The organism is Cupriavidus sp. GW823-FHT07B10 (assembly GCF_058794355.1).
The window spans coordinates 55,757-110,954 of sequence record NZ_JBXAGS010000017.1 but is presented as its reverse complement, the minus strand read 5'-3'; the positions used below and the strand labels follow the sequence as shown (position 1 = coordinate 110,954).

Sequence of the window (55,198 nt, the reverse complement as noted above, 5' to 3'; positions counted from 1 at the left end):
TTCATCCAGTTCCGGCAACAACGGTTCCAACGCCATGCCGCACTTGGGGCAGTTGCCGGGATGATCCTGGCGGATCTCCGGGTGCATGGGACAGGTATAAATCGTTCCCTCGGCAGCGGGCTGCGCCGCCCCGGCTCCAGTGCCAGCCGGTTCATGAACATGGTGATGCGCATGCTCGTGATGAACAGGACCGGACTGGTCCTGAGTCGAGCCATGTGCACCGGCGCTGTGGCGGCCAGGCTCGGTTGCATCGCGTTCGTTGCTTGTCCTGTTCATCCTGGCTGCTTCCTTCAGTTGTCGGGCCGGGCATCCACTGCGTCATCCGGCGTGCCTTTTACCTTCATGACACGCTCATGATGCGAAGACGACGGCCATTCGCGGTGGGACGTCCATGTCACGCCTGATGACCCCAGCTTAGAGGTTCCCATCGTTGGAAGGTCAAGGCCAAGGAAGCACGGGACTGTGCTCAAAGGCCAACGCGCCTCGGTCCAGGATCAGTTGGCCGCCAATGAGACGTCGCCTTCAGGGGCGAGGTCAGCCGCCGAAGAGATGACTACGGTCGCTGGACGCGCACACCTTTTGCACTCGGCGCGCCCCGCAAGAGGACACCCAGGTCTACGGTGCTCCATGCCGTGGAGATGGACAACGCCGAAAGAACCAGCGTTGGGCGGCGAGGCAACCGCCTCGCCCTGTGCGTTTGGGCTCCCGTCAGCGCGCCTTGTTCGCGAGCCCTTCAACTTCAGCGCGCAGCCGCTCTTCCTGCTCCCGCAGTTCTGGCGTGAGTTCAGCACCGAAGTCCTCGACCTCGAACAGCGGGCGAATTTCGATTTCGGACTCGCTTTCCATGGGATTGGGGCAGCGCCTGACCCATTCGACAGCCTCATCCATTGACTCGACTTGCCACAACCAGAATCCGGCAACGAGTTCGCTGGTCTGCGGGAACGGCCCGTCCGTCACAGTCCGCTGATCGCCCGAAAAGCGCACCCGCTTTCCCCTTGCGCTAGGGTGCAAGCCCTCGCCCGCAAGCATGACGCCCGCCTTGACGAGCTCTTCATTGAACTTGCCCATTGCCGCAAGCAACTCCGTGCTTGGCATCTTGCCGCTTTCTGATTCGCTCGTGGCCTTCACCATCACCATGACACGCATTGTGGTTCTCCTTGAAGGAATCGTTGGCGCCACAAGACCCCGAAGCGGGAACCGCCGCGGCGGCGGGCGCCGGAAGCAGGATCCAATCAGAATAGTTGAATTCGACGGCACCTGACTTGCGCGGACCGCGCCAGTACCTCTACAGTTCGACCAATGAAGAATGAAACCGCCGTAGCAGCGCTCGCTGCACTTGCCCAGGATTCCCGATTGGCGATCTTCCGCTTGCTGGTCCAGGCCGGCCCGGACGGCGTCAGCGCGGGCCGGATCCGCGAAGCGCTGGGTGTCGCACCCGCGACGCTGTCCTTCCATCTGAAAGAACTGGTCCACGCGGGTCTCATCAAGAATACGCAGGAAGGCAAGTTCGTGATCTACCGGGCGCAATTCGAGACGATGAACGCGCTCATTGCCTTCCTGACGGAACATTGCTGCCAAGGCAATCCGCAGGGCTGCGGCGTGCCGGAAGTGGCATGCAAGCCGGCGGCCACCAAACGCCGCGGCGTCTCGACCGAAGCGGCCTGAGCCATGGCAGCCTGAGCATCACGGCCGCCGGGATCGGAGTGCCTTGGGGCGGGCGTCAGGCCTTGCGCCCCGCTTCATACCAGCCTTGGGTCCGATTGACGATGCTGACCACCAGCAGCATGACCGGCACTTCAATCAGCACGCCGACCACCGTTGCCAGCGCCGCCCCGGACTTGAAGCCGAACAGGCTGATGGCCGTCGCCACGGCCAGCTCGAAGAAATTGCTGGCGCCGATCAGCGAGGACGGGCCCGCCACGCAATGCGCCACACCCAGTTTCCGGTTCAGCAGATACGCCAGGCCGGAGTTCAGGAACACCTGGATCAGGATGGGCACGGCCAGCAGCGCGATCACCAGCGGTTGCTCGATGATGGCCTGGCCCTGGAACGCGAACAGCAGCACCAGCGTCAGCAGCAGCGCGGCGATGGAATAAGGACCGAGCTTGCCCACGACCCGCTGGAAATGCGCCACGCCCTTGCTCAGCAGCAGCTTGCGCAACACCTGCGAAATCGCCACCGGCACCACGATATACAGCGCCACCGACGTCAGCAGCGTATCCCACGGCACCGTGATCGACGACAGGCCAAGCAGCAGCGCCACCACCGGCGCGAACGCCACCACCATGATGGCATCGTTCAGCGCCACCTGCGACAGCGTGAAATACGGGTCGCCCTTGCACAGCTGGCTCCACACGAACACCATCGCCGTGCACGGCGCCGCGGCCAGCAGGATCAGCCCGGCGATATAGCTGTCGAGCTGCTCGGCGGGCAGCATGGGCGCAAACAGGTGCCGCACGAACAGCCAGCCCAGCAGCGCCATCGAGAACGGCTTGACCGCCCAGTTGATGAACAGCGTCACACCGATGCCGCGCCAGTGGGATTTCACCTGGCCCAGTGCGCCGAAGTCGATCTTCAGCAGCATCGGGATAATCATGATCCAGATGAGGATGCCGACCGGCAGGTTCACCTGGGCGTACTCCATGCTGCCGATCGCCTGGAACGCGCCCGGCATCGCCTGCCCCAGCGCAATCCCGACGACGATGCACAGGGCCACCCAGATGGTCAGGTAGCGTTCAAAGAAGCCGATGGCGGGCTTGGTCGAAATGGGGGCGTGGGTGGTTGCGTTCTGATTCATTGGAGTTCCGGCGCCTTCAGTTCTTCGCGATCGCGTTGAGCGCGTCCTGCAGCTGCGCATTGCTCATGCCTTCCAGCGGCAACGCCAGCAGTTGCAGCATGCGGTAGCCAATGGCCTCGCGCGTCAGCTCGAATGCCAGGCGCTTGCCCTCGTCGCCGCCCAGGGCGTTGGACGGATCGGCATAGCCCCAGTGCACCTTGACCGGGCTGCCCGGCCAATATGGGCACTGTTCCGCCGCGGCGCTGTCGCAGACCGTGATCACGATCCGCATTTCCGGCGCGTTGTCGCCGACGAATTCGTCCCAGCTCTTGCTGCGGTAGCCGCTCACGTCGACGCCGGCACTGGTCAGCGCTTCCAGTGCGAACGGGTTCAGGCGCCCGCTCGGTGCGCTGCCGGCGCTGAAGGCGCGCACATCCTTGCCGAGCTTGCTGGCCCAATGGTTGAGCATCCCTTCGCTCAGCACGCTGCGGGCAGAGTTGTGGGTGCACAGGATCAGAACGTTTGTAGTCATGGACAGTAAAGAGTCAGCGTTGGCCGATGTCCCGTACGGCCTGTTGCAGGCCTACGGCATCCAGTTTATCGATGGGGAGTGCGAGCAGGTACTCGATGCGTCGCGTGAGGATTACCGCCGCTTCGCGGACCAGCTTTTGCCTGCGCTCGTCCGATACTTCACCGGCTGCAGGATCCGCCACGCCCCAATGCGCGGTCATCGGCTGGCCCGGCCAGACCGGGCAGAGTTCACCGGCGGCCTTGTCGCACACCGTGAACACGAAGTGGAGCGCCGGGGCGCCATCTCGCGCGAATTCGTCCCAGCTCTTGCTGCGGAACCCGCCGGTCGGAAGACCCAGCTTTTCCAGCGCTTCCAGCGCGAACGGGTTCACCACGCCAGTCGGGTGGCTGCCTGCCGAATAGCCGCGGAAGCGGCCTTGGCCAAGATGGTTCATCAGTCCCTCGGCCAGGATCGAACGGGCCGAATTGCCGTTGCAGACGAAGAGAACGTTGTAGACGCTGGCGCTCATGGCGAGTCCTTAGCAGCACGACGAGTTGGAGTTCACTGCAATTCCGATCGGCTTGCCGCGCGGGGCACGCGGTGCACAGCAGGCGGAGCCTTCGGCGGACGCCGCTTCGGCCTTGCCTTCACCAAATACCGGGACGTTGCCCAGCGTATGGAAGTGCTCCCATGCAATGCCCTGCGGATCGGTGACCCAGTGCTTCTCACTGCGGGCATAGCAGCAGGTGGTTTCACCCTGGTCCAGCAGCGCCATGTCGGCCGCCTCGGCGCGCGCTTTCAGTTCAGCAAGCTCGGCGGCGTCATCGGTCTGGAAACCGAGATGGTCGACGCCCGTCCCCTGGCCGCGCGTGGAGATCGCGAAGTTGATGCGCGGATCCTCGAGCATCCATTTGGCGTAGTCGCTCTCGACTCGCGTCGGTTCAGCGGCAAAGAGCTTCGAATAGAAGGCAATGCTCTTGCCTAGGTCGTCGACATGGACGTGAACGTGAAAGCGCTTCATCGGAACATCTCCATCAGCAGTGGCAGGGAACCGCCGCTTTGTCCTCGACACCTTCGCAGCAATTGGCGGTCAGGTAGCCGAGCAACGCACTCATATGCGCGAAAGCGGCGCGGTAGATCAGGTTGCGTCCGTCCCGCTCCTGCGTCACCAGGCCGGCGTGTGCCAGTTCCTTCAGGTGGAACGACAGGGTGGCCGCAGGCACGTCCAGCCGCTCGGCCATCGCGCCGGGTGTCATGCCACCCGGGCCGGCGACGACCAGCATCCGGAAGACCTGGAGGCGCAGCCCGTGGGCCAAGGCTGCAAGGGAGCGGACAACATCATATTCTTCCATATTTCTACAATACTAGAAATATGGGATTGATGCAATGCCTGATCCGGCGAAGCGCCGCTGGCACCCTGCCCGTCGTCCGAGTTGTCCAGAGGACAACCGCGCCTGCGATAGCCGCGGACTAGTCCATCAGATCCGTGTACTCACCTTTTGCATAGGGCCGGGTGCGGTTCCACGGAGCGGGTTGCGGCAAGGCAGCGGCGGTCACCCGCGTGATCTTCTTCTGCGTGCCGCTGGCATTGCGCGACTGGACCAGGCGCGGATACTGGCCGGCCACGTCCCACTGGACCGTCACCTGTTCATCGCCGCGCTTTGCGCGGTACTCCTGCACACCGCCGCGCGCAGGACCGCTCGCGCTCATGGTCTTGAGCGCTGCCGGATCCAGCAGGTGGTAGGCGGTCGCCCATGAGCCGTCGAAGCCGATGTTGCCGTATTCGGCCGGGCTGACTTCGAAGGTCTTGCGCATGGCGTCGCTGACCAGCCGCACCGACAGCTTGCCGGACGGCTGCCGCTCGATCCAGCGCGCGGCGGCCGACATGTCCATGTGCTTGTGGCCCTTGTCTGCCTTGGCGTGCTCGGCTTCGTCGTGCGCCCCGTGCGGGATCTCGCGCTCGATCCAGACCGTGCCGCCCTCGCGGTAGACACGTTCGGTGAAGTAGATGTCGCGGCGCACGCCGTCGGCCCCGAGCGCCGACAACTCATGCTGCACGCGCAGCGCCAGCGGGCCGGAGGCCTTGGACGGTTCTGCCGCCACGGCGGTGAAGGCTGCCGAGACCAGCAGCAGTGCGAGGACGGGAGTGGCTTGCTTGGTTTTCATGAAATCCGTTCAGAAAGCGAAAATGCGCACGCCGGCAAACCGGCGCGCGCATGGCATCAAAAGACCCTGTACTCAGTCGTGCAGCAAGGCCGCGGCCGGCATCAGAGGCCCAGCGCGGACTTTACGACGCTGAACACCTTGGTGTTGTCGATGGTGCCCTTGAGCGCGGCGTTGCCCGGCCCCGTCGAGAACAGCATCACATCGCCGCCGCCGTGTGTTTCCGAGCCCGGCGAGCCAAGGTTGACGCCAACTTCCTGCAGGTAGCCGTCGGCCGTGGTGTCCACCAGCGCGGGGTTGTCGCGCGGGGTCTTGCGCGGACCGCCGCCGTTGCCGAACACCAGCGTGGTGTAAGGCAGGCCGTCGGCCGCCGTGGCCGGCTGCCTGGTCTTGATGTCCGTCGACGTGCCCAGGATCGGGTTGCCGCGATGCGAGTAGCCGTTGATCGTCATCGTATGGTCGTGGTCGGCAGTGACCACGATCATCGTGTTCGACAGGTCCACCATCGACAGCGCACGCTTGATGGCATCGTCAAACGCGATCGTGTCTTCCAGCGCGCGCTTGGCGTTGGTGCCATGCAGCGCATGGTCGATCCGGCCGCCCTCCACCATCAGGAAATAGCCGTTGCCGTTCTTCTGCAGGATGCGGATGGCCTTCTCGGTCATGTCGGCCAGGCTGGGCTCGTCGACATTGTTCTTGACGCGGTCCAGCTCGTAGTTGAGGTGGTCCATGTTGAACAGGCCGAGCAGCTTGCTGGTGGATGCCGGGTCAACGGCCTTGAACGCGGTGCCGGTGGTCACGTAGGTGTAGCCCGGGAACTGCGTGGTCAGGTCGACGCCATCGGTGCGCTTGCCACCCGTGACGCTGTCGGGCAGGAACTGGCGGCGGCCGCCGCCAAGCAGCACGTCCAGGCCATCCTTGAGCGCGGTGTTGTAGCCGGCGTTGCCGGGCGTTGCCTGCGCGGCGATATTGTTCTCGCCGTCGCGGTGGCAGACGTGCGAGAAAGTGGCCGCCGGCGTTGCGTGGGTCACGCGCGTGGTGGTCACCGCGCCGACCGACTTGCCGGCGGCCTTGGCCAGTTCCAGCACGGTCACGACCGGCGCGCCGTTGCCGCTGGGACAGGTGCTGTCGCCGGCGCTGGTCACATAGGCCTTGCCGGTGCCGTCGCTGGCCTTGGTATCGGCCGACATCGAGATGACCTCGTTGTTCATCTTCACGCCGGTCATGTAGGCCGCCATCGACGGTGCGCTGTCGGTGGTCTGCGCGTCGTTCGAATACGTCTTCACGCGCGCGGTGCGCTTGAGCGACTCCATGTTGAGCTTGCCGGTCTCGCCATACTTGTAGATGCGCGAAGCGGTGACGGTGGTCGGGCCCATGCCGTCGCCCAGGAAGAAGATGACATTCTTGGCCTCGCCCGCGGCTTGCGCAGGGAGAGCAATGCAGGCGCAGGCAGCCGCAAGTGCGGACAGGCCGGTACGAATGATGAGTTTCATGGCGTTATTCCGTCAGCGATAGTGGCTTAGAGGCCGATGGCCGTCTTGATCAGGCCGAACACGTCGGTGTTGTCCATCACACCGGTGAAGGATTCGGCACCGTTGCCCAGCGCGCCGATAAAGACATCGGTGCCGCCATGGGTCTCGCCACCCGCCGCCGTCGGGATCGCGGCTTCCTGGTGATAGCTCTTGTCGTAGACCTGTGCATCGGTCAGCGCGGTGCGCGTGGCCGGGCGGTTCTCGCCGGTGCCGAAGCCGATAATGGTGAAAGGATTGCCGCCGGAGTCCGTGGACAGTGCGCCGGTCACGTAGTTCTTCAGCAGGCCCAGCACGCCGGGGTTGCTGTCGCTGGTGGGGCCGGTGCGCTTGGCGTAGCCGTTCAGCACCAGCGTGTGGTCATGGTCGGCGGTGACGACGATCAGCGTGTTCTTCAGGCCCGGGTCGATCACGTTGAGCTTGTCGATCGCGGTCTTGATCGCGGTGTCGAAGGCCACGGTGTCGTGCAGCGCCTTGCGCGCGGTGGTCTCATGCAACGCGTGGTCGATGCGGCCGCCTTCCACCATCAGGAAGAAACCCTTCTTCTTCGCGGCAAGCACGTCGATGGCCTTGCCGGTCATCTCCGCCAGGCTCGGCTCGTCGCCGGGCACGCGGTCCAGGTCGTAGGCCATATGGCTGGACGTGAACAGGCCTGCCACCTTCTTCGCGCTGGCGGCGTCGATCTTGTCGAAGTCGGCCTTGCTGGACGCGTACGTATAGCCGGCCTTGGTCAGCTCGCCAACCAGGTCGCGGCCGTCGGTGCGGGCGCCGCCCGCGGCCTTGTTCTGGAAGTGCTTGCGGCCGCCGCCGAAGATCACATCGACGCCATCGCCAAGCGCGCTGTTGTAGCCAGCGCCGTGCGGCACCAGTTGCGCGGCGATGGTGTTCTCGGCGTCGCGGTGGCACACGTGCGCGTAGGTCGTGGCGGGGGTTGCGTGCGTGATGCGGGTGGTGGTGACCACGCCGGTGCCGTAGCCTGCCGCCTTCATCTGCTCGAGCAGCGTCGGCACGCTCTGGCCGTTGCCGGAAGCCGGGCAGGTGCTGTCCGCGCCGGACAGGTAGTCCTTGCCGCTGGCGTCGAAGGCATTGGTCTCCGGCGTCATCGAGATGACTTCGTTGTTCATCTTGACGCCGGTCATGTAGGCCGCCATCGACGGCGCGCTGTCGGTCACCTGCGCGTTGTTCGAATAGGTCCGGATAAACCCGCTCTCGGGGAGCGTATCCATGGTCAGGTCCCCATCCTCGCCGACCTTGTAGATCCGCGCCGCGGTCATGGTCGTCATGCCCATGCCGTCGCCAAGGAAGAACACGACGTTCTTCGTCGGCGCGGTGCTGCCGGCAGCCGGCGGCTGCGTGACCGGCGCATTGTTGTCATCATCGCTGCCGCACGACGCCACGGCCAGCGCCAGCAGCGGGGCTGCCAGTATTGAAAGACGCCTCATATTTCCTCCCCGTTGGTTTTGGCGGGAGGATGCACGACGAATATTTCGGCACCGTGACGTGTCACAGGACGGCATCGTTGCCGCTGCAGGAAAACATGCGAAAGTGCAGCATCAGGCCGTTCGCTATGTTCGCGAACGGCCCACCTGTGCGGCAAGCTGCCGCAGTAGCGATGCTGCCTGGTGGCGCCGAACACTGATATATTGTCGCCAAAACAGGCACCGCTCTCGTGAGCAAATCGCATCGCCGGCCATGGTTCGCCGGCTTCCTCCTCGTTGTCTTCCTGGCAGCCCAGCTGGCAGTGGCGGCGTACGCCTGTACCGGCAGCCGCTACCAGGCGGAACACAGCGGCACGATGGCGGCGATGACCGAATCCTGCGCCGATATGGCCGCCAGCGACACCCAGCAGGACATCGACCAGAGCGGGCTTTGCCTGGCGCATTGCCAGGCCGATTCCAGGAACGCCGACCATGCTTCGCCGCAGCTTCCGGCCTTCATGCCGGTGCTGATGCGCGTGCTTGAGCCAACGCGCGTGGTCCTGGCGGAGGTTCGCGTTGGGCTGCGCGCCGAGGCAGAGGCGCGCGCACCGCCTCCCCTCACCGTTCTTCACTGCAGTTTCCAGACTTAGCCTCCGGCTCGACGTCACCTGGTGCTGCCTGCTTCCATGCGGGCAGCAGTCGTCGTCCCTGGAGGCTTTATGCTTTTTCTACGTCACCTGACCGTGGCGCTGCTCAGCGCGCCCGCAATCGGCCTGGCTGCGCCGCAAGGCGCGCCCGGGCAATCCGCCCCTTCCCTCTCCCTTGAGGAAGCCGTCGCGATCGCGAGCGCCCATGCCGGCGACGCCGAATCGTCGCGCGGCGCCGTGGAGGCCGCCTGGCAAATGGCCGTCGCCGCCGGCCGCCTGCCGGATCCCGTGCTCAAGCTCGGCGTCAACAACGTGCCGGTCAACGGCTCGGACGCGTTCTCGCTGAGCCGGGATTCCATGACCATGCGCTCGATCTCGGTGATGCAGGAATTCACGCGCGCGGACAAGCGCCGCGCCAGGGCCGCGCGCTTCGAAGCCGAAGCCGCCGCTGCCGACGCGCAGCGCACAGTGGGGCTGGCAGGCGTGCAGCGCAATGCGGTCAATGCCTGGCTCGACCGGTGGTATGCGGAGCAGGCCGGCGTGCTGCTCGGCCATCACGGCCATCCGCTTGAACTGGCGCTGCAGGCCGCCACCGCGGCCTACCGCGGCGGGCGCGGCTCGCGTGCGGAGGTACTGGCGATGGAGCTGGAAATCCAGAAGCTGCACGACCGCGAGGACGAGAACCGCGCCGCGCTGGCAACGGCCACGCTGAACCTGGAGCGCTGGGTCGGCGCCGCTGCGCGGCGCCCGCTGTCGGCGCGGCCACCGCTTGAAGTGCCGCCGGGCGCCCGGCAACTCGCCAGGGGCGAGTTCGAGGCCGTGCCCGAACTGTCGGCTGCGCAGCGCGACGTGGCGCTGGCCGAATCGGAAATCCAGGTGGCAACGGAAGCCCGCAAGCCGGACGTGACGGTCGAGCTGATGTACAGCCAGCGCGGCTCGGCCTACTCGAACATGGGCTCGCTCAATGTCAGCTTCCCATTGCCGTGGGACCGGGGCAACCGCCAGGACCGCGAAATCAGTGCGCGGCTGGCGCAGGCCAATGACGCGCGGGCCAGGCTGGAAATGGTCCGGCGCAATACCCAGGCCATGGTCGGCGCCAGGCTGGCCGAGCTGCAGCGCAACCTTGACCGGCTGCGGCGCTACGACGACAAGACCTTGCCGCTCGCGCGGGCACAGGCGGATGCGGCACTGACGGCCTACCGCGCCAGCACGGGCACCTTGGCGGCGGTCGCCGAAGCCAACCATCGCGCCATCGACACCGCCATGGATCGCCTGCTGCTTGAGGCAAAGACCGCGAAGCTGTGGGCGGACCTGAACTACCTGGTGCCATTGCCTACCGCCCAGGCCGAAGCCGCAGTGAGGGAGGCAAAATGAAGAAGCACATCATTGCAGCAGCAGCCGGGCTGGTCGTCGCCGGCATCGCCCTCTACGGCGCTTACCACTTCGGGTTCACGCGCGGCACACAGACTGCGCAACCGTCGAGCACGGCTGGCGCGCAATCCACCGTGCTCAAGGCCGGCGACATCGACCCGAAGACCGGCAGGAAGATCCTGTACTGGCACGATCCCATGGTGCCGGGCCAGCGCTTCGACAAGCCGGGCAAATCTCCCTTCATGGAGATGCAACTGGTGCCGGTCTACGCGGACGGCGATGGCAGCGGCAGCGGTGTCACCGTCGACAGCCATGTCGCGCAAAACCTCGGCATTCGCACCACCGAGGCAAAGCCTGGACGGCTGGCCGCGATGCTACAGGTGCCCGGCAATGTCGCCATCGACGAACGCAGCGTGCAGGTCATCCAGGCGCGCACCAACGCCTTTGTGCAGCACGTCGCGGTCCGGGCCACCCTTGACCCGGTCCGGCGCGGACAGGCGCTGGTCACCCTGTACTCGCCCGACTGGGTCGCGGCGCAAGAGGAATACCTGGCCGTGTCACGCATGGCAGCGAGCGAGCATCTGGACGACCTGCGCAGTGCTGCCAGGAATCGCATGCTGCAGGCAGGCATGACGCCGGGCCAGGTCAGTGCGGTCGAAAGATCCGGCAAGCCGCAGCCCGGTGTTGCCATCGCCAGCCCGGTCGATGGCCTCGTGACCGAGGTGGCGGTGCGCGAGGGCATGACCGTGTCGCCGGGCATGACGCTGTTCCGCCTGGCTGACCTGAGCCAGGTGTGGGTGATTGCCGAGGTACCAGAGGGCCAGGCCGGCACCATCCGGCCCGGCGCGGCGGCCACGGTACTGCAGGGCGGCACGGCCAGCCCCCTTGCCGGCAAGGTCGACGCCATCCTTCCCGACGTCAACCCGTCGACCCGCACCGTCAAGGCCCGCATCATCCTGCCCAACCCCGGCAGGCGCCTGCTGCCGGGCATGTTTGTCACGGTCGGCTTCGACAGTGGCGCGCAGAAGGAAGCGTTGCTGATCCCGTCGGAGTCGGTCATCCGCACCGGCCAGCGCAGTATCGTCATGGTCGATGCCGGCCAGGCAGGGTTCGTTGCCACCGAGATCAAGACCGGCCGCGAGGCCGATGGCATGGTCGAGGTGCTGGACGGACTGGCGCCGGGACAGAAAGTGGTCACGTCCGGCCAGTTCCTGATCGACTCGGAAGCCAGCCTGCGCGGCAGCGCGCAACGCATGTCCGCCCCGCCTGCGGCCTCCGCACCTGCCGCATCATCGGCCGAGCATGAAGGCACAGGCCGCATCGAAGCCGTGAACGGCAGCGAGAGCCTGACCATCTCGCATGGCCCCATCCCGTCGGCACAGTGGGGTGCGATGACCATGGATTTCGCCGCGCCGCCGACAGGCCTGCCCAAGGGACTGAAGCCTGGCGACCGCATCCGCTTCCGCTTCCACCTGGACCGCGACGGCGCGGCCATGCTGTCGTCGGTCGAGCCCGCCGGCACCGCCCAGGGAGCCCGGCCATGATCGCGCGCCTGATCCTGGCCTCGATCCGCCACCGCATCCTGGTCCTGCTGGCCACGGTGATGCTGACCGCATGGGGCCTGTGGGCGGTGCGAAGCACGCCGCTCGACGCCCTCCCCGACCTGTCCGATGTGCAAGTGATCATCCGCACGCCCTTCCCGGGCCAGGCGCCGCAGATCGTCGAGAACCAGGTTACGTATCCGCTGACCACCACCATGCTGTCGGTGCCCGGCGCCAGGACGGTCCGGGGTTACTCTTTCTTTGGCGATTCGTTCGTCTATGTGCTGTTCGAGGATGGCACCGACCTGTACTGGGCGCGCTCGCGCGTGCTGGAATACCTGAACCAGGTGCAGTCCCGCCTGCCCGCCGCGGCCAGGCCGGCGCTGGGGCCGGATGCCACCGGCGTCGGCTGGATCTACGAGTACGCGCTGGTGGACAAGACCGGCCAGCATGACCTCGGCCAGTTGCGCGCACTGCAGGACTGGTTCCTGCGCTTCGAACTGAAATCGCTGCCCAATGTGGCCGAGGTCGCTTCGCTGGGCGGCATGGTGAAGCAGTACCAGGTGGTGCTGCTGCCGGACCGGATGCGCGCCTACAACCTGTCGCAGGGCAAGGTGCTGGCGGCGCTCAGGGGCGCCAACCAGGAGGCCGGCGGGTCGGTGCTGGAAATGGGCGAGGCAGAGTATATGGTGCGCGCCAGCGGCTACCTGAAGACGCTCGACGATTTCCGGCAGATTCCGCTGGTGACCAGCGATGCCGGCATTCCGGTGCGGCTGGGCGATGTCGCCATCGTCCAGCTCGGCCCGGAGATGCGGCGCGGCATCGCCGAACTTGACGGCCAGGGCGAGGTTGCCGGCGGCGTGATCGTGATGCGCTCAGGCAAGAACGCGCTGGAAACCATCGAGGCGGTCAAGGCGAAGCTAGCCACGCTGCAGAAGAGCCTGCCTGCCGGTGTGCAGATCGTCACCACCTACGACCGCTCCGCGCTGATCAAGCGCGCGGTGGAAAACCTGACACACAAGCTGGCCGAAGAGTTCGCCGTGGTCGCGCTGGTGTGCCTGCTGTTCCTGTTCCACCTGCGTTCCGCGCTGGTGGCGATCGTGTCGCTGCCGCTGGGCGTGCTGGCCGCCTTTTTGGTGATGCGCTACCAGGGCATCAATGCCAACATCATGTCGCTGGGCGGCATTGCCATTGCCATTGGCGCCATGGTCGATGCCGCGGTCGTGATGATCGAGAACGCGCACAAGCAGCTGGAACACTGGCATGCCGAGAACCCCGGCCGGGCGCTGGCAGGGAACGAGCGCTGGGGCGTGATCGGCCGGGCCGCCACCGAGGTCGGGCCCGCGCTGTTCTTCTCGCTGCTGATCATCACGCTGTCGTTTATCCCGGTCTTTACGCTGGAGGCGCAGGAGGGCCGGCTGTTCTCGCCGCTGGCCTTTACCAAGACCTATTCCATGGCCGCGGCGGCGGGCCTGTCGGTGACGCTGGTGCCGGTGCTGATGGGCTACATGATCCGTGGCAGGATTCCTTCGGAGCAGTCCAACCCCTTGAACCGATGGCTGATCCGCGCCTATCGGCCGGTGCTGGCACGGGTGCTGGCCTACCCGAAGACCACCCTTGCGGTCGCCGCGGTGCTGCTGGCCGCGACGGCGTGGCCGATGCTGCGTACCGGCGCCGAATTCATGCCGCCGCTCGACGAGGGCGACCTGCTCTATATGCCGTCGGCATTGCCAGGCCTTTCCGCCGGCAAGGCAGCGCAGCTGCTGCAACAGACCGACCGCCTGATCAGGACCGTGCCCGAGGTGGCGACCGTGTTCGGCAAGGCCGGCCGCGCCGATACCGCGACCGATCCGGCTCCCCTCGAGATGTTCGAGACCACCATCCAGTTCAAGCCGCGCGACCAGTGGCGTGCCGGCATGACCACCGACAAGCTGGTGGAAGAGCTCGATCGCGTGGTCAAGGTGCCGGGCCTGTCCAACATCTGGGTGCCGCCGATCCGCAACCGCATCGACATGCTTGCCACCGGCATCAAGAGCCCGGTCGGCATCAAGGTGGCGGGCGCGGACCTGAAGGAGATCGATCGCCTGGCAACGCGCATCGAGGAAGCCGTCAGGACAGTGCCGGGGGTGACGTCGGCACTGGCCGAGCGGCTGAGCGGCGGGCGCTATGTCGATATCGACATCGATCGCGTGGCGGCGGGCCGCTACGGGCTGAACATCGCGGATGTGCAGAGCGTGATATCGTCGGCCATCGGCGGCGACAATGTGGGCGAGGTCGTCGACGGGCTGGCGCGCTTCCCTATCAACGTACGCTACCCGCGCGACTACCGCGACTCGGTGGAGCAACTGCGCAGCCTGCCCATCGTCACGGACAAGGGCCAGCAGATCGTGCTGTCCGACGTGGCGCGCATCCAGGTGGTGCAGGGAGCGCCGATGCTGCGCAGCGAAAACGCGCGACTGTCGGGCTGGGTGTATGTCGACATCCGCGGGCGTGACCTGCGCTCGGCCGTCCGGGATATGCAGGCCGCCGTTGCGAAAGCGGTGCCGATGCCGGCTGGCTATTCGCTGAGCTGGTCGGGGCAGTTCGAATACCTGGAGCGGGCCGCCGCAAAGCTGAAGGTGGTAGTGCCGTTCACGCTGCTGATCATCTTCGTGCTGCTGTACCTGGTGTTCGGCCGTCTCGATGAAGCCCTGCTCATCATGGGCACGCTGCCGCTGGCGCTGATCGGCGGCTTCTGGCTGCTCTACCTGCTGGGCTACAACCTGTCGGTTGCCGGCGTGGTCGGCTTCATCGCGCTGGCGGGCGTGGCGGCGGAATTCGGCGTGATCATGCTGCTCTACCTGAAGCAGGCATGGACCGCGCGCGCGAACCAGGGCGATGCCAGCCTGTCCGCGCTGCTTGAGGCCATCCAGGAAGGCGCGGTGCTGCGCGTGCGCCCCAAGGCAATGACCGTCGCCGTCATCCTTGCCGGCCTGGTGCCGATCATGTGGTCGCATGGCACCGGCTCCGAGGTCATGCAGCGCATTGCCGCGCCGATGGTGGGCGGCATGCTCACCGCGCCATTGCTTTCGCTCTTCGTGGTGCCGGCGGTGTATTTGCTGATGCGCCGGCGCCAGACCAGACCTCAACCAGTTTCCGTACACCCCTCACTTCAGAAGGAACCACAATGAATTCCATCAAGACGCTCGCCCTTGCGCTGGCTTTCGCCACCACGCCGGCCGCATTCGCAGCGGGATCGATGGACGGCATGGACATGAAGCCGTCCGCACCCGCGCAGCAGGCGCCGCAACCCGTGGCAGCCGAGATCAAGAAGATCGATGCGCAGGCCGGCAAGGTCACGCTCAGGCACGGACCGATCGCCAACCTCGGCATGGGACCGATGACCATGGCGTTCCCCGTCAAGGATCGCGCATCGCTGAAGGATTTCAAGGAGGGCGAGGCGGTATCCGTGACGTTCGACAACGTTGATGGCAAGCCTACGGTCATGCAAATGCGGCGCAAGTGAGGGCTACCGTCGCTGGAGGTGATTGCGCGTTCGGCGCGCAATCACTGTGTGCTCACGCTTTGGTGCCCAGACGCTCCTTCAGGAACTCGATAAAGCGCTGTGTCTTTGCCGGCAGCAAGCGTGTTTCGGTCAGGGCATAGACCGGCGTCGGCCTGGTCTGCCTGCCAGGCAATATCCGGCGCAGGCGGCCGGCCGCCACGTCCTCTGCCGCCACCTCCTCGGCCAGCAAGACCACGCCCAGGCCCAGCATTGCCAGGCGGCAGCATCTCCCCCAGTTGCTCGTGGGCGATCCGTGCTTCGTCCAGATGCGCTTGCAGCGCTCGTAGTAGAGCTGCCCGGCCTCGGTCAGCTCGACCTTGCGCATCGTGCGATGCAGCAGCCGCAGGCCAATGGCCTTCTCCAGCGCGCTGATCCGCCTGGAAAGCGCGTGTGCAGGAGGTGATTTTGGGTGCCCTGCAGGGCTGAGGGAGGCCGCCTATGCAGGCGGGGTGCAGGTGCAACCTGGCCTTGCCTGCGGCCTGAGATCGTGCGCGCCTTGACCGCGGCGCATGCAATCAGCCCCGGCTGGTTGGACCGGGGCTGTCAGATAAGTTAGTGCAGTTGGCGCTTCAGGTCAGCAAGTTCCGAATGCATCGAACTGACTGCATCCTTGACCTTTGCATCGAGACTGCCGGCCTGCTGGCAAGCGCGGTCTGCACGATCACCGATCCGTTCGAGATCATCGACCCACTGCCGGATCCGATCCTCATCCTTGGAAGACACAACCTTCGATGCCGATTTGCACTCCTTGTCGAGCTCATCCACCCAGTTCATCAAGTCTTGTGGAATCCCCGTATCGGCATGACAAGTCCGGGATGTCTCGCTGATGGTTTGCTGCAGATGACTAAAACGTTGCTGCATTTCACTGGCTTGCAACATGATGCCCCCTTCGTGAACACCAATCCACATGAGTTCAGGCAGCAGATGATTGTGTGTTGCCTGTGCCATTGTCATTCGCCCGCATCAGTTGGCTGCCAATGAAGCTCCATTGCCCAGCCTCGAAGCGCGCGAAGGCACTTTTTCAGTCTAGGTCAAATTCAACCGCACGCTCCGATGTGATCGCCGGGGTTCCGCGGCATTACTAGGCATTAGCCGCGCCTCGCTATATCTTGAATTCAAGACAGTCCGGCGCTCGGGCTGAGCTACGGACATCGTAAATTGCCGGAGGCTGAAATGCTGGAAAAAAAGCGGTCTTACAAGGGATTCCACGTTGCGCTCTTCGTGCCGGAGGTGATTGAGCCAGGCAAGCCAGGCGGGCGAGTCCAGATCTCCACGCGCAATGAGGACATGGGCATCCGCTTTACGCCGGACTGGCCCCACCCGCCCGCAACGCTGGAGGAGGCAGAGGACTGGCTTTTCGCCTACGCCGCCGGGATCATCGATTGTGAACTGGCGGGCGGCTTCGGCATTGATCTCAGGAACGAGTAAGTCAGTCCGGCGACGAAAGATCTGCGGAAGCCGGTCGGCGCGTCTCCTGCGCCTGGCGGGAATGGCGGTGTTCGTGGAGATTCTGGCATGCCGTGCAGCGCGTGGCGGTCGGGTACGCTTGCAGGCGGGCGAAACGGATCGCCTGCTGGCAGTCAATACAGACGCCATACTGGCCGCTCCTCATCCGTGACCGGGCTGCTTCAATGTCGGCCAGTTGCATGCGATAGTGTTTCAGCATCGCGTCGCCCTGGCGCTGCACAGTCTTTTCGTCCGCCACTTCACCATCATCAAGGTGTTCACGTTGTGTTGGCGCCACAACAGGCGAATCCGCGGTTCCGGCGACGGCACGAATGCGCAACTCCTCAGCGTCCATTTGGGCCACCAACTTCGCCAACTCTTCCTTTGTCAGCCCGTCCATGACTGGCCTCCTGGGTAAACATCCTGCGGGTCGCACGTAAGCAGACCGTCCAGCGTAGCGCGTCTGGGCAATCGCACCTGGCGGGCACAGTTGTTGTATTGCCGCTCAGATGTGTCGCCACTTAGATCGAGGCTCCCGCAAGGGGCTGTAGCCATTTGCCGGCATGGCAAAAAACACGTGCCCCTTGCGGGACCAGCACGGGTCACTGCCGTGCCGGTCCCTCAGTCACGAATACCTAACGGTGGCTGGCAGCCAGCGCGACGATAGCGCCTGTGGTAGCCGCGATGGCGGCCACAGTACCCATGCTTTGCCACGGATGCTCATGAACGTAGCGATCGGTCGTTGTCGCCCACTCGGAGACTTTGGCGCGGCTTTCTTCGCGCAGCGTGACGATGCGCTCCTGCAGCGCGCGCTGCCGGGCCCTGAGTGCATGGCGCTCAAGGCTGGTCCCTACGCCGGTTTCGGCTTTGACATCATGAAGAAGTGCCTGAACGTCGGCCATCAGCGTATCGACGTCGCGGGCCAATGCGTCCTTGCGCATAGAGAAATCAGATTGGATGTCGTTCATCTTGCCCTCCTGTTAGCGAAATCATCGCGGTGCGTCGCGCAGCACGATTGGCACTGTGTCAAATATAGGACTGGGCTGACAACCCGGCATGACAAAGAACACGCTACGACGAAGCCGTCCGGAAGGAGGCAAGAGGACCGTAGAACCAATGCGACGGAAGTATCGCCGCGCTTACGCGCCAAGCCTTTTGTCGCTGATGGCTATCAGGTGCCGAATGCGGTACTGCCGACGCTGCCGCCCCCGTCCCGCCGGAACTGTACGCGGCGCTGCGCATGCAGGGAGTGGCGCGGCACCGGAGTCACGCCTTTCGCGTCCCTCGCCTTATCCGCTCCAAATATTTTCCTGAAGCGACCTCGATTCGCACCGTGTCCCCTTCCTTGACGAACTGAGGAACGAGAACTTCCATGCCGTTCTCCAGCGTGGCAGCCTTGAAGGTAGAGGATTCATGCTCGTGCAGGCCCGGCGGCGTGGACATGATGGTTACCTCGACCGCAGGGGGGAATGCGATGGTGACTGGCTCGCCCTCATAAAGCTGCACCGGGATTCGCATATTGGGACGAAGAAACTTCTGGTATGCGCCCATGGTTTCCGCAGGAAAACTGATCTGCTCGAAGGTGTCGGGATTCATGAAGAAAAAGGCGTCACCATCGGTGTACAGATATTCCATCTCCTGGTGATCAAGCGCGACCTCTTCGAGCTTGTTGCCCGGGTGTAACCGCAACTCCTTGATGTGGCCAGTCTTAAGGCTCTTGAACTTGGCGAAAACTGCGCTCCCCTGTTGGCCGCCGCCGGCGTGGTACCCGGCGCTGGTAACGCTATGAAGTTCACCTTCAAGCATGATGACCATGCCCGACTTCAGTTCGGAAGCTTCGACCATTGGTGTCTCCGCGTGGGCGGCAGGATTTCGCCTTCAGCCTAGCACCGCAGCGCCCCTTCAACCAAGGGCCGGTGGCGACAGCGGGACGCGGAACGAGAAACTCGATGGCGCTGACCGCCATTGGGAGAATTGCGCACCGGCAACAGCGGGATGCTGCAGCGCCGCATGCACTAGGCTGACAGCAGGAAACGCCAGCGACGAATGTGCGACGCCGTCCAGTGTATTTGCCCTGGTTGCAGCGAGTAAAGGTATGGCAGCGTCCAGGCCTTTTGATTCGCATGGCCATCATCTATGATGTGATTCATGTAATCATCGTATTGCCATCTTGAGGATCCCATGGAGCAAAAGACCGCTCGGCTTACGTTGCTCATCGATCCCAACAAGAAGGCCGCCTTCGAGCGCCTCTGCGCACAACAGGATCTGACTGCCTCGCAGGTGATACGGCGGCTTATCCGCGACTACCTGGCCCAGCATGGCGTCCAGTACGTGCCCAGCGGCGTAGCCACGGACAAGGCGGAAGCCAAGGGCAAAGAGAGGCCACCGGTCGGCGCGTCGTCGCGGCGCGACGCGGCACCTCCTGCCAAGCGCCGTACGACCCGTCGTGGAGCCTGATCCATGAGCACCGTGCCCCCTCTCACGCAATGGCTCCATCTCGACTGGATGCTTGTTGTGGTTGGGGCCTGGCTGCTTATCGGCGTGGCAGGGGTCCTGGCGCTGCATCGGTTTGCCCTGGTATCCCACGTGCTGTTCCCCATCGGGGGACTGCTAGGGCTTGCGCTGTTCAGCCTGGCGCTGCACGCTGTGTCCGGCACGCCCGAGGCAGCCGTGCTGCCCATTGGCCTGCCATCGCTGCCGTTCCACGTCCGGCTCGACAGCCTGTCCGCCTACTTCCTGATGGTAATGGGGGGAGCGGCGGCTGGCATCTCCACGTTTGCGGCTGGCTACTTCCGCACGGGCGAAGGTACGCCGCCAGGCCTGCTTTGTCTTGAATACCACCTGTTTCTTGCCAGCATGGCCGGGGTGATCCTGGCCGACGACGCCTACTCGTTCATGGTGATGTGGGAAACCATGGCCCTGGCTTCATTCTTCCTGGTGACCGCCAACCACCGCATCGCCGAAGTGCGCGCCGCCGGCTATCTCTACATCACGATGGCGCGCATCGGGGCGATTGCGATTCTGCTGTGCTTTGGCGTGCTGCAGGCCAATACCGGCGACTATACGTTTGCCAACATGCGCGCCCAGGCGCTGACACCGTTCTGGGCCTCCGCCGGTTTCCTGCTCGCGTTGTTCGGATTCGGCGCCAAGGCCGGCATCCTGCCTCTGCACATCTGGCTGCCGGAGGCGCATCCGGCCGCGCCGTCACCGGTATCGGCAATGATGAGCGGCGTCATGCTCAACACTGCCATCTACGGCCTGTTGCGCGTATCTTTCGACCTGCTGCCGATGCGCCTGTGGTGGTGGGGCGGATTGCTGCTGGCGATTGGATTGGCCACCGCGCTGTTCGGCGTGGTCTTCGCAGCTGTTCAGACCGACATGAAGCGGCTGCTGGCTTATTCGTCGATCGAGAACATGGGCCTGCTCTTCGTTGCCATGGGGCTGACACTGCTGTTCTCGGCCTACGGCATGAAGCCGATGGCCGCCCTCGCCCTGACGGCCGCGCTCTACCATGTCGCCAGCCATGCATTCTTCAAAAGCCTGCTTTTTCTGGGAACCGGTAGCGTGCTGCATGCCACCACCGAGAGAAGCCTGGGCAAGCTAGGCGGACTGATTCGCTACATGCCATGGGTGGGCTGGCTGACACTGCTGGGCGTGCTGGCCAGCGCCGGGCTGCCGCCGCTTGGCGGTTTCGTCTCGGAGTGGCTGCTGCTGCAGAGCTTCCTGTTCACGCCTGGTCTGCCGGAACCGATACTGACCATGCTGATCCCGGTGGTCGCCGCGCTGATTGCGCTGGTGGCGGCACTGGCCGGTTACACCATGGTCAAGTTCTTCGGCGTGGTCTTCCTCGGCCAGCCCCGTGAGCCCAGTCTGGCCAACGCGCACGACGCCGGCCGTTGGGAGCGCGCGGGCATGCTGTGGCTGGCGCTGGGCTGCATCGCGCTTGGCCTGCTGCCGACGCAATTCGTCCAGCTGATCGATCCGGTGACGCAGCAACTGGTGGCGAGCGGACTCGGCGCCCGGACCGCGGCCAGCAACTGGCTGCTGGCGCCGAATGGCCTGGCCCAGGCCAGCTACGGGCCGGTTATTTTCCTGTCAGGCATCCTGGCCAGCGTTGCGCTCGCCTACCTGCTGGTGCGCCGCTTGTACCACGGTCGGCTTCGCCGCAGCCCGCCCTGGGCTTGCGGCTTTCCCTGGGGCACCGCGCGCATGCAGGACACTGCCGAGGGGTTCGGGCAGCCGATCCGCCAGATCTTTGAGCCGTTTTTCCTGATGCGCCGCGACCTGCCGACGCCATTCGATGAGCAGCCGCACTACCGGGTCACAGTGGCGGATCATTTTTGGCGCTGGATGTATGTCCCCCTGATCGATCTGGCGTCGTACCTGGCCCGGCTGATCGGCCTGATGCAACAGGGACGCATCTCGGTTTACCTGCTGTACAGCTTCCTGACCCTGGCCGCCACGCTGCTGGCCGTGATGTGAAGAGGGCCGCATGAACCTGACCGGGATCCTGTCACAGCTGCTTGAGATCGTGATCTCGATCGCGCTGGCGCCGCTGCTGACCGGCTGGGTCAATCAGTGGCGGGCCTGGCTGCAGAACAAGTCGGCACCCAGCCTCTGGCAGCCCTATCGCATGCTGCACAAGCTGTTCAACAAGGACTCGGTGGTCGCGGACAATGCCTCGCCGCTGTTCCGCGCCACGCCTTACGTGGTGTTCGGCTGCATGGCGCTGGCTTGCTCGATCGTCCCGACCGTGTCCACCGATCTGCCACTGGCACCGGCCGCCGACGCGATTGCCCTGGTCGGCCTGTTCGCGCTGGCGCGGGTTTTCATCTCGCTGGCGGCGATGGACGTCGGCACCGCTTTCGGGTCCCTGGGAGCGCGGCGCGAGATGCTGATCGGCTTCCTGGCGGAACCGGCGCTGCTGATGGTGCTGTTCTCCGCCTCGCTGGTCTCCAAGTCGACCTCGCTCACCACCATCGTCGAGACGATTGCTCACCGGGACCTGGCCATCTATCCCGGCCTGGCGTTTGCCGGCGTGGCGTTCACCATGGTATCCCTGGCCGAGAACGCCCGCATACCGGTTGACAATCCCGCCACCCACCTCGAGCTGACGATGATCCACGAGGCGCTGATCCTGGAATATTCGGGGCGGCATCTGGCCCTCCTTGAGTGGGCGGCAAGCCTGAAGCTGTTCGCCTATTCCTGCATCGGCCTGGCGCTGTTTTTCCCATGGGGCGTTGCAGAAGCGCAAGCTCCCCTGGCCATGCTGCTGGCGCTGCCCGCGCTGCTGTTCAAGCTCATGGTGGGCGGGATCCTGCTGGCGGCGCTGGAGACGGCGAGCGCCAAGATGCGCATCTTCCGCGTGCCGGAGTTCCTGGCCACCGCCTTTCTGCTGGCGGTGATCGGCATGCTGGTCCACTTGCTGCTGGCACGCTGAACCCCCGGAGGCCAGTCCAGTGACCGTACTCCTCACCCAGTTTGTCAACCTGCTCGGCGCGGTGCTGTTGATCCTCGCCTTCGCCATGATCTCGCAACGACGGATCCTGTCGCTGATCAACTTGTTCACGCTGCAGGGTGCGACCCTGGCCTTGGCCACGGCTATCGTCGGCTACGTGACGGGCCAGCCGCACCTCTACCTGTCGGCCGGCCTGACCGCAATCCTCAAGGCGTTGCTCATCCCTTATCTGCTGCACCGCGTGATCGATCGCCTCCGGATCCGCAGGGACGTCGAAACGCTGATCAACATTCCCACCACGATGCTGATCGGCATCCTGGTCGTGATCTTCGCCTTCAACCTCACCATGCCGATCTCGCGGCTGTCGCTGAAGCTCGCCAGCGGCACGCTGGGCATTGCGCTGGCCTGCGTGCTGCTGTCCTTCCTGATGATGATCACGCGCTCCAAGGCGGTGCCGCAGGTCATCGGCTTCCTGGCGATGGAGAACGGCCTCTTCTTTGCGGCCACCGCCGCGACCTATGGCATGCCGATGGTGGTCGAGCTGGGCATCGCGCTGGATGTGCTGATCGGCGTGCTGATCCTGGGCGTGTTCATGTTCCAGATCCGCGAGCAGTTCGACAGCCTGGACATCCGTCACCTTGAGAAGCTGAAGGAGGATTGAGTTGACCGCGCTGGCCTTTCTGCTTGGATTTCCGCTTGCCGGCGGGCTGGTGCTGGCGCTGACGGGACATCGCGAGCGCGCCCGCGACATCAATGTCGCCTTCAGCCTGGGCACATTCCTCGCCGCCTGCGTGCTGACGGCGCAAATCGTCGCCGATGGTCCCATGCTGGCATGGGACCGGGAGTTCTACATCGATGCCCTGAACGTCTTCCTGGTTGCGCTGACCGCGTTCGTGGGGCTGACCACCTCGATTTTTTCGCGGCCGTACATGCGGGTGGAGCACGACCACGGCAAGATGACGCCGCCGCGGCTGCGTCTGTACCACAGCATGTACCAGCTCTTCACCTTCACCATGCTGCTGGCGCTGACGACCAACAATATGGGTATCGTGTGGGTTGCGATGGAGGCCGCCACGCTGACCACGGTGCTGCTGGTCAGCGTCTACCGCACCGCCGCGAGCCTCGAGGCCGCCTGGAAGTACTTCATCCTGTGCGGGGTGGGGATTGCCCAGGCGCTGTTCGGTACGGTGCTGCTGTACATGGCCGCCGAGCAGGTCATCGGCCCGGAGGGCGGGGCCCTGCTGTGGACCAACCTGGACGCGGTCAAGCGCCAGCTCGATCCCAACATCATCACGCTGGCGTTTGCCTTCCTGTTTATCGGCTATGGCACCAAGGTCGGCCTGGTCCCACTGCACAACTGGCTGCCCGATGCCCACGCCGAGGGGCCAACCCCGGTATCCGCCGTGCTCTCCGGCCTGCTGCTCAATGTGGCGCTCTATGCCGTGCTGCGCTGCAAGGTGCTGACCGATGCGGCGCTTGGCAACCATCTGACCGGCCGCCTGATGATGGGGTTCGGCCTGCTATCGGTGGTCGCGGCTGTCTTCTTCCTGATCCGGCAACGCGACATCAAGCGCATGTTCGCGTATTCGTCCATCGAGCACATGGGCATGATGACCTTCGCCTTCGGCATGGGCGGGCCGATCGCCAGCTATGCCGGCCTGCTGCACATGACGGTGCATTCGCTGGTCAAGTCAGCGATCTTCTTCGCCGTCGGCCACGCCGCGCAGAAGGCGGGCACGCAAGTCATGGACGATATTCGCGGGTTGATCCGTGTCAGTCCCACGGTCGGCTGGGGCCTGATGGTAGGAGTGCTCGCCATCCTGGGCATGCCCCCGTTCGGGGTCTTTGCCAGCGAGTTCCTGATCGTCACCACCGCCATGCGCGAACAGCCGTGGGCCACGCCCTTCCTGCTGTTGGCACTTGGGCTGGCGTTCGCCGCGGTGTTCAGCCGGGTGCAGCCGATGGTCTTCGGCGACACCACGCTCATGCCGCTGGCGCATCCGCCAGCGCTGGTCCCGGTGTTCACGCACCTCGCCCTGGGGCTGATGCTGGGCCTCTATGTTCCGCCCTATCTCGACACCTGGTACCGGCAGGCAGCCGCAATGCTTGGGAGCTGAACCGATGACTCTGTCCGATCCCGGCCTCAACCTGGAGCGGTTGCCCGCGCCGCTGCCAGTCTGGCATGGCCGGGTCGATCCAGACGGCTGGTCGGTCACGGCCCGCGCGGTGGCGGACGCTGGCGGGCGCCTCGTTGCGCTGTGGGGCGTTGATCGGAGTGCCATCGGCGGCACGTTGACGGCATGCGTCACATACGCCGCGGCGCGGGGGCTGATGTGGCTCGAACTGCGACTGGATGGCGTCGCGCCCGCCGTGCCGGACCTGGCCGGCGTATTCCCATGCGCGGGCCGGATGCAACGTGCCATGACCGACCTGGTGGGTATCCCCGTGCAGGACAGCCGCGATGGCCGGCCCTGGCTGGACCACGGCCTGTGGCCGGCAGGGGCGCGGCCGCTGCAAGGCGGCGCGCCGGCGGGTGCGGCCACCGGCGGCATATTGCCTGCCAACTATCCTTTCGTGCGCGTGGAGGGCGACGGCGTGCACGAGATCGCGGTCGGGCCGGTGCATGCCGGCATCATCGAACCCGGCCACTTCCGCTTTTCGGTGGTCGGCGAGAAGGTGCTGCGGCTGGAGGAACACCTGGGCTACACCCACAAGGGCATCGAGCGGCGTTTCACCGAACTGGCGCCGCCCGAGGGCTACCGGTTGGCCGGCCGGGTCTCGGGCGATTCCACCGTGGCCTATGCCTGGGCCTATTGCATGGCGCTGGAGTCCGCCTGGCGCTGCGCGCCTCCACCGCGGGCGGACTGGCTGCGCGCCCTGATGCTCGAGCGTGAGCGGGTGGCCAATCACCTGGGTGACCTGGGGGCGCTGGGCAATGACGCGGGGCTGGCCTTCGGCCTGGCGCAATTCTCTCGCCTGCGCGAGGACTGGCAGCGGTTGTCCGCAGAGGCTTTCGGTCACCGGCTGATGATGGACGCCGTGGTACCGGGCGGCGTTGCGCAAGACCTGGCACCAGCCATGGCTGAGCGCCTGGAACAGCAGTGCGGTCACATCGAGCGGGAAGTACGCGTGCTGCGTGCGGTGTACGACGAACATGCGGGCCTGCAGGACCGATTTCTTGGAGCAGGCTGCGTCACGCCGCAGCTTGCCGCCCGGCTTGGGCTTACCGGCCTGGCCGGACGTGCCAGCGGTTGCGCCGCGGACCTGCGCTGCGACCATGCCTGGCGGCCCTACGATAGCGTCGCCGTGAAGATGGCCACGCACCGCGGCGGCGATGTCGCCGCCCGGGTGGCGGTGCGCTTCGATGAGGTGCTGGAGTCGCTGCGACTGATCCGTGCCATCTGTGCAGGCCTGCCGGAGGGTGCCACGCGAATCGTTCCGCAAGCGCCCGCCGGCGCCGCCATCGGGGTCGGATGGGTGGAGGGCTGGCGTGGCGAAGTCCTGGTCGCGCTCGACCTTGCCGATGACAGCCGCATTCTGCGCTGCCATTGCCACGACCCGTCGTGGCAGAACTGGCCGGTGCTGGAGCATGCCATCATCGGGAACATCGTGCCGGACTTTCCGCTGATCAACAAATCCTTCAACCTCAGCTATTCGGGGCACGATCTCTGATGTGGAAAATCCTCAGGCAGATCGCACATACCGGCATCGTTACTGAGCCTGCTCCGCGCGGCGCGGCGGACGAGGCCGCCTCCATCCAGCGCATCCACCGGGAGCTGCTCGACATTCTCGGGCAGGCGCTGACGATCCGGCAGGTCGACGCAGGCTCCTGCAATGGCTGCGAACTGGAAATCCACGCACTCGGCAATCCTTACTACAACATCGAAGGCCTGGGCATCAAGTTCGTCGCAAGCCCGCGCCATGCCGACATGCTCCTGGTGACGGGACCCGTTTCGCGTCATATGGAAGAGGCTCTGCTGCGCACCTATGCGGCAACCCCGGAGCCGAAACTGGTGGTGGCGATAGGCGACTGTGGCTGTACTGGCGGGATCTTCGGGGAGAGCTATGCGAGCTGCGGCCGCGTCGCCAATGTCATCCCGGTAGACATAACGGTGCCGGGCTGTCCACCGCCGCCGATAGAGATCCTGCGCGCAATACTAAGCGCCGTCCGGCAGACCGGTGCCACAAGACGCTAGTGATCCGGCCCTGGCAACAGCGGTGTGCACCTGAGGTGTGCACCTGAGGTGTGCACCTGAGCGTGGGCACCGGCTGGCCCCTTCCTGCATCACCCGCGTTCCTTCGCCACTGACCTTGGCGCTCCAAGCGTCGGCCGGGTGGCGTAGTCCACCTCGTACTGCTGCAAATAGTCGCGAATCATCTGGCGAACGACTTGGGATGGCGTCTGGTCCTGGGCGGCGCAGAGCGCCTCAAAGGCCTTTTTCTTCTCCGGATCGATCAATACGGTCAGGCGGGCAGTCTTGGATTCCATGCGTCTAACAATGTCATCATATAATAATGGCATTATAATAGTATACATCTCCAAGATGCGCCGGCATGTCTTAGTAGATGCTGGCAGGGCGCGCGGTCCCGCGCAAACAAGTCTTCAGGGGGCACAACTTTTTGATGAGGGGCGCAGTGGTAGAAGTGACGATAGCGGTAACTGCCGGGAATGCATTTCAAGGGCGGAATTCCGCACGGCTGGCTTTCACGGCCAATCAATTTGAGTGCGAGATCCTGCTTACCAGTGGCCCCTGGGTTGCAAACGCCAAGCGCGTGATGGAGGTCATGCGCCTGTCCGCCCGGGTGGGAACGCACATCCGCATCCAGGCGGACGGAGCGGACGAAGCCGCCGCTGTCGTCACCATCGCGGCATTGTTGCGGGGAGAGGCGCTTCCCAAGGCGCTTTGATGGAATCCTGAGCTATGCATGCCGACCGCACCTCGTTCGACGCCTACCTGAAGTTCCTTTCCGAGGCGAGCCACGACGGTACGCCCAAGGTGTTGGAAACCCAGCACGCCCTGTCCCTGCATTTCGACGCGCTCGCCACCCAGAGCTTCATGTCGCGCAAGGATCCCGACAAGCTCGTGCTGGGCTATACCCGGACGATGATGGGATTCCTGTTGTTGCACCCAGTCCCGGCCAGGATCTCAATGATCGGCCTGGGTGGCGGTTCGCTTGCCAAGTACTGCTACCGGCATCTGCCCAACACCAAGATCGTGGCAATTGAAATTAATCCGGCGGTCATCGCCCTGCGCGAGCAATTCCAGATCCCGCCGGACGACGAACGACTTGAGGTGGTTTGCGCAGATGGCGCCGACTATGTTGCGAACCAGGATGCGCGACCGGACGTGATCCTGGTGGACGGGTTTCTGGCCGATGGCATGCCGGTGCAGCTGGGGACGGCAGACTTCTATGCCGCCTGTCATGCCCGCCTGGCCGATACCGGCGTGCTGGTCGCGAATTTTCTCGAAAGCGATCCCGATATCCCGCTTTACCTGGAGGAAGTCAGCACCGCGTTCGGCCAGTCGATGTCGATTTCTCTTTCCGAAGACAGTTCCAACTACACGCTGTTTGCCTGGAAGGGGGCGCACAAGCTGCCCTCCCTGGACGCGCTGATTGCACGAGCGCGCATCCTGGAAACCGCGCATTCGCTAAGCCTGACCGCGGCCGCTCGCCGCCTGAAACGCGGCGAGCGCCTTGCGTCGGATCGTGCGGCCTGGCCGAAGCTGGCAAGACCGCAGGTCCGGTATTGACACCGCCCTCCCCCGCGCAAGCCTCCTTACCAACGCAACCATGCCTATCCTGTACTTGCGCAAGCTGACTGGGAAGGAGCGCAGTCCCGGCAGCAATCGGCAACTGGCCTGCTACCTGGCGTTTGTGGCCGGAGCAACCAACGCAGGCGGCTTCCTGGCCGTGCAGCAGTACACCTCGCACATGTCGGGCGTTGTGTCCGCCATGGCCGACAACCTGGCGCTTGGCAGTTTCTGGCTGATGTTGGACGGCCTTGGGGCCTTGCTGTCGTTCCTGGCGGGCGCCGCCTGCTCAGCGGTACTGATCAACTGGGCCCGGCGCGAGCGACTGCATAGCGAATACGCATTGCCGCTCATGCTGGAAGCCTTGTTGTTGGTGTGTTTTGGCCTGCTAGGCAGCAATCTCGAACACCACGAATGGTTGTTCGTGCCGGCAACAGTCATGGTGCTCTGTTTCATCATGGGCTTGCAAAATGCCATGGTCACCAAGCTGTCGAATGCCGAGATCCGCACCACGCACGTGACCGGCATGGTCACCGACATCGGTATCGAACTGGGCAAGCTGTTCTATTGGAACCTGTCCAGGGCCGATTCGAGCAAGCCGCCGGTGCTCGCCAATCGGCATAAGCTGCAGGTACTCATCACACTCGTCGTATTGTTCTTTGCCGGCGGCGTCATTGGCGCCCTGGGGTTCAAGCACGTCGGGTTCAGCGCCACGCTTGCGCTGGCAACCCTGTTGCTTGCCCTCGCTGCGGTTCCGGTGCTGGACGATGTGCGTCTGCATTTGTGGCGCCGGGATCTTCTGGCTCATTTGATCGCACGTTCCCGGCGTTGGGCTCGCGCAGTCAAGGAAGATGTGCACGCCGTGTGGCTGGCCGCGCAAGATCCCCGCACGCCATGGTATGCGAAAGCACTGGCCTTGCCGGTCGCCGCCTATGCCTTGTCGCCCATTGACCTGTTTCCCGATTTCATTCCGGTGCTCGGCTATCTGGATGACGTGGTGGTGGTGCCGCTGGGCTTGTTGCTGGCAATACGGTGGATTCCGGTCGCGGTAATGCGCCAGCATCGCGCGGCGGCCGCGGCATCCGCCCACCGCCCCGTCAGCCACGTTGCGGCGCTGGTGATCGTGACGCTCTGGGCCGGTGCAGCGGTGTCGGCAATGATCTGGCTTGTGCAGCATCTGTCTGGGCGGGGAGGCACATGAAACGGCGGCCCGATCAGGCGCGGCCATCGGCCAGTCCCACAGCAAGGTCCCGGTCTGAGCTGACGACACGGCTCGATGGCCTCGTAGAGGGATAGAGATGAGCGACGAACAGTATCACCGTGCCGTGGACCTGATCCACTTGCTCTATGCAGCACTGGCCGGCCTGATGACGCCCGGCGGCGGCGAGGAAGCCCGTGAGCTGGCCGAGAGCGCTATGCAAGAGGCGTCGGAATTCCTCAGACTACCGCCGGGGGCACGTTAGTTGAACTAGATCGCGGCGCACAGTTGGGTTGAATGTAGCGCGCATCCTACCTCGGCCAGCTCCTGACCGACTTTCTGATAACCGCACCAATGAATAGTCAAAAGATCAGATTTCTTCGCTCACGAATTCCCACATTTGAGTGCACCCCTGGATGTCATGACTGTTGTGGTCCTGTGACAACCTCAACGGAGGAAATGTCGAGGCTTCCCGTCAAAAGCGATGCCGAGCACGAAACGGCGCTGGCAAACCTGAGTTGCCCTCACCTTGATACCAAGGGATGCAGCGTGTATTCGGAGCGCCCGTTGATTTGTCGCTTGTTTGGAACGACCCCAAGGCTTGCCTGCCCGAACGGAAACCGGCCGGTCAGAATGATCGATCCGGAGATTGAACAAGAGATTCAGCGCTTCTTTCTAGAGACACGTCACGTGCTGGTCTGACTGAGGCATGAAGCTACCGCTGGCAGCCGCTGTCAAACAGCCTCCCAGAGAGAGGCTCCTTCCACACAGAGCTTGCCATTCATTCTAACGTTCCATAGAATGAAAAAATGAGAACGTTAAAGAACCACCTGTACGAGCAGGTCGCGCGCATCGGGAAAGCCGTAGCCAGCCCGAAACGTCTGGAGCTTATCGAGCTTATGTGCCAGGGTGAGAAAACCGTCGAGGTTCTGGCCGCCCAGGCAGAAATCAGCGTGAAGCTCGCCAGCGCTCATCTCAAGGAGCTGCGCCACGCTCGTCTCGTCGAGACCCGCAAGGATGGGAAGTACGTCCAGTACCGTCTGGCCAGCACCAGCGTGGCCGACCTCTGGGTAACGCTTCGTTCAGCGGCCGAGGAGCGGCTAGTGGAATTGCAGGTGGCCCTGGCGTCAATCATCGGGCATGGCGACGACCTCGAAGGATTCGACCGTGCTGCCATCTTGAAGAAGGCCAGGGCCGGAGAAGTGCTGGTTCTCGATGTGCGCCCAGCAGAGGAGTTCGCCACGGCCCACTTGCCGCATGCTCGCTCCCTGCCACTCGACGAACTCAGGAAGCGGCTTGCCGAGCTGCCCAAAGACATGCCCGTTGTCGCATACTGCCGCGGTCCCTTCTGCCTGATGGCCAAGGACGCTGTCGAGCTCCTGCGCAAGAAGGGCTATCGCGCCTTCCACCTGACTGATGGCGTGGCCGAGTGGCGCGCTCACGGGCTGCCCATCGAGGCATAGGGCAAGGAGACGGATGTCATGGCACGGAAAGCGCGGGCCGACTAGGCGCCAGTGTCCAGACACAGGAAACCGTCATGTTCTTCCGCCAACGTCCCACTGAAAACGCCACCTTTTCCTATTTCTTTGGATGTGCCGGCCGGCCGGACCTGGCCGGGAGAGAACGCGAAATGGCTGCCCGACTGCACGATAGCTTGCATCGCAAGCTGTTGAATCTCCCTGCCGAGCTTGAGATTTATCCTGGACATCAAGCCGGCAGCGCCTGCGGCGCAGGCCTTTCTGGCAAGCCTGCATCGACCATCGGGTTCGAGAAACGCTTCAAGCCAATGCTCGCAATGTCGCGCGATGCCTTTGTCGATGCGGTGGTTGCCGACATCCCGCAGCAACCGGAGAACATGGCTCGCATCATAGAGGTCAATCTGCGTGGCATTAAGCCCGAAGGTGCGCGCGATTGAAGCCGCTCTCGATTGACTTCGGCATACGTGCCAATCTTGGCCAGATTCTGCAGCAACTGCTGCAGGTGCTGTTCGTAGGCATGACCATTGGCATGATGCGCAACGTTGTACCGGCGCTCGCCGAGACCGAGTTCGGCGTGCCACGTGGGTCGTTCATGCTACTGGTGGCCTTCGTCGTGGCATTCGGCTTCGTCAAGGGTGCTATGAACTTCGTTGCGGGTCGCCTGGCGGAGCACATCGGCCGCAAACGAGTGCTGCTCATCGGATGGCTTGTAGCGCTACCGATTCCGCTGCTTATCTATTTCGCGCCATCGTGGAACTGGATTGTCCTGGCAACTACCTTGCTCGGTGTGAATCAGGGCCTGACCTGGTCAATGACCCAGACGGCCAAGCTCGACATTACGCGAGCCGACCAGCGCGGCCTGGTTATCGGGCTGAACGAATTCTCTGGCTACGTGGGTGTCGCCGTGGCAGGAGTGGTCACGGGCTATGCGGCTTCCATCTCGGGTCCGCGCGAAGGATTGCTGTGGTTCGGCGCTGTCGTCATTGGGCTGGCGACATTGCTCGCCTGGCTGGTGGTGATGGAGACGCTGCCCTGGGCCCGGGCTGAGGTCAAACGCCACACCGCCGGCACATCCGCGACAGTGCTTCACCCACGCTACCCGCCGGGCGTAAGCGAGCAACCATCGAGCAGCGAGATGTTCGTCCTGATGAGTTGGCGCGACCGTCGAATGGCCGCGCTCTGCCAGGCCGGGCTAGTGGAGAAGTTCGTTGACGCGCTGGTTTGGGCCTTGTTTCCCATCTACCTGCACCAGCAGGGAGTGAGCCTGCCCGGCATTGGCTGGATAGTGGGTGTCTACGGCTTTACCTGGGGCGGTGCCCAGCTATTCACCGGTAGATTCTCGGACAAGGTCGGCCGTCAGCGCCTCAATGTCGGGGGTATGTGGGTGTGTGGCGCTGGCGTGGCCCTGCTGCCGCTAGGCAGCGGCTCGGTTTGGTGGAGCACCTCGGCCGCCGTGACCGGGCTGGGCATGGCGATGTTGTACCCCAATCTGAGCGCTGCGGTAGCCGACATCGCACACCCCAGTTGGCGGGCGTCCGCCATTGGCATCTACCGCTTCTGGCGCGACCTCGGGTATGGCATCGGCGCGCTCTGCCTGGGCGCAGCTGCAGCGCTCGGTGGCCGCGTCGAGAGTGCATTCTGGTTCGTCGCCATCGCGATGGGACTGTCTGGCCTTGTACTGTATCACTGGGGAGAGGAGACGCATCCGCGTCTCAACCCAGCACGCTGATTTCAAGCCACACGTACAGCTTCTGCATGGAAGCGCACAAGAATATGTTTGATGAGAACCCCGCGAGCGATCTCGCCGGACAAAAAAACGCCAACCCGTATCGGTTGGCGTTTTGCTTGGGGTATTACTGGTATCAGAACTGGTTCATGGTGTTGTCTTTACCCGCCGCTTTCAGGGCCGCTTCGCCGCTGAAATACTCCTTGTGGTCGTCGCCGATGTCCGAGCCGGACATGTTCTGGTGCTTGACGCAGGCGATGCCCTGACGGATTTCCTTACGCTGCACGCCAGCCACATAACCCAGCATGCCCTGGTCGCCGAAGTATTCCTTGGCCAGGTTGTCGGTCGACAGCGCGGCGGTGTGGTAGGTCGGCAGCGTAATCAGGTGGTGGAAGATACCTGCTTCGCGCGACGCGTCGGCCTGGAAGGTCCGGATCTTTTCGTCGGCGAGCTTCGCCAGTTCGGTCTGATCGTATTCCACGCTCATCAGCTGGGCGCGGTCATATGCCGACACATCCTTGCCCGCGGCCTTCATCGCGTCATACGCCTGCTGGCGGAAGTTCAGGGTCCAGTTGAACGACGGGCTGTTGTTGTACACCAGCTTGGCGTTCGGGATGACCTTGCGAATCTCGCTGACCATGCCGCCGATCTGGGCGATATGCGGCTTTTCGGTTTCGATCCACAGCAGGTCAGCGCCGTTTTGCAGTGCGGTGACGCAATCCAGTACGCAACGCGCTTCGCCCGTGCCGGCGCGGAACTGGAACAGGTTGCTGGGCAGGCGCTTGGGACGCAGCAGCTTGCCGTCGCGCTTGATGATGACGTCACCATTGCCCAGTTGGTCGGCCGACAACTCCTCGCAATCGAGGAAGGAATTGTACTGGTCGCCCAGGTCGCCCGGCGTGTTGGTCACGGCGATCTGCTTGGTCAGGCCGGCACCCAGCGAATCAGTACGGGCCACGATGATGCCGTCGTCCACGCCCAGTTCCAGGAAGGCGTAGCGGATGGCGCGGATCTTGGCCAGGAAGTCCTCATGCGGCACGGTGACCTTGCCATCCTGGTGGCCGCACTGCTTCTCGTCGGACACCTGGTTTTCGATCTGGATGCAGCATGCGCCCGCTTCGATGAACTGCTTGGCCAGCAGGTACGTTGCTTCGGCGTTGCCGAAACCCGCGTCGATGTCCGCGATGATGGGCACGACGTGGGTGACGTGGTTGTCGATCTTCGCCTGGATGGCGGCCTTGGCAGGGCCCTGGGCAGCGTCCAGCTCGCGGAACAGGCCGCCCAGCTCACGGGCGTCGGCCTGGCGCAGGAAGGTGTACAGCTCGCGGATCAGCGCGCTGACGGAGGTTTTTTCGTGCATCGACTGGTCCGGCAGCGGGCCGAACTCAGAGCGCAGCGCGGCCACCATCCAGCCGGACAGGTAAAGGTAGCGACGCTCGGTGCTGTTGAAGTGCTTCTTGATGGAGATCATCTTCTGCTGCCCGATGAAGCCGTGCCAGCAGCCCAGCGACTGGGTGTACTTCGACGAGTCGGCATCGTAGGCGGCCATGTCGGCGCGCATGATCTTGGCAGTGTACTTGGCGATGTCCAGGCCAGTCTTGAACTTGTTCTGGGCACGCATGCGGGCGGCATACTCGGGATTGATGGCATTCCACGCGCTGCCGTGGTTCTCTTTCAAACCGGCAACTGCCTTGATGTCGTCTTGATACTGGGCCATGGGAATTTCCTAAGAAGAAAGCGCGTTTGAAAAAATAGTTGAGTGTGCTGGCGGATGTCGAGGCGAGCAGCGTGGGTTCATTGTAGGGCGTTCTTGATGCGTCGCGGCAAAGTCTTATATAAGACATAAGAGTTGATTTTTCCTTATTTTTCAATGAGATAAACACTAAATTCCGCAATGTGGAAAGCATTTTCAAGGAACGAAAGATAGCGCCGGGGGAAAGCCGGAGCAAATTCCACAATGTGAAACGCTCTTTCAGTTGCCGGAGGCAGGCCGGGCACGGATGGGATGGTCGTCAGAAACCGGCCAGAGTCGGTCAATAAAAATGGGATCGGGCTACCACCGCGATGCGGCCATCCAGTGGTTTTGCGCACGCAGGTCTTCGAGATGTTCTTCGAGTAGGCACCCAGGCCGGGCATCGGCCTAGTGTGGCGCCTGCATGCGGAGATGCGACGCGCGCAGCGTCTGGCTGGGCAGCACGCCGAACAGCCGGCGGTACTGCATGGCGAACCGGCCGATGTCCCAGACCCCGAAGCGCATACAGATGCTCGTGACCGTCTCGCCTGCCTTGGCATGCTTCAGCGCCTGGCGCGCGTGGTGCAAGCGGTGGAGCACCAGGTACCGGTGGGGGCTGATGCCGACGTACCGGTTGAACACGTTGCGAATGGTACGTTCCGAGGCACTGGTAGCTGCGCACAGATCTTCAAGCAGGATGGGCGTGTGCCGCGCCGCTGCCAGCAAGTCCATGGCCTGGCTCAGGATGCGCCGGTGATTCTGGTGCCTGGCAGTGTCGGTGCTACGCGCGGCTAGCGGCAGCAGGGTGTTGAACGCGAGCCGGAGGAGTTCGCTGCGTGCGGTCTGCTCGCCAGCCGGGTGATGCAGTTGGGCAGGCTGGCGATCATCGATGAAGAGCAGGCGCTGGGTCAGCGCAAGCAGGGCGCCCAAGCTTGGACCGCCGGTCAAGACAAGATTGCGGGCGAGCAATGACAAGTCGGCATTGTCTGCGTATGTCGCCATCCACCGGCAGACGAGCTCGCATGGCATGGAGATTGTCATCCAGCTTGCCGGGCGGCTGGCGTCGATATGGAACATGCGGTCCGGCGCCATCCAGCCGATTGCACGGCGGTCGAACCGGCGCCCGTCGACCACCGTGCATTCATGTCCGCTCAGCGGCAGGAACAGGTTGAAGCATCCCGGCATGCCTGCGCCACTGTAGATCGTCGCGGCGCCTTCCTGTCCGGCCATCAAGGCAACGCCATTCAGTTCGAGCACACGCAGGCGCCAGTCCCGTCGCTGCGCCGAGCGCAGCATGTACCGGCCGTTTACGCCATACAGTGACGCTTCGAATTCATCAAACTCCGCATAGCTGGCGTTGGTCATCGTCACCCTCTTGCGCTCAAGTGAATTGGAGTGCCCTGCGGCGCGATGGCTGACACCTGGCGCAGGCTCGGCAGGCGCCATCCGATTTGCCGATTTTACGTAGCGTCTGGCCAGAGTCCAGGAGAATAATGGCCGTCACCGCGATGGTTGCCGACCGTGAAGCAGGCTGCCATGCCGCCAGCGCACAGGCTGGCGACGATCGCACACATCGGGTCCTCGAGCCGCCGCGGGCTTTCCAATCCCCTTCAGACGGAGCAAGCCATGGGAACGATTACAACCAGGGACGGGACCGAGATCTACTTCAAGGACTGGGGCGCGGGGCAACCAATCGTCTTTCATCACGGCTGGCCCCTGACCGCCGACGACTGGGATGCCCAGCTTCATTTCTTCCTGGCCAGGGGGTTCCGGGTCATTGCGCACGATCGCCGCGGCCACGGCCGCTCCACCCAGACCGCCATCGGCAATGAGATGGACACCTACGCCGCCGACGTGGCCGCGCTCGTTGCGCACCTCGACCTGAAGGACGCTGTCCATGTCGGCCACTCGACTGGCGGCGGTGAAGTGGCACGCTATGTCGCGAAGCATGGCGCCGGGCGCGTGGCCAAGGCGGTCCTGATCGGTGCCGTACCGCCGATCATGGTCAAGACGGACGCCAATCCGGGGGGCTTGCCGGTGGAGGTGTTTGACGGCTTTCGCGAGCGGGTAGCCACCGACCGCGCCCAGTTCTACAAGGAAGTGCCGGTGCCCTTCTATGGCTACAACCGCGACGGCGCCAAGGTCTCGGAAGGCGTGAAGGACAACTGGTGGCGACAGGGCATGATGGGCGGGGTCAAGGCCCAATACGATTGCATCAAGGCGTTCTCGGAAACCGACTTCACCGAAGACCTGAAGGCGATCGACGTGCCGGTGCTGGTCATGCACGGCGACGACGACCAGATCGTGCCCATCGGGGCCTCGGCCCCGTTGAGCGCGGAGCTGCTGCGCAACGGCACCCTGAAGGTCTACAAGGGCCTGGCGCATGGCATGTGCACGACCCATCCGGATCTCATCAACAACGATCTGCTGGCGTTCGTGCAACGCTGACCAGTGTCGCAGAGGCACGATTGCCAGTGCCAGGGAGGACGATCATGACAGGCCCCGCCTACACCAGCGAGTCCACCGGGCTTCTGCTGGTGGATCCGTACAACGATTTCCTGAGCGAGGGCGGCAAGCTGAACGGCCTGGCCAAGCCGGTGGCGGACAAACTCGGGACGCTGGCAAATCTGCGTGCGGTGACCAGCGCGGCGCGTTCGCGCGGCATACAGGTGTTCTACGTGCCGCACCATCGCGCCCGCCCGGACGAGCATCTCGGCTGGCAGCACGCCAGCCCCTACCAGCTCGGTGCCAGCCGCGCGCAGGTCTTTGCCGAAGGCACCTGGGGCGGGGACTGGCATCCTGATTTCCGCCCCATGGCCGGCGACGTGATTGTCCATGAGCACTGGGGCGGCAGCGGCTTCGCCAACACGGACCTGGATTTCCAGCTCAAGCAGCACGGCATCCGGCAGGTCGTCCTGGTGGGCTTGCTGGCAAACACCTGCATCGAAGCCACGGGGCGGTTCGCGGCGGAACTTGGCTACCACGTGACCCTGGTGCGGGACGCGACCGCGGCATTCTCGCCGGAAGCCTTGCACGCCGCGCATGAGATCAACGGGCCCACGTTCGCGCATGCCATCCTGACCACCGCCGCATTGCTCTCCGCGCTGGGCGCGCGCTGACGGGGAATTGCGCTACATTGACGGCTGCCCGCATGGGCAAAACCCCCGCATAACAGGAGGCATCATGGGCGAGTACACATCGATCGACGTAGCGGACGGCAACTTCCGGGCCTACCTTGCCAGGCCGACATCAGCGGCCAACGGCAAGGCCATTGTGGTGATCCAGGAGATCTTCGGCATCAACGACGACATGCGTGCCACCTGCGATCATTTCGCGCAACACGGTTTCACCGCCATCTGCCCGGATCTCTACTGGCGCCAGCAGCCGAACGTCGAACTCACCGACAAGAGCGATGCGGAATGGCAGAAGGCCCTGGCGCTCTACCAGGCCTTCGATGTCGATGCGGGCGTGGGCGACCTGGATGCGACCATCCAGTTCACGCGGCGGCTGGACGACATTACCAGCGGCGTGGGCACGGTCGGCTACTGCCTTGGCGGACTGCTGGCATTCCTGACCGCAGTCCGCACCAATGCCGAAGCGGCTGTCTCCTACTACGGCGTCGGCATCGACAAGCATCTCGGCGAGGCCGCGACGTTCACCACGCCGCTGCTGATGCATATCGCCGAGGAAGATGAATTCGTGCCGCCGGAAGCGCGGGCGCGGATCGTCGCGGCGCTGTCGGACAAGCCCAATGTCGAGATACACACGTATCCCGGCTGCATGCACGCCTTCGCGCGAAACCAGGGCGTCCACTATGTCGCCGACGCCGCCGAACGGGCCAATGCCCGGACGCTTTCATTCTTCCAGGCTATGCCATAGCCTGCGCCGCAACCACGCTCCGTCCGGCGGGACCGGGAACGGCGCCGTTGCGGTCCCGTTCCGGTCGTACCGTGTCGCGCATGAGGCGACGCGATTAAGCCCGCAGGCGACCCTCAGTCTCCAACGGGCGAAAACTATCCTGGCTTGGCGCCTGACCCGATGATGAGTTCAAGCTCGGTCTTGAAGCCTTCACCGACGTCGAACTGCTTAAGGCATTCATAAACCTCGTTCCAGGCCCTCAATCTCGCCGCGACGTCGAGGTCCGCTACCACAGCCCGGTATGCCCCGGCGGCTTCCTGCATCAGTTGCAGAGCATCGGACGCGCTCGGCAAGACGAGCTGCGCTCGAACATGCTGTGTTTTCACATCGCCAAGACCGCTGTCGTTCATCAGGCGTTCCATCACGCCATCGCCTCCCAGTGCGAAGATTCCAGGTTGTCCGGGGGCGGGCGGAGACTTGCCCGCGTGGCGTAGAAGGATCGCCATCGGCTGGGCCATAAAGGGATTGTTGGCCGGCGTCGTGAAGACCAGCGCCGCGAAACGCGCACCAGGCTTGAGTACGCGTCGGACAGATTCCAATGCCTCACCAGGTGACGGGAAAAGCATCAATCCCAATCGACACATTGCCGCGTCGAACGGCGCCAGTGTCTCGTCCAATTCGTCTACTGCGCATTCCAGCGTTTCGATATTCTGAAGACCGGCACGAGCGGCATTTCGGCGGACATGCTCCAGCATGGTGCCCGATATATCACTGGCGACCACTTCGCCGCCGGCACCCACACGCATCGCTGCCTGGATGCTCTGGCTGCCGGCACCGCAGGCCAGATCGAGAACGCGCATGCCCGGCCGGATACCGGCCATATCGATGAGCGTGTCCGTGGCGCCCGAAAGATTGGTGGCAAACACATGCTCCCACTTCGCCCAGCCGGGTGCTGCCGACTCCCACGTATTGCGAAGATTGGATTTCACGCTGCTGTCGGTCATCTGGAGACTCCCTCAGGACGCCGCCTGTACAGGAGCATTGTAGTGCGCAAGCGATGCGTGTGGCCCCCGTCATCCAGCGCCCGTAAGTTGGCGGCTTCCACGCAGAAGGCTTACGTTCTGCGCACATTTGGAGGCTGTGCCAGTGAGTGACCGCCTTCCTGAACGACTCCAACAGTTGAGTGGACACTCGATCGGCATCCTAAAAGAAAAAACCGCAGCCAAAGCTGCGGTTTTTACATCCTGCTAGCACCCTACCCGCTTAAACTTCCTCATACAGCGGCAGCGTCAGAAACTCAGCAAAATCCTCCGACGTAGACATCTGCTCAAAAATCTCGGCAGCCCGGTCATAGGTCTTGGTATCGCCACCCACCAGTGCCTTCACCTTCGCCAGCTCTTCCGGAATCAGCTTGCGCACCAGCTCGGCCGTCACCTTGGTGCCGTCTTCCAGCTTGCCCTTCGGCGAGCGGATCCACTGCCACACCTGCGAGCGCGAGATCTCGGCAGTAGCAGCATCTTCCATCAGGTTGTGGATCGGCACGCAGCCGTTACCAGCCAGCCAGGCGCCCAGGTAGTGGATGCCGACGTTGATGTTCATGCGCAGGCCATGCTCGGTGATCGGCGTTTCCGGCTTGAAGTCGAGCAGGTCGGCGCCCTTCACTTGCACGTCGGGGCGTTGCTTGCCGAACTGGTTGGGCTTGTCGCCCAGCACTGCCACGAATTCCTTCATGGCCGGCTCAACCAGGCCCGGGTGGGCAACCCAGCCGCCGTCGTAGCCGTCGGTGGCATCGCGGCGCTTGTCGCTGATGATGCCTTCCATGGCGATGGCGTTCTTCTCCGGATCGTTCTTGATCGGGATCAGCGCGCTCATGCCGCCCATGGCGGGAGCGCCGCGGTGGTGGCAGGTCTTGAGCAGCAGCAGCGCGTAGGCACGCATGAACGGCGCGGTCATCGTGACCTTGGCGCGGTCGGCCAGGCAGAAGTCCTTGTCGTTCTTGAACTTCTTGATGCACGAGAAGATGTAGTCCCAGCGGCCGGCGTTCAGGCCAGCGCTGTGCTCGCGCAGTTCATACAGGATTTCGTCCATCTCGAACGCCGCCAGGATCGTTTCGATCAGCACGGTGGCCTTGATGGTGCCTTGCGGCAGGCCGATCTCGTTCTGCGCCATCACGAAGATGTCGTTCCACAGGCGCGCTTCCAGATGGCTTTCCATCTTGGGCAGGTAGAAGAACGGGCCGGCGCCGCGGGCGATCTGCTCGCGGGCGTTGTGGAACAGGAACAGCGCGAAGTCGAAGATGCCGCCCGAGATGCGCTTGCCGTCGATGGTGACGTGCTTCTCGTCCAGGTGCCAGCCGCGCGGACGCACTTGCAGGGTGGCGATCTTGTCGTTCAGCTTGTATTGCTTGCCCTTGGACTCCAGGGTCAGCGTGCGGCGCACGGCGGCCTTCAGGTTGACCTGGCCCTGCAGCTGGTTGTGCCAGTTGGGGGTGTTGGAATCCTCGAAGTCGGTCATGTAGCTGTCAGCGCCCGAGTTGAAGGCGTTGATGACCATCTTGGCCTCGACCGGGCCGGTGATTTCCACGCGGCGGCATTCCAGGGCCTGGGGGATCGGGGCAACCTTCCAGTCGCCTTCGCGGATGCTCTTGGTTTCCGGCAGGAAGTCGGGGATCTCACCGGCGTCCAGGCGCTTGGCGCGTTCCACGCGCGCGGCCAGCAGTTCCTGACGGCGCGGCTCAAAGGCGCGGTGCAGCTTGTCTACCAGGGCCAGGGCTTCCGGCGTGAGGATATCTTCGTAGGCCGGCAGGATCTCGCCGGTAATCTTCATGCCCGCGGGCAGCGTGATAGCCATCAGTCTTCTCCTGTGATCGATAGCGGTAAGGCTTGGTTGAAGGGACCCTGCTACACCGCCACGCCACGGACGCGGACGAATTCAAGCAGGTCGTTCATGTCGTGCCCGGTGCCGGAGGGGGCTACGTCGAGCCGCTCCGCCGGATGGCCGGCACGGTTGATCCAGAACGTGGTGTAGCCGAACCACGTGGCGCCGCAGGCGTCCCAGCCGTTGGACGAGACAAAGAGCATCTCTTCGGCGGGCAGGCTGAAGGCTTGCGGCCCCAGCGCGTAGGCGGCCGGCGCGGTCTTGTACTGGCGCACGGCGTCCACCGACAGCACGTGGTCGAACAGGCCATGCATGCCGGAGCTCTTGACCGAGATGTCCAGCATCTCGGCATTGCCGTTGGACAGGATGCCCAGCGGCAGCCCGGCGCGGCGCAGGCGCTTGAGCGCTCCCAGGTTCTCCGGGAACGCGGACAGGCACGCGTATTCCTTGAGCAGCTGCGCCTCGGCGGCTTCATCCAGTGTCAGGTTCAGGCGCTCGGCGGCGTAGCGCAGCGCGTCCACGGTGATCGCCCAGAACGGCTTGTAGCGCGAGCCATCGGGGGCGGCCATGGTGCGGATGCGCGTGTAGTCGATCTGCCGGTCCCGCCACAGCAGCGCCAGCGCCTCGCCGCGGCCCGGGAACAGTTGTTCCGCGCGCGCGGTGACGGAATACACGTCGAACAGCGTGCCATAGGCATCGAAGACGACTGCGCGGATCTTGTTCATGAGGGCCTGGGCAACCTGCAACGGTACGGGCGACTGGGTGGATGGACGAGCAGACCACAGCTGCGTGGCTCTGTACACCATTGAATGCATCGAATTGTAGGGAGACGCTGCAGTGCGGCAAAGTGGTCGCGGGTCACTTGATCTTTTACTTTTAGGCAACTAATCTTGGCTGACTAAAACAAAACTCCGCACCAAATCCTCCTCACTGCCGGCCATATGGACGCAACGCCACCGCTTGCGTGACCGTGCCGGCACACCGCAGGCACATCAGGCAAACATTTGTGGACCACTTCAAACAACTGGAGACCTTTGTATCCGTCGCGTCGCGCGGCAGCCTTTCCGCAGCGGCGGCGGCTGAAGGCGTGGCGCCGGCCATCATCGGGCGGCGCATCGACGCGCTGGAGGAGCGCCTGGGCGTCAAGCTGCTGGTACGGACCACGCGCAAGATCAGCCTGACCTTTGAAGGCTCTGCCTTCCTGGAAGACTGCCAGCGCATCCTGAACGACCTGCACAATGCCGAGGCCAGCGTCTCGGCGGGCGGGGTCAAGGCCAGCGGGCACCTGCGCGTGACCGCCCCGGCGGGCTACGGCCGCAAGCACGTGGCGCCGCTGGTGCCACTGTTTATTGAGTCGCATCCGGATGTGTCGATCACGCTGGACCTGTCTGACCGCGTGGTCGACCTGGTCAATGAAGGCTTCGACTGCGCCATCCGCCTGGGCGACCTGCCCGACTCCAGCCTGGTATCGATCCGGCTGGCCGAAACGCGCCGCGTGGTGGTGGCCTCGCCCGAGTACCTGGCGCGCGCCGGGCGCCCTATGGCGCCGGAAGACCTGCAGCGCCACAACTGCCTTGCCTTTGGCGCCAGCGCCAATGTGCAGCGTGGCTGGGTGTTCCAGGAGGAAGGCCGCGCGGTCACGGTCAAGGTCGGCGGCACCATGGAATGCAGCGACGGCGCGGTGCTGCATGAGTGGTGCCTGCAAGGCAACGGGCTGGCGTGGCGCTCCTGGTGGGAGGTCGGCAGCGAGATCGCCAGCGGGCGGCTGGTGACGGTGCTGGACGAGTTCCAGGCGCCGCCGATCGGCATCCATGCGGTGTTTCCGCAGCGCAAGCACCTGCCGCTGCGGGTGCGGCTGTTTATCGATCACCTGAAGAACACCTACGGCAACCCGTCCTACTGGCGCCGGGCCGAACAGGCCGCAGCCCCCACGCCGGTCGCCGAGGTCCTGGCGGACTGAAGGATAGGCGCCTGCCGGTGTGCTGAGACGCTTTCATTGCAATTGATTCCGCGCAATGCCCTTCTCGGCACACTGACTACAATGGATTCGTGACAGGCGCTTACCGGCGCCCCGGCATCCGCCGATGCCAGCTGGCTGCCCTGCCCCGATCCCTAGTCAGAAAAGGAGCCCCGCATGTTCCAACATATCCTGCTACCCACCGACGGCTCGGAACTCTCCAAGAAAGCCATCAACGGCGGGCTGGAGCTCGCCAAGGCCATCGGCGCGCGCATCACGGCCTATGTCTGCCTGGAGGAGTACCCCTACACGCCGTTCAGCGAGATCGTGGTCGAAGCCCCGCAGGCCTTCAAGGACCGCATCGAGAACCAGGCCAAGCTGTATCTGAAAGAGGTCGAGAACCTGGCCACGGCGGCGGGCGTGACCTTCGACGCCGATATGTCGACCTTCGCGGTGCCCTACCTGGGCATCATCGACGCGGCCGAGCGCCATGGCTGCGACGTGATCTTCATGGCATCTCATGGCCGGCGCGGGTTGTCCGGCCTGCTGCTGGGCAGCGAGACGCAGAAGGTGCTGACGCATACCGACATCCCGGTGATCGTCTACCGCTGACCCCCGGGCGCACAGCGCCAGCAAAGCAAAACCGCCCGCACCGGCATGACCGGTGCGGGCGGCTTTTTGCTTGCGCAGGCCGCTTACGAAGCCTTGTTGATGCGCTGCTCGATATGCTTGGCGCGGTCTTCCGAGCCCGGGTGCGACGAGAACATGCCGGACTTGCCGCCGTCCAGCTTGGCCAGTTTCTGGAAAGCCGTCACCAGGCCACGCGTGTTGGCCTTGTTCTTGGTCAGCAGGTCGAAGGAATAGTCATCCGCCGCGCTTTCCTGCGACTGCGAGAACTGCGCATTGATCAGCTTCTCGCCCAGCTCGCCCAGTTGCGACTGCGACAGTGCCGCCACCGCGCCGTTGCCGGCAGCTGCCGCCGCGCCGCGTGCGGCCGTGGCGGTGTAGGCGACCTGCATGGCCTTCTTGGTGTGGCCCAGCGCCACGTGGCCCAGCTCATGGCCCAGCACGCCGCGCACTTCATCGTCGGTCATCATGTCCATCAGGCCGCTGTAGACACGCACGCAGCCATTGGCCATGGCCCAGGCGTTGACGTCCTTGGTCATGTAGACCTTGGCGTTGACGTTGGGCACGTCGCTGTTCTTCAGCCCGCTCATGATCTTGACCAGGCGCTTGCTGTAGGTGGTGTTGGCAGCGGCGATCTTGTTGGTCTTGTCCGATTCAGCGCAGGCCTGGTCGGACAGGCTCTTGACGTCGGCATCGGACAGCGTGGCAGCCTTGGCCAGCGAAGTGCCGGCGCTCATCACGCCATCGAGATTGGTGGGCATGCCGCCGGAACAGCCGGCCAGCAGTGCCGCCGCGATGGCGCAGGAAGCGAGCGAGAGAGATGCTTTCATGATGTTGTTCTTGGTGGGTAGCTCGGAAAGTGCCGATAAAGGCCACGGCACTTTAAGCCATCTCTCTTACGGCGGGAATCACCCAAATGCCGCAACTTGGCAAAAGTGACAATTTATTGCGTTTCAGCAAATTCGAGCCCGCCGCGGGCCCAGTGCCTCGATGTCGGCTCAAGCGGGACCGCCCCCCAACCTGTTCGCAGGCAATCACTGCTTGCGACTGCCATCTCCCGCTTCGCTGCCGCCAACCTTGACATCTTGTGGGGGTAGTGACCGGGGCAGCGCTGACGCCGCCGCGTCCCCAATCGCCTCGATCTCCCGCGCGACTTCGTGCGCGCGGGTCGATAGTTGATATTTGAAATATCCAAAAGCGACAAGAGCCGCAAGCGCGTATGCGGTGACTGCCATCCAGACTGGAATACCCCACAGCGGCCGGAAGTTCCGTTCTTTGGAGACTTCCAGATCGCCGGATAGTGCATCCCGCACCGGCGGACGTTGTGACTTCAATAGTTCGTAGAGCTTCTGCCGGATATGCTCATGCTGCCGGTCTCCCCCGGTTTCCACCCGATAGCGGCCCATGAACCCAAGGCTCATGACGAGATAAAACAACTCGATCAGGTCGCATTTGCCGTGCGGGTCCTCAATGGCGCGGGCCAGCAGTTGGTAGACCTTGATGCCGCCTTCGCGGTCTCCGTGGAACTGGCTGGATAACGCCATCTGTGCCCAGACGCCGGTGCCGTCTTTTCCGCCGCCCCATTTCGAATGCTGTGCCGCCTCGTCCAGTGCCGAACAAAGCGTGTAGCTTGCAATGGTGATATGGTCGGGCTCGATGTTCGCCTGATGGCAAAGCGTCCTGAACGCGCGAACTTCTCGCTCCAGCAAGGCGCGCAACTGCTCCACCTGCCTGCGCCGAAGCTTCATCTTCGGCTTCAGGTCACACATCGCCCGCAGTAGTGGTCGAGCTGCCTCATGGAGCGGATTGCGAGCGGCCTGGATGGCCTTCAGTCGCTTCGCCAGCATGGCGTCATCGTAGGGGGCGACCGTGACCGGTTCCGCATCCTTGCCCTGGATAGCCGCATCGATGTCCTGGGCGGATTTCCGCTTTGCCTTCGGCTTCTCCCTGGGGCTCGGTGATGGCTTGCCGCCCGGTTGGCCGCCCTGTTTCGGCAACCAGGATGGGGCTTTGCGAGGGGTGGGATTAGTCTCCAACATGGATCGACTCAGCCAATCTCTGTATTGTTAATCATGCATCGCCATTTCCGCGGGCGTAGGCTTTGGACTCGTATTGACACTCTTGACCAACGCATCCGTGCCGAATCCCAGATGCCGCACGCAGTTGTCATGGCCGATGAAGAACACGCGCGCCCATCCATAACCGCCGGGCGCATATTCATGGAAGTCGGGCACCCGGAACCAGGCCCGGCTGTCGTGGACATAGTTGTCGAACAAGGCAATGGCTGCCTGCTCCTGGCGCGCGAATTGGTCGACCACCGCTGGTGCCGTCCAGGCGCGCAATTGATCGAGCATGTCTCTGGCCGGCAGCACCAGGACATCGAATTTCTCGGCGTCGAATTCTGAAAATACCGCGGTCTGGACGTAGAAGTCCTTGGGGATCAATAGCACGCGCTTGCTGTCGGGGTCGTTCTCGCGCGGCACGCAGAGGTATTGACCGGTCGGGTTGGTATATGCGGCCAGAGGAACGCGTAACGGGCAGAGCATGTGAGCGCCTACCGCCGGCGGTCGCGGCGTCATGGGCGATAGCTCCACGCCGAGGCTTGCCCGCTGCTCGGGATGGAGATAGCCCAGCAGCAGCCGGAATTCCTCGGCAGCTTCGCGGAGATCGTGCTGGTCGTTGGTCACAGTCTCAGCGGCCCCCTCGCCGGGCCGGGTTTTGTCCTTCGCTCGTGCAACCTCCTGGTACTTCTGCTCTCGACGCCGCTGGAGCACATCCCATGCCTGCCTTGCCTGCTTGTCCAGCTTCTCGCCCTCCTGCATCTGGTCGGCGCTGATGTATCCTTCCTGCGCCATCCCGGCCAATCCAAGCGCCGTGCGGGCAGCGGCCAACTCATCGATGCGCTTGCGAATCTTGATCGCCTCGGCATCGGTTTTCATGGCCTTGTCAACCTGCTGCTCCAACTGGTGCGGCGTCATGCCGTCCTCATGCGCTGCCAGGAAGAACGGCTGGTTGGTCACATAGTCGCCCTTGTTCCATCGGGCACGCAGGGTGCGCCACGCAAGGCTCTGGCGCATGCCGAATCGCAAGGCATCTTCGACGCGCGAAATTTCGACGGTTCTGTCCAGCCAACGGTTGAAGGCATCGATCAAGGGCTCATTCAGCACCAGATCATGCTGCTTACCGTGCACGCGAATGATTTCCTCCTCTAATTGCAGAGGCACTCCGGCCCGCAACGCTTCGATATACATCTGGTGCAGCGGAATCTGGCTGAGCTTGTCGCCATCCCCATCCCGCGCCTTGCCTTGATCCCCTGGCGGATAGCCGCCTCCGACATCCGAATGCACCCCGGGAAAGGCAACCTCAAGTCGCTGGCCTGGGCCTCCCGGATAAGCGCTGCCTTCCCGGATGGTGTCCAATGGGAAGCTCATGCGCTGCTCATGGATGGAAAAGAAATGCACGCAACGCTGCACGTCCTTGGGAATGTTCATCAGCCCGTCATTCGACCAGGCGAAATGCCCGTCAAACACGCTGATATCGAGGGCGGACTTGAACGAATCGGGCGGCCCGACCGACGCCACTGTATCGAACAACCCCATGAAGTTGATCTTGTAGGGAATCTCGCCCGCAATCTTACCGCCGGGTGCCCAGTCGCGGGTTAGCTTGCCAATGAACGAACGCGCCCCGGCTGCCCCCCGCGAGAAGCCGAAGGCGTTGATCCACACCTGCTTGACCATCTTGTTGCGATGGCTGTCCCGCTTACGATCCCGCTGCATGCCGGCCAGCTTCTTGTGCTTCATGTCGAAGACACTGGAGAACGGCCGGAAGCCATCAGCAGCAGCCAGGCAAAGCGCCTTGGCTTCAATATTGTCAATCAGAATAGCATCAGAACCCGCAATTGCTTGATAGACGGCATTCAGGACGCGCGTGTAAGCCCACACGCAACGACGCCCATAGCCAACAGCGAACCCCTTGCCAATTGAGGAGTACTCGGTTTCCCCAACTTCCGGAAGTGGCGTGCCGACACCGGCGATGTAGTATCGATAGATGCCATACGTATGCTCTTCTCGTGCGGCCGCATGGAGCCGGGCTACATTTGTGTGAGCCTTCCACTTGGAGTCCCGAAACGCTTTGTTACTCTCGTCGTCGTTGTTGTTCGTGCCATCGAAAAACAGGCTGATATGCAGGATCTGTTCGCATCCCGCGTGGGGGTCGCGGACTTTCCCCTTGCCTAGATCATAGGCGTCCTTGCCTTTCGACAGCAGCCCGCCCTCTGGCATCTTCTCCGGCCATCGCAATACGCTCATTGTTTCAAGTCTCCAATAGATGGGTCCGCTTTGATTACCTCGCCAAATCTTACTAAGCGCGCTGCCTCTTCCTCTCGATTCGCTTCATCGTCCACCTTCCCTACAGCAATATAGGGGTCGCTATCTGCCGGCCGAACTGCAAGGCTGTTATGGCCGTTTGCATTTTCATCCTGCACCATGACCTTGATGCGATCCCCAGGCAGGAAAATGACAAACATGGCACCTGCCCTCGGCCCGTACTCTGCAATCTCCGCATCAGCCTTGTACCAGGAACCCCAAGCATTACCATCGAGCTTCTTATTGGCTATCCAATGAACGCTTACTTTCAAGCCCGGCCGCCATTTCTTCGGAAACGAAATACAGCACATTTCCCCACCCCCACCGGTTGGCGTATTACTCGGAGTGGCCGGTGAGATATTTGGGCCAGCCCCTGATATTCCATTGTCTCCGGCAATGCCAAAGGTAGCGATATAGTAAGGGGTATAGTTCAGTCCGCTAACGCCGCCGTCTTGCATCTCGTTCGGGTCATCGACTGGCTGGATTGCATGGGGCTCGCATCCCGACAGGCAGGCAAGGAACACCGCCATCAAAGCCCACACGAACAGGGATTTAATGCGCTGGCCTCCCATTTCGAATCTTCTTCCAATTGCTCCCAGACGGATGGATGCACCCCATCCGCGCAGGCGATCATAATTCCCCCGAAACGAACACTCGCTTCCAATTTCAGGCCATCGCGATATGCTCATTGCCTTAAATCTCCAATTGATGGATCTGCTTTAATTACGCTGCCGAAATTCCTGAGGTGTCTTTCCTCTTCCTCACGATTCGCCTCATCGTCCACCTTACCAACGGCAACGTAGGAATCATCGTCAGCCGGCCGAATAGCAACGCTGTTATGGCCGTTCGCATTGCCGTCTCGTACCATGACCTTGATGCGGTCCCCTGGCAGGAAAATGACAAACATCCCCCCTGTGCGCAGGCCATACTCCGCAACCTCGGCATCCGCCTTATACCAGGAACCCCAAGCGTGCCCATCGAGCTTCTTGTTGGCAATCCAGCGCACCGTGACCTTCAACCCAGGACGCCAGTGGACAGGAAACGTGCCACAGCAAGCGCCACCACTCTGTGCGGGAATATGGTCAGGCCTTGCCGGATCGATGTTTGGCCCGCCACCTTCGATGCCATTGTCATGTCCCGTTATGATGAACCTGTCAACGTAGTAAGGGGTGTAGTTCAGGCCCTCAACATCGCCTGACATCATGGCGTCAGGATCGTCGTTTGAGTGAGCTCCAACGACAGTGCTTTCATTGCAGCCTGGCAGAATCGCGAGGCATACCGCCATCAAGGCCGACACGAACAAGGATTTCATGGCGTTGACCTCCCAGCTTGCATCTATCGCCAAGCCGCCCAGGGGAATTTTTTCCGGCCATCGCAATACGTTCATTATTTCGACTCTCCGATTGATGGGTCCGCTTTGATTACCTCGCCGAATCTCAATAAGCGCGCTGCCTCTTCCTCACGATTCGCTTCGTCGTCCACCCGCCCGACTGCCACGTAAGGATCGTCGTCAGCAGGCCGAGCCCTTACCCTGTTGTAGCCGTTTGCATTTCCATCCATAACCATGACCTTGACGCGATCTCCTGGCAGGAAAATGACCCACATGCCATAAGTGGTTGTGCCATATTCGGGAATTTCCGCCTCAGCCTTGTACCAGGAACCCCATGCGTGCCCATCAAGTTTCTTGTTGGCGATCCAGCGGACCGTGACCTTTAGCCCTGGCCGCCAGCGGACCGGAAACGTGCCACAGCAGGCGCCACCGCTCTCTGTCGGTATATAGTCGGGTCTTACCGGAACAATGTTTGGCCCGCCGCCTCCGATGCCGTTGTCGTGCCCCGCTATGTTGAAGGTGTGAACGTAGTAAGGGGTGTAGTTCAGGCCCTCAACATCGCCTGACATCAGGGCGTCAGGATCGTCGTTTGGCAGAGTGCCAACAACGGAGCTTTGATTGCAGCCGGGCAAAACGACGAGGCATATCGCCATCAAGGCCGACACGAACAAGGATTTCATGCGTTGACCTCCCGCTTTGCATTTTTCGCCAACTGCTCCCAGACGGATGGATGCACCCCATCCGCGCAGGCGATCATGGCTTGCCCGGAACGAGCACGTTCTTCCAAGGCGCGTCGCATTTCATCGTGGGCGTCGAAGTCGCGGCAGTATCGGTACGAGAGTTCGCAGAAGTACATTCGATCCGCTGGCTCTGTCAGCCCCCACTCGGCGGCACGCTGATAACGGGGCAGAAAATCCATGAAGCGCGTGAGATAGGGACCTGCCCCATCCACCACGCCATCCTCTGCGAGCGCCGCGAGCAACTGATCCGGCTCGCAGTGTTCGGTCAGTCGGTCCAGTTGCTCCTGGCTGAGCTGAATGGACAGCGGCGTTTCCTGTGTGCTCTCGCCCTCCATCGGGCCGTCAATGCACTGCCATTCGTCGCTGTAGCCGCGGTATTTCCATTGCTGAATGGGTCGCATGATCCGTTCCACGATGTCGTCGCCCCAGACTTCCATCGTCACCAGCAGGTTGCGCGGGTCGTAGTAGCGAATCAGGGCGGTCATGCCTTCGCCAATGTCCGCAACGAGAAACTGATGCAAATGACGGGCGAGACGGTCAATGTCCACGCGGCTCCAGATGAGCGTGAAGCATGGCGCCCACAAATCCATCGCGTCGAATTGCGCCAGCCAGGGTGCTTTGGGATCGTCCACCCGCGCCAGGAACAGGCAGGCGTCGCCGGCATCGGCTTCGGGCAGGCCGGCATACACATTTCGAAAATCGGCGCCCGATTCGCGCAGCAATGCACCAATGCGAGTCGGATGCACGGCGCCATCGGCCAGCACGTAGATATGAACTGCGCTTTCTTCTTCTGTCATCGAGCTGCTGTTCCTGGTTATTTATCGAGGAACCACGGCGGCATTGCGTGCGGCCGCCTTGAGCAGGCATTCCAGGCAGACTTGCCTCGCCTTTAGCTCCACCGGAAGACTGCTGGGACCGGTCAGGTTCTTGCTGGCCGCGTGCACGATCCCCCCGCCATTGGTGCCGTTCTCAATGCCGCCTTCGGTCAGCTTGATGTAGCTGCCACCGCCGTCGAGCAGCACTTCCTTTGCCTTTAGGCTGATCTTCCCGGCAGTGGCGTTGATTTCAAGCTTTGCCAACAGGTTGATATTGTTCTTGAGAGCTTGCAGGTCGATGTCGCCCATGTTGGCAACCAGCTTCATGCCGGCTTCATATACGAACAGACGCAGTGCCTTGCGAATGCTGGCAAAGAAGCCCCCGCCCGTGGTCACGGACAGGTGCTCCCCGGTAGTCAACGCGGTATGCGTGCCGCTGGCGATGTGCGTGGAACCCGCTGCGGTCGAGACAATGCCAGCGGGGCTCGCTGATACCAGGTGCGGCGCCGTGAACTCCTTCAGCTCGCCACCGCCCTTGATTTGCTCAAGCTGCTTTTCCAGCAATCTTGCAATGTCGGGCTGTTCGCCATCCTGCGCCTGCGCCTCGGTCGCCTTGTCGCCCATGGTGCTGGCGATATCCAGGGCCTTTTGCATCAGTTGAATGACATCGCTGACATTCATCATGTTGCCTTCGGCGTTCCGGCGCGAGAAGGTGGTGATAAGCATGCCGAGTGCGGCACGCAGTGCTCCATGCGCATCGGTTCGAAGCTCAAAGCCTTCGCCGCGCTTGTCCTTGCGCCCCTCCCAATCGTTGACGCGGACGTTGTGGCCCAGCGCCAGCAGGCTGTTCTGGTGGTCCGACGCGACCTGCACCTGCTGCTGGCCCTGGGTATCGTCGTAAAGCGTGTGGTTGCGGCCTTCGCCGAACAGTTCCTTGCTCTGGTAGCCGGACAAGGCATGCTGGCTCGGCAGATCCCACGGCGGCAGGTTCAGCCGGTTATTGACCGGTCCCATGATGATGGGCCGGTCCGGGTCGCCACCCTCATAGCTGACAATGACTTCCTGGCCGATGCGAGGCAGGTGCGTGTTGCCGAAGCGGTCGCCGGAGGAAAAGCCGGTGACGCGAATCCAGCAGGAGCTATTCTCGTCGTAGCTGCCATAGCGGTCCCAGACGAATTGACAGCGCACCCTTCCCAGGTCATCACACCAGATTTCCTGATTGGCTGGGCCGACGACCCTGGCTTTGTGATGGCCGCCGATGTAAGGCTTTTCGACCAGTTCTGGCCGGAAGATTTCGCTAGTGGGCTGCGCCTCGAATTCGACTTCGCAGCGCCAGGACTGGCCGCTGCCGGCGAACTCGCCCACGTCCTCGATCAGCAGGTGCGTGGCGAAAATCAGGTACTCGCGGTTGGCCTTGGTGCGCAGGAATCGCTTGAGGGTGAAGGTGTGTCCCGACGCCATCGCGCGCACATTGCCCTTGCCGCGCGTCCGTACGCCGTGCTGCCGCAGGCGTTCCATGTTGATGCGCGCCAGCATCTCGCCTTCCTTGCGGGCATCGTTGCCGCTCTTGGGTTCGGCGTAATCGCCCGGCCAGTGATACAGCTCATAGGTCGCGTGGCCGGTGTCGCGCGGGTCGGCGGCGCAGACATTGAGGTCGGCGCGCGGTTGGTTGTGGTCGTAATCGCCTTGCGCCCAGGCCCCCGAGACGAGCCGGTCGCGCACCTCGAATTCGTGAAGGTGTTCCTCGTCCGCCCGGTCCGAGGATGGATACCAGCTGATGGCATGGTAGGCAGGGCTGGGGATATTCCGGAAAGCGCCATTGCCATCGGTCAACACCATGCGGTGGTGGCCGTCCGAATGCTCCCAGTGGAAATTCACACCCCATTCCGCGAGCAGGCGGCGCACGAACTGGTAGTCCGTCTCGCCGGCCTGCATCTGAAATCGGCGCTTGGGATACTGGCTATCCAGCAGGCGGCGCTCGACCGGGAAAGTGTATTTGCTGAGCACCGCCTCTACGATTTCCAGCACAGTCATGTTCTGATAAGGCCGGATGGTGCTGGTGAGCGTGGCCAGCCACAGCCACGGGCGCAGGGTCAGGCGGTACAGGATGCGTTCGTGTTCGTAGTAGGGGCCGCGTACGTCCGTGACGAGGCCGGTAATCTCTCTCTTGCCGCTGCCGAAGCCGCCATCCGGACCGGTGCCGGAGCCGTCCAGCTCGATGCTGACGGTCAACTCCTTGCCTTGCATGGCCTCCATATCAAAGTCACCCGCCGGCCCGTATAGCACGTTGCGTTCGTCGGGCGTCTTCAGTTCCAGTTCGTATTCGAACAGGGAATTGATACTCTCGGTGCCGGACAGTTTGGAGAACAGCAGCAATGGCTGCCCCAACAGTTCCGGCAGACCGTCGCCGGAAACGGTGACGGTACGGAAGGAAAACCGCAATCGGCTACCCATGCAATCACGCTCCGTGGAAAGTGGACTGTCGCCGCCGTCAGCAGCCAGTGGCTCGGTCGTCCATCGACCAGCCAATGAGAGTGCAGCAACGCGGCCTCGATAATAGGAGCAGCGAAGTGGGGAATAAATCAGACGATTCCTAATTACGCAGCCCAAAACGCCTGAAAACAGAATTAAGCAAGACTGAAATCGCGTTAGGATCCCTATTCCGCAAAGACGTGCGGACACATGGACTGCGCTGACGCTTCAGAACTTTCCAATTGTGAAGAATTGAAAAGGCGGTAAGGCACGAAGCAAAAGGGGCGGCACACATAACTTGAGAATGCGCGCCGCTCTGGAAGATGCGGGCATTGACCTGTCCCGCGTCAGGCTTCTAAATAGCCGGCGTGAACCCGGCCAGGCTTGGGCGGTAACTCTGCATGGAGTTTGAGTTTTGAACACCCGTTGAACAGCTACCCGCTAACCCGCCCCAGCATTGGAAAATAAAAAAACGCGCCGTCCCTGAGAGAGAACGGCGCGGCGCCTAAATCAGAAGGCGTGATGGTCGCACGCCTTCCTTAACCGCCGGACCCACGTTCCGGCGGGGGTGACCAGGAGAGTCAGGCCACTTTCTTGTCTTCGAAGAACTGCTCGTCTTCGGTCGAACCCTTCAGTGCGGTCGTCGACGACTGGCCGCCTTCGATGGTCTGGGTCACGGCGTCGAAGTAGCCGGTGCCGACTTCGCGCTGGTGCTTGACCGCGGTGAAGCCCTTCTCGGCGGCCTTGAACTCGGCTTCCTGCAGTTCCACGAACGCGCTCATCTGGTTGCGGGCGTAGCCGTATGCCAGGTTGAACATCGAGTAGTTCAGCGAGTGGAAGCCGGCCAGCGTGATGAACTGGAACTTGTAGCCCATCGCGCCCAGTTCCCTCTGGAACTTGGCAATGGTGGCGTCGTCCAGGTTCTTCTTCCAGTTGAACGACGGCGAGCAGTTGTAGGCCAGCATCTTGCCCGGGAACTTGGCGTGCACGGCTTCGGCAAACTTCTTGGCGAACTCGAGGTCCGGCTTGCCGGTTTCGCACCACACCAGGTCAGCGACTTCAGCGTAGGCCAGGGCGCGCGAGATCGACTGCTCCAGGCCGTTGCGCACGCGGTAGAAACCTTCCACGGTGCGCTCGCCGGTGCAGAACGGCTTGTCGTTGTCGTCCACGTCCGAGGTCAGCAGGTCCGCGGCTTCGGCGTCGGTACGGGCGATCACCAGGGTCGGCACGCCCGAGACGTCGGCGGCCAGGCGCGCGGCGGTCAGCTTGGCGACGGCTTCGCGGGTCGGCACCAGCACCTTGCCGCCCATGTGGCCGCACTTCTTCACCGAAGCCAGTTGGTCTTCGAAGTGAACGCCGGCGGCGCCCGCTTCGATCATCGACTTCATCAGCTCGAAAGCGTTAAGCACGCCGCCGAAGCCGGCTTCGGCATCCGCCACGATCGGGGCGAAGAAGTCGGTGTCGCCCTTGCTTCGCTCCACTGGATCTGGTCGGCGCGCTGGAAGGTGTTGTTGATGCGCTTGACGACTTGCGGCACCGAGTTGGCCGGGTATAGCGACTGGTCGGGGTACATTTCACCGGCCAGGTTGGCGTCGCCTGCGACTTGCCACCCCGACAGGTAAATAGCCTTCAGGCCGGCCTTCACTTGCTGCATGGCCTGGTTGCCAGTCAGCGCGCCGAGCGAGTTGACGAACGGCTCCGTGTGCAGCAGGTTCCACAGCTTCTCGGAACCGCGGCGGGCCAGGGTGTGCTCGACCTGGACCGAACCACGCAGGCGCACCACGTCTTCGGCGGTGAAATTGCGCTTGATCCCTTTCCAGCGGGGATTGGTATCCCAGTCTTTCTGCAGGGCCTGGATCTGTTCTTG

The 55,198-nt window shown here is 63.2% G+C and carries 57 protein-coding genes and 2 pseudogenes (2 of these 59 cut by a window edge); 27 read left to right on the top strand and 32 right to left on the bottom strand.

Annotation, left to right across the window (positions count from 1 at the left end; all coding sequences use genetic code 11):
- Together AC1Q6V_RS27395 and AC1Q6V_RS27390 are read right to left on the bottom strand one after the other, a co-directional pair.
- Positions 1–87, bottom strand: the beginning of a protein-coding gene (locus AC1Q6V_RS27395; protein ID WP_492316417.1) for a copper-transporting P-type ATPase. The gene continues 1,992 nt to the left of window position 1, outside the view; the window shows 87 of its 2,079 coding nt (coding positions 1–87); the start codon lies at positions 85–87; its stop codon lies off the left edge, out of view.
- A gap of 621 nt (positions 88–708) precedes the next feature.
- A complete protein-coding gene (locus AC1Q6V_RS27390) occupies positions 709–1,146 on the bottom strand; it encodes a YciI family protein (protein WP_439667996.1) in 438 nt (145 codons plus the stop codon).
- 153 nt (positions 1,147–1,299) lie between these two features.
- On the opposite strand from AC1Q6V_RS27390, the gene AC1Q6V_RS27385 reads away from it, so the two are divergent.
- Complete coding sequence (locus AC1Q6V_RS27385) at positions 1,300–1,665, top strand: ArsR/SmtB family transcription factor (protein WP_037024078.1); 366 nt, start codon at positions 1,300–1,302, stop codon at positions 1,663–1,665.
- Between the two features lie 55 nt (positions 1,666–1,720).
- Here the strand turns inward: AC1Q6V_RS27385 and arsB are convergent, their stop codons facing one another.
- The 8 genes from arsB to AC1Q6V_RS27345 all read right to left on the bottom strand — a co-directional run bounded on the left by arsB (position 1,721) and on the right by AC1Q6V_RS27345 (position 8,421).
- Positions 1,721–2,797 carry an ACR3 family arsenite efflux transporter gene (gene arsB, locus AC1Q6V_RS27380; RefSeq protein ID WP_010810566.1) on the bottom strand — a complete coding sequence of 359 codons (1,077 nt, stop codon included), beginning with the start codon at positions 2,795–2,797 and terminating at the stop codon, positions 1,721–1,723.
- Between the two features lie 16 nt (positions 2,798–2,813).
- Positions 2,814–3,308 carry an arsenate reductase ArsC gene (locus AC1Q6V_RS27375; RefSeq protein WP_011615539.1) on the bottom strand — a complete coding sequence of 165 codons (495 nt, stop codon included), beginning with the start codon at positions 3,306–3,308 and terminating at the stop codon, positions 2,814–2,816.
- 13 nt (positions 3,309–3,321) lie between these two features.
- On the bottom strand, positions 3,322–3,816 hold the full coding sequence (locus AC1Q6V_RS27370) for an arsenate reductase ArsC (protein WP_011615540.1): 495 nt from the start codon (positions 3,814–3,816) through the stop codon (positions 3,322–3,324).
- Positions 3,817–3,825: 9 nt separating this feature from the next.
- Positions 3,826–4,308, bottom strand: a complete 483-nt coding sequence (locus tag AC1Q6V_RS27365) for an ArsI/CadI family heavy metal resistance metalloenzyme (protein WP_011615541.1) — start codon at positions 4,306–4,308, stop codon at positions 3,826–3,828.
- 13 nt (positions 4,309–4,321) lie between these two features.
- The gene (locus AC1Q6V_RS27360; protein ID WP_010810562.1) at positions 4,322–4,639 is read right to left on the bottom strand and encodes an ArsR/SmtB family transcription factor; all 318 of its coding nucleotides are present in this window, start codon (positions 4,637–4,639) and stop codon (positions 4,322–4,324) included.
- Between the two features lie 118 nt (positions 4,640–4,757).
- Positions 4,758–5,453 (bottom strand): hypothetical protein, encoded by a 696-nt coding sequence (locus AC1Q6V_RS27355; RefSeq protein WP_010810561.1) that lies wholly within the window; start codon positions 5,451–5,453, stop codon positions 4,758–4,760.
- A 101-nt stretch (positions 5,454–5,554) separates the two neighbouring features.
- On the bottom strand, positions 5,555–6,943 hold the full coding sequence (locus AC1Q6V_RS27350) for an alkaline phosphatase (protein WP_439667998.1): 1,389 nt from the start codon (positions 6,941–6,943) through the stop codon (positions 5,555–5,557).
- Between the two features lie 26 nt (positions 6,944–6,969).
- The gene (locus AC1Q6V_RS27345; protein WP_454749804.1) at positions 6,970–8,421 is read right to left on the bottom strand and encodes an alkaline phosphatase; all 1,452 of its coding nucleotides are present in this window, start codon (positions 8,419–8,421) and stop codon (positions 6,970–6,972) included.
- 227 nt (positions 8,422–8,648) lie between these two features.
- Between AC1Q6V_RS27345 and AC1Q6V_RS27340 the strand changes: the two genes are divergently transcribed.
- The 5 genes from AC1Q6V_RS27340 to AC1Q6V_RS27320 all read left to right on the top strand — a co-directional run bounded on the left by AC1Q6V_RS27340 (position 8,649) and on the right by AC1Q6V_RS27320 (position 15,461).
- Positions 8,649–9,047, top strand: coding sequence for a hypothetical protein (locus AC1Q6V_RS27340; RefSeq protein WP_010810558.1), 399 nt, complete (start codon positions 8,649–8,651; stop codon positions 9,045–9,047).
- 69 nt (positions 9,048–9,116) lie between these two features.
- Positions 9,117–10,418: a TolC family protein gene (locus AC1Q6V_RS27335; RefSeq protein WP_454749805.1), complete on the top strand. Its 1,302-nt coding sequence runs from the start codon at positions 9,117–9,119 to the stop codon at positions 10,416–10,418.
- Positions 10,415–11,959 (top strand): efflux RND transporter periplasmic adaptor subunit, encoded by a 1,545-nt coding sequence (locus AC1Q6V_RS27330; RefSeq protein WP_454749806.1) that lies wholly within the window; start codon positions 10,415–10,417, stop codon positions 11,957–11,959. The genes AC1Q6V_RS27335 and AC1Q6V_RS27330 overlap by 4 nt, the downstream gene beginning before the upstream one ends.
- Positions 11,956–15,126, top strand: coding sequence for an efflux RND transporter permease subunit (locus AC1Q6V_RS27325; protein WP_439670675.1), 3,171 nt, complete (start codon positions 11,956–11,958; stop codon positions 15,124–15,126). Before AC1Q6V_RS27330 ends, AC1Q6V_RS27325 begins: the two co-directional genes overlap by 4 nt.
- A complete protein-coding gene (locus tag AC1Q6V_RS27320; protein WP_010810554.1) occupies positions 15,123–15,461 on the top strand; it encodes a copper-binding protein in 339 nt (112 codons plus the stop codon). The genes AC1Q6V_RS27325 and AC1Q6V_RS27320 overlap by 4 nt, the downstream gene beginning before the upstream one ends.
- A gap of 52 nt (positions 15,462–15,513) precedes the next feature.
- Here AC1Q6V_RS27320 and AC1Q6V_RS27315 read toward each other — a convergent pair whose 3' ends face one another.
- The 3 genes and pseudogenes from AC1Q6V_RS27315 to AC1Q6V_RS27305 form a co-directional block, all read right to left on the bottom strand.
- Positions 15,514–15,825, bottom strand: a complete 312-nt coding sequence (locus AC1Q6V_RS27315; protein ID WP_454749807.1) for a LysR substrate-binding domain-containing protein — start codon at positions 15,823–15,825, stop codon at positions 15,514–15,516.
- A pseudogene (locus tag AC1Q6V_RS27310) lies at positions 15,805–15,876 on the bottom strand (hypothetical protein); the annotation flags it as partial. The pseudogene AC1Q6V_RS27310 and the gene AC1Q6V_RS27315, both read right to left, overlap by 21 nt.
- Positions 15,877–16,052: 176 nt before the next feature.
- A complete protein-coding gene (locus AC1Q6V_RS27305; RefSeq protein WP_010810552.1) occupies positions 16,053–16,379 on the bottom strand; it encodes a hypothetical protein in 327 nt (108 codons plus the stop codon).
- Positions 16,380–16,673: 294 nt separating this feature from the next.
- On the opposite strand from AC1Q6V_RS27305, the gene AC1Q6V_RS27300 reads away from it, so the two are divergent.
- Entirely contained in the window at positions 16,674–16,928 is a 255-nt protein-coding gene (locus AC1Q6V_RS27300; RefSeq protein WP_058697953.1) for a hypothetical protein, read from the top strand.
- Position 16,929: 1 nt separating this feature from the next.
- On the opposite strand, the gene AC1Q6V_RS27295 is transcribed toward AC1Q6V_RS27300, so the two are convergent.
- The 3 genes from AC1Q6V_RS27295 to AC1Q6V_RS27285 form a co-directional block, all read right to left on the bottom strand.
- Positions 16,930–17,346, bottom strand: coding sequence for a TraR/DksA family transcriptional regulator (locus tag AC1Q6V_RS27295; protein ID WP_454749808.1), 417 nt, complete (start codon positions 17,344–17,346; stop codon positions 16,930–16,932).
- 235 nt (positions 17,347–17,581) lie between these two features.
- A complete protein-coding gene (locus tag AC1Q6V_RS27290; protein ID WP_454749809.1) occupies positions 17,582–17,914 on the bottom strand; it encodes a glycine zipper domain-containing protein in 333 nt (110 codons plus the stop codon).
- 298 nt (positions 17,915–18,212) lie between these two features.
- On the bottom strand, positions 18,213–18,791 hold the full coding sequence (locus tag AC1Q6V_RS27285; protein WP_010810548.1) for an elongation factor P: 579 nt from the start codon (positions 18,789–18,791) through the stop codon (positions 18,213–18,215).
- Positions 18,792–19,127: 336 nt separating this feature from the next.
- Here AC1Q6V_RS27285 and AC1Q6V_RS27280 point away from each other — a divergent pair, with 336 nt between their 5' ends.
- Genes AC1Q6V_RS27280 through AC1Q6V_RS27250 form a run of 7 tightly spaced genes read left to right on the top strand, consistent with a single transcriptional unit; the run spans position 19,128 to position 26,600 of the window.
- The gene (locus tag AC1Q6V_RS27280) at positions 19,128–19,403 is read left to right on the top strand and encodes a ribbon-helix-helix protein, CopG family (RefSeq protein WP_439670677.1); all 276 of its coding nucleotides are present in this window, start codon (positions 19,128–19,130) and stop codon (positions 19,401–19,403) included.
- A 3-nt stretch (positions 19,404–19,406) separates the two neighbouring features.
- On the top strand, positions 19,407–21,428 hold the full coding sequence (gene hyfB / locus AC1Q6V_RS27275) for a hydrogenase 4 subunit B (RefSeq protein WP_454749810.1): 2,022 nt from the start codon (positions 19,407–19,409) through the stop codon (positions 21,426–21,428).
- 10 nt (positions 21,429–21,438) lie between these two features.
- Positions 21,439–22,386: a respiratory chain complex I subunit 1 family protein gene (locus tag AC1Q6V_RS27270; protein ID WP_058697950.1), complete on the top strand. Its 948-nt coding sequence runs from the start codon at positions 21,439–21,441 to the stop codon at positions 22,384–22,386.
- Between the two features lie 19 nt (positions 22,387–22,405).
- Positions 22,406–23,065 carry a formate hydrogenlyase gene (locus AC1Q6V_RS27265; protein WP_010810544.1) on the top strand — a complete coding sequence of 220 codons (660 nt, stop codon included), beginning with the start codon at positions 22,406–22,408 and terminating at the stop codon, positions 23,063–23,065.
- Position 23,066: 1 nt separating this feature from the next.
- Positions 23,067–24,521, top strand: a complete 1,455-nt coding sequence (locus AC1Q6V_RS27260; protein WP_010810543.1) for a hydrogenase 4 subunit F — start codon at positions 23,067–23,069, stop codon at positions 24,519–24,521.
- A gap of 4 nt (positions 24,522–24,525) precedes the next feature.
- Positions 24,526–26,076, top strand: coding sequence for a hydrogenase large subunit (locus tag AC1Q6V_RS27255; RefSeq protein WP_010810542.1), 1,551 nt, complete (start codon positions 24,526–24,528; stop codon positions 26,074–26,076).
- Positions 26,076–26,600 (top strand): NADH-quinone oxidoreductase subunit B family protein, encoded by a 525-nt coding sequence (locus AC1Q6V_RS27250; RefSeq protein WP_010810541.1) that lies wholly within the window; start codon positions 26,076–26,078, stop codon positions 26,598–26,600. Before AC1Q6V_RS27255 ends, AC1Q6V_RS27250 begins: the two co-directional genes overlap by 1 nt.
- 89 nt (positions 26,601–26,689) lie before the next feature.
- On the opposite strand, the gene AC1Q6V_RS27245 is transcribed toward AC1Q6V_RS27250, so the two are convergent.
- Complete coding sequence (locus tag AC1Q6V_RS27245; RefSeq protein ID WP_010810540.1) at positions 26,690–26,893, bottom strand: ribbon-helix-helix protein, CopG family; 204 nt, start codon at positions 26,891–26,893, stop codon at positions 26,690–26,692.
- Between the two features lie 146 nt (positions 26,894–27,039).
- On the opposite strand from AC1Q6V_RS27245, the gene AC1Q6V_RS27240 reads away from it, so the two are divergent.
- The 8 genes from AC1Q6V_RS27240 (at position 27,040) to AC1Q6V_RS27205 (ending at position 32,562) form a co-directional block, all read left to right on the top strand.
- Positions 27,040–27,312, top strand: a complete 273-nt coding sequence (locus tag AC1Q6V_RS27240; protein ID WP_136227778.1) for an HPr family phosphocarrier protein — start codon at positions 27,040–27,042, stop codon at positions 27,310–27,312.
- A 14-nt stretch (positions 27,313–27,326) separates the two neighbouring features.
- Complete coding sequence (locus tag AC1Q6V_RS27235; RefSeq protein WP_454749811.1) at positions 27,327–28,157, top strand: fused MFS/spermidine synthase; 831 nt, start codon at positions 27,327–27,329, stop codon at positions 28,155–28,157.
- Between the two features lie 40 nt (positions 28,158–28,197).
- A complete protein-coding gene (locus AC1Q6V_RS27230) occupies positions 28,198–29,358 on the top strand; it encodes a DUF1275 domain-containing transporter (protein WP_010810537.1) in 1,161 nt (386 codons plus the stop codon).
- Between the two features lie 97 nt (positions 29,359–29,455).
- On the top strand, positions 29,456–29,620 hold the full coding sequence (locus tag AC1Q6V_RS27225) for a hypothetical protein (RefSeq protein WP_011615551.1): 165 nt from the start codon (positions 29,456–29,458) through the stop codon (positions 29,618–29,620).
- 89 nt (positions 29,621–29,709) lie between these two features.
- Complete coding sequence (locus tag AC1Q6V_RS27220; RefSeq protein WP_010810535.1) at positions 29,710–30,057, top strand: YkgJ family cysteine cluster protein; 348 nt, start codon at positions 29,710–29,712, stop codon at positions 30,055–30,057.
- Between the two features lie 107 nt (positions 30,058–30,164).
- On the top strand, positions 30,165–30,818 hold the full coding sequence (locus AC1Q6V_RS27215; RefSeq protein WP_454749812.1) for an ArsR/SmtB family transcription factor: 654 nt from the start codon (positions 30,165–30,167) through the stop codon (positions 30,816–30,818).
- 74 nt (positions 30,819–30,892) lie between these two features.
- Positions 30,893–31,270 carry an MBL fold metallo-hydrolase gene (locus tag AC1Q6V_RS27210; protein WP_454749813.1) on the top strand — a complete coding sequence of 126 codons (378 nt, stop codon included), beginning with the start codon at positions 30,893–30,895 and terminating at the stop codon, positions 31,268–31,270.
- Positions 31,267–32,562 carry an MFS transporter gene (locus tag AC1Q6V_RS27205; protein WP_010810532.1) on the top strand — a complete coding sequence of 432 codons (1,296 nt, stop codon included), beginning with the start codon at positions 31,267–31,269 and terminating at the stop codon, positions 32,560–32,562. Before AC1Q6V_RS27210 ends, AC1Q6V_RS27205 begins: the two co-directional genes overlap by 4 nt.
- A gap of 133 nt (positions 32,563–32,695) precedes the next feature.
- Here the strand turns inward: AC1Q6V_RS27205 and AC1Q6V_RS27200 are convergent, their stop codons facing one another.
- The 3 genes from AC1Q6V_RS27200 to AC1Q6V_RS27190 form a co-directional block, all read right to left on the bottom strand.
- Entirely contained in the window at positions 32,696–34,276 is a 1,581-nt protein-coding gene (locus AC1Q6V_RS27200; RefSeq protein ID WP_010810531.1) for an isocitrate lyase, read from the bottom strand.
- A gap of 143 nt (positions 34,277–34,419) precedes the next feature.
- Entirely contained in the window at positions 34,420–34,650 is a 231-nt protein-coding gene (locus AC1Q6V_RS27195) for a hypothetical protein (RefSeq protein ID WP_439670682.1), read from the bottom strand.
- 49 nt (positions 34,651–34,699) lie between these two features.
- Positions 34,700–35,656: a helix-turn-helix domain-containing protein gene (locus AC1Q6V_RS27190; protein ID WP_439668006.1), complete on the bottom strand. Its 957-nt coding sequence runs from the start codon at positions 35,654–35,656 to the stop codon at positions 34,700–34,702.
- Positions 35,657–35,917: 261 nt separating this feature from the next.
- On the opposite strand from AC1Q6V_RS27190, the gene AC1Q6V_RS27185 reads away from it, so the two are divergent.
- From AC1Q6V_RS27185 to AC1Q6V_RS27175, 3 genes are all read left to right on the top strand, one after another.
- Positions 35,918–36,739 (top strand): alpha/beta fold hydrolase, encoded by an 822-nt coding sequence (locus AC1Q6V_RS27185; RefSeq protein ID WP_010810529.1) that lies wholly within the window; start codon positions 35,918–35,920, stop codon positions 36,737–36,739.
- 44 nt (positions 36,740–36,783) lie between these two features.
- Positions 36,784–37,410, top strand: coding sequence for a cysteine hydrolase family protein (locus AC1Q6V_RS27180; RefSeq protein WP_010810528.1), 627 nt, complete (start codon positions 36,784–36,786; stop codon positions 37,408–37,410).
- A 64-nt stretch (positions 37,411–37,474) separates the two neighbouring features.
- Positions 37,475–38,170 carry a dienelactone hydrolase family protein gene (locus AC1Q6V_RS27175; protein ID WP_454749116.1) on the top strand — a complete coding sequence of 232 codons (696 nt, stop codon included), beginning with the start codon at positions 37,475–37,477 and terminating at the stop codon, positions 38,168–38,170.
- A gap of 134 nt (positions 38,171–38,304) precedes the next feature.
- On the opposite strand, the gene AC1Q6V_RS27170 is transcribed toward AC1Q6V_RS27175, so the two are convergent.
- From AC1Q6V_RS27170 to AC1Q6V_RS27160, 3 genes are all read right to left on the bottom strand, one after another.
- Positions 38,305–39,153: a class I SAM-dependent methyltransferase gene (locus AC1Q6V_RS27170; protein ID WP_010810526.1), complete on the bottom strand. Its 849-nt coding sequence runs from the start codon at positions 39,151–39,153 to the stop codon at positions 38,305–38,307.
- A 259-nt stretch (positions 39,154–39,412) separates the two neighbouring features.
- A complete protein-coding gene (gene aceB / locus AC1Q6V_RS27165; RefSeq protein WP_454749115.1) occupies positions 39,413–40,999 on the bottom strand; it encodes a malate synthase A in 1,587 nt (528 codons plus the stop codon).
- A 50-nt stretch (positions 41,000–41,049) separates the two neighbouring features.
- Positions 41,050–41,751 (bottom strand): haloacid dehalogenase type II, encoded by a 702-nt coding sequence (locus tag AC1Q6V_RS27160; RefSeq protein WP_010810524.1) that lies wholly within the window; start codon positions 41,749–41,751, stop codon positions 41,050–41,052.
- A gap of 281 nt (positions 41,752–42,032) precedes the next feature.
- Between AC1Q6V_RS27160 and AC1Q6V_RS27155 the strand changes: the two genes are divergently transcribed.
- Together AC1Q6V_RS27155 and AC1Q6V_RS27150 are read left to right on the top strand one after the other, a co-directional pair.
- Positions 42,033–42,986 (top strand): LysR family transcriptional regulator, encoded by a 954-nt coding sequence (locus AC1Q6V_RS27155; protein WP_010810523.1) that lies wholly within the window; start codon positions 42,033–42,035, stop codon positions 42,984–42,986.
- Between the two features lie 174 nt (positions 42,987–43,160).
- Positions 43,161–43,595: a universal stress protein gene (locus tag AC1Q6V_RS27150; RefSeq protein ID WP_010810522.1), complete on the top strand. Its 435-nt coding sequence runs from the start codon at positions 43,161–43,163 to the stop codon at positions 43,593–43,595.
- Positions 43,596–43,678: 83 nt separating this feature from the next.
- On the opposite strand, the gene loiP is transcribed toward AC1Q6V_RS27150, so the two are convergent.
- The 9 genes and pseudogenes from loiP to aceA form a co-directional block, all read right to left on the bottom strand.
- Positions 43,679–44,440 (bottom strand): metalloprotease LoiP, encoded by a 762-nt coding sequence (gene loiP, locus AC1Q6V_RS27145; RefSeq protein WP_010810521.1) that lies wholly within the window; start codon positions 44,438–44,440, stop codon positions 43,679–43,681.
- Between the two features lie 204 nt (positions 44,441–44,644).
- Complete coding sequence (gene icmH, locus AC1Q6V_RS27140; protein WP_454749114.1) at positions 44,645–45,649, bottom strand: type IVB secretion system protein IcmH/DotU; 1,005 nt, start codon at positions 45,647–45,649, stop codon at positions 44,645–44,647.
- Between the two features lie 27 nt (positions 45,650–45,676).
- Entirely contained in the window at positions 45,677–47,917 is a 2,241-nt protein-coding gene (locus tag AC1Q6V_RS27135) for a phospholipase effector Tle1 domain-containing protein (protein ID WP_010810519.1), read from the bottom strand.
- Positions 47,914–48,663: a DUF3304 domain-containing protein gene (locus AC1Q6V_RS27130; RefSeq protein WP_371258346.1), complete on the bottom strand. Its 750-nt coding sequence runs from the start codon at positions 48,661–48,663 to the stop codon at positions 47,914–47,916. Before AC1Q6V_RS27130 ends, AC1Q6V_RS27135 begins: the two co-directional genes overlap by 4 nt.
- A complete protein-coding gene (locus tag AC1Q6V_RS27125; protein WP_234788203.1) occupies positions 48,660–49,361 on the bottom strand; it encodes a DUF3304 domain-containing protein in 702 nt (233 codons plus the stop codon). Before AC1Q6V_RS27125 ends, AC1Q6V_RS27130 begins: the two co-directional genes overlap by 4 nt.
- Complete coding sequence (locus AC1Q6V_RS27120) at positions 49,361–49,984, bottom strand: DUF3304 domain-containing protein (RefSeq protein WP_454749113.1); 624 nt, start codon at positions 49,982–49,984, stop codon at positions 49,361–49,363. The genes AC1Q6V_RS27125 and AC1Q6V_RS27120 overlap by 1 nt, the downstream gene beginning before the upstream one ends.
- Positions 49,981–50,841 (bottom strand): DUF4123 domain-containing protein, encoded by an 861-nt coding sequence (locus AC1Q6V_RS27115; RefSeq protein WP_010810516.1) that lies wholly within the window; start codon positions 50,839–50,841, stop codon positions 49,981–49,983. The genes AC1Q6V_RS27120 and AC1Q6V_RS27115 overlap by 4 nt, the downstream gene beginning before the upstream one ends.
- A gap of 21 nt (positions 50,842–50,862) precedes the next feature.
- On the bottom strand, positions 50,863–53,313 hold the full coding sequence (locus tag AC1Q6V_RS27110) for a type VI secretion system Vgr family protein (RefSeq protein ID WP_492316416.1): 2,451 nt from the start codon (positions 53,311–53,313) through the stop codon (positions 50,863–50,865).
- Between the two features lie 599 nt (positions 53,314–53,912).
- Positions 53,913–55,198: pseudogene (gene aceA / locus AC1Q6V_RS27105) on the bottom strand (isocitrate lyase) (it continues 9 nt past the right edge of the window).

Coding starts and splice junctions, on each gene's coding strand:
- AC1Q6V_RS27220 (WP_010810535.1), top strand. CDS start 29,710: ATGAATAGTCAAAAGATCAGATTTCTTCGCTCACGAATTCCCACATTT.
- AC1Q6V_RS27190 (WP_439668006.1), bottom strand. CDS start 35,656: ATGACCAACGCCAGCTATGCGGAGTTTGATGAATTCGAAGCGTCACTG.
- AC1Q6V_RS27290 (WP_454749809.1), bottom strand. CDS start 17,914: ATGAACGACATCCAATCTGATTTCTCTATGCGCAAGGACGCATTGGCC.
- AC1Q6V_RS27230 (WP_010810537.1), top strand. CDS start 28,198: ATGCCTATCCTGTACTTGCGCAAGCTGACTGGGAAGGAGCGCAGTCCC.
- AC1Q6V_RS27315 (WP_454749807.1), bottom strand. CDS start 15,825: ATGCGCAAGGTCGAGCTGACCGAGGCCGGGCAGCTCTACTACGAGCGC.
- AC1Q6V_RS27225 (WP_011615551.1), top strand. CDS start 29,456: ATGAGCGACGAACAGTATCACCGTGCCGTGGACCTGATCCACTTGCTC.
- AC1Q6V_RS27375 (WP_011615539.1), bottom strand. CDS start 3,308: ATGACTACAAACGTTCTGATCCTGTGCACCCACAACTCTGCCCGCAGC.
- AC1Q6V_RS27270 (WP_058697950.1), top strand. CDS start 21,439: ATGAACCTGACCGGGATCCTGTCACAGCTGCTTGAGATCGTGATCTCG.
- loiP (WP_010810521.1), bottom strand. CDS start 44,440: ATGAAAGCATCTCTCTCGCTCGCTTCCTGCGCCATCGCGGCGGCACTG.
- AC1Q6V_RS27320 (WP_010810554.1), top strand. CDS start 15,123: ATGAATTCCATCAAGACGCTCGCCCTTGCGCTGGCTTTCGCCACCACG.
- AC1Q6V_RS27325 (WP_439670675.1), top strand. CDS start 11,956: ATGATCGCGCGCCTGATCCTGGCCTCGATCCGCCACCGCATCCTGGTC.
- AC1Q6V_RS27360 (WP_010810562.1), bottom strand. CDS start 4,639: ATGGAAGAATATGATGTTGTCCGCTCCCTTGCAGCCTTGGCCCACGGG.
- AC1Q6V_RS27390 (WP_439667996.1), bottom strand. CDS start 1,146: ATGCGTGTCATGGTGATGGTGAAGGCCACGAGCGAATCAGAAAGCGGC.
- AC1Q6V_RS27115 (WP_010810516.1), bottom strand. CDS start 50,841: ATGACAGAAGAAGAAAGCGCAGTTCATATCTACGTGCTGGCCGATGGC.
- AC1Q6V_RS27280 (WP_439670677.1), top strand. CDS start 19,128: ATGGAGCAAAAGACCGCTCGGCTTACGTTGCTCATCGATCCCAACAAG.
- AC1Q6V_RS27370 (WP_011615540.1), bottom strand. CDS start 3,816: ATGAGCGCCAGCGTCTACAACGTTCTCTTCGTCTGCAACGGCAATTCG.
- AC1Q6V_RS27215 (WP_454749812.1), top strand. CDS start 30,165: ATGAGAACGTTAAAGAACCACCTGTACGAGCAGGTCGCGCGCATCGGG.
- AC1Q6V_RS27305 (WP_010810552.1), bottom strand. CDS start 16,379: ATGTTGCAAGCCAGTGAAATGCAGCAACGTTTTAGTCATCTGCAGCAA.
- AC1Q6V_RS27250 (WP_010810541.1), top strand. CDS start 26,076: ATGTGGAAAATCCTCAGGCAGATCGCACATACCGGCATCGTTACTGAG.
- AC1Q6V_RS27185 (WP_010810529.1), top strand. CDS start 35,918: ATGGGAACGATTACAACCAGGGACGGGACCGAGATCTACTTCAAGGAC.
- icmH (WP_454749114.1), bottom strand. CDS start 45,649: ATGTTGGAGACTAATCCCACCCCTCGCAAAGCCCCATCCTGGTTGCCG.
- AC1Q6V_RS27110 (WP_492316416.1), bottom strand. CDS start 53,313: ATGGGTAGCCGATTGCGGTTTTCCTTCCGTACCGTCACCGTTTCCGGC.
- AC1Q6V_RS27160 (WP_010810524.1), bottom strand. CDS start 41,751: ATGAACAAGATCCGCGCAGTCGTCTTCGATGCCTATGGCACGCTGTTC.
- AC1Q6V_RS27120 (WP_454749113.1), bottom strand. CDS start 49,984: ATGAAATCCTTGTTCGTGTCGGCCTTGATGGCGATATGCCTCGTCGTT.
- AC1Q6V_RS27295 (WP_454749808.1), bottom strand. CDS start 17,346: ATGGACGGGCTGACAAAGGAAGAGTTGGCGAAGTTGGTGGCCCAAATG.
- AC1Q6V_RS27210 (WP_454749813.1), top strand. CDS start 30,893: ATGTTCTTCCGCCAACGTCCCACTGAAAACGCCACCTTTTCCTATTTC.
- AC1Q6V_RS27150 (WP_010810522.1), top strand. CDS start 43,161: ATGTTCCAACATATCCTGCTACCCACCGACGGCTCGGAACTCTCCAAG.
- AC1Q6V_RS27365 (WP_011615541.1), bottom strand. CDS start 4,308: ATGAAGCGCTTTCACGTTCACGTCCATGTCGACGACCTAGGCAAGAGC.
- AC1Q6V_RS27345 (WP_454749804.1), bottom strand. CDS start 8,421: ATGAGGCGTCTTTCAATACTGGCAGCCCCGCTGCTGGCGCTGGCCGTG.
- AC1Q6V_RS27350 (WP_439667998.1), bottom strand. CDS start 6,943: ATGAAACTCATCATTCGTACCGGCCTGTCCGCACTTGCGGCTGCCTGC.
- hyfB (WP_454749810.1), top strand. CDS start 19,407: ATGAGCACCGTGCCCCCTCTCACGCAATGGCTCCATCTCGACTGGATG.
- AC1Q6V_RS27135 (WP_010810519.1), bottom strand. CDS start 47,917: ATGAGCGTATTGCGATGGCCGGAGAAGATGCCAGAGGGCGGGCTGCTG.
- AC1Q6V_RS27130 (WP_371258346.1), bottom strand. CDS start 48,663: ATGAGCATATCGCGATGGCCTGAAATTGGAAGCGAGTGTTCGTTTCGG.
- AC1Q6V_RS27285 (WP_010810548.1), bottom strand. CDS start 18,791: ATGGTCGAAGCTTCCGAACTGAAGTCGGGCATGGTCATCATGCTTGAA.
- AC1Q6V_RS27300 (WP_058697953.1), top strand. CDS start 16,674: ATGCTGGAAAAAAAGCGGTCTTACAAGGGATTCCACGTTGCGCTCTTC.
- AC1Q6V_RS27355 (WP_010810561.1), bottom strand. CDS start 5,453: ATGAAAACCAAGCAAGCCACTCCCGTCCTCGCACTGCTGCTGGTCTCG.
- AC1Q6V_RS27175 (WP_454749116.1), top strand. CDS start 37,475: ATGGGCGAGTACACATCGATCGACGTAGCGGACGGCAACTTCCGGGCC.
- AC1Q6V_RS27170 (WP_010810526.1), bottom strand. CDS start 39,153: ATGACCGACAGCAGCGTGAAATCCAATCTTCGCAATACGTGGGAGTCG.
- AC1Q6V_RS27385 (WP_037024078.1), top strand. CDS start 1,300: ATGAAGAATGAAACCGCCGTAGCAGCGCTCGCTGCACTTGCCCAGGAT.
- arsB (WP_010810566.1), bottom strand. CDS start 2,797: ATGAATCAGAACGCAACCACCCACGCCCCCATTTCGACCAAGCCCGCC.
- AC1Q6V_RS27235 (WP_454749811.1), top strand. CDS start 27,327: ATGCATGCCGACCGCACCTCGTTCGACGCCTACCTGAAGTTCCTTTCC.
- aceB (WP_454749115.1), bottom strand. CDS start 40,999: ATGGCTATCACGCTGCCCGCGGGCATGAAGATTACCGGCGAGATCCTG.
- AC1Q6V_RS27335 (WP_454749805.1), top strand. CDS start 9,117: ATGCTTTTTCTACGTCACCTGACCGTGGCGCTGCTCAGCGCGCCCGCA.
- AC1Q6V_RS27245 (WP_010810540.1), bottom strand. CDS start 26,893: ATGGAATCCAAGACTGCCCGCCTGACCGTATTGATCGATCCGGAGAAG.
- AC1Q6V_RS27200 (WP_010810531.1), bottom strand. CDS start 34,276: ATGGCCCAGTATCAAGACGACATCAAGGCAGTTGCCGGTTTGAAAGAG.
- AC1Q6V_RS27330 (WP_454749806.1), top strand. CDS start 10,415: ATGAAGAAGCACATCATTGCAGCAGCAGCCGGGCTGGTCGTCGCCGGC.
- AC1Q6V_RS27125 (WP_234788203.1), bottom strand. CDS start 49,361: ATGAACGTATTGCGATGGCCGGAAAAAATTCCCCTGGGCGGCTTGGCG.
- AC1Q6V_RS27255 (WP_010810542.1), top strand. CDS start 24,526: ATGACTCTGTCCGATCCCGGCCTCAACCTGGAGCGGTTGCCCGCGCCG.
- AC1Q6V_RS27180 (WP_010810528.1), top strand. CDS start 36,784: ATGACAGGCCCCGCCTACACCAGCGAGTCCACCGGGCTTCTGCTGGTG.